This is a genomic window from Amycolatopsis orientalis, assembly GCF_000943515.2.
Taxonomy (GTDB): Bacteria; Actinomycetota; Actinomycetes; order Mycobacteriales; family Pseudonocardiaceae; genus Amycolatopsis; species Amycolatopsis orientalis.
This window is the reverse complement of the sequence record NZ_CP016174.1, coordinates 6,949,444-7,004,497: the sequence shown is the minus strand read 5'-3', so window position 1 is coordinate 7,004,497 and position 55,054 is coordinate 6,949,444. Positions and strand designations below refer to the sequence as shown.

The 55,054-nt window shown below is 70.0% G+C and carries 55 protein-coding genes (2 of these 55 running past the window's edge); 29 read left to right on the top strand and 26 right to left on the bottom strand.

The genetic code is table 11. The features are described from left to right. Positions 1-38 carry the start of a glycoside hydrolase family 43 protein gene (locus SD37_RS30385; RefSeq protein ID WP_044855533.1) on the bottom strand. It extends 904 nt beyond the left edge of the window, so the window shows 38 of its 942 coding nt (coding positions 1-38); its start codon is at positions 36-38; the stop codon falls past the left edge of the window. A 204-nt stretch (positions 39-242) separates the two neighbouring features. Between SD37_RS30385 and SD37_RS30380 the strand changes: the two genes are divergently transcribed. Together SD37_RS30380 and katG are read left to right on the top strand one after the other, a co-directional pair. Beyond that, positions 243-668, top strand: coding sequence for a Fur family transcriptional regulator (locus SD37_RS30380; protein ID WP_044855532.1), 426 nt, complete (start codon positions 243-245; stop codon positions 666-668). A 23-nt stretch (positions 669-691) separates the two neighbouring features. Continuing rightward, a complete protein-coding gene (katG, locus tag SD37_RS30375) occupies positions 692-2,926 on the top strand; it encodes a catalase/peroxidase HPI (protein WP_174567867.1) in 2,235 nt (744 codons plus the stop codon). Between the two features lie 55 nt (positions 2,927-2,981). Here the strand turns inward: katG and SD37_RS30370 are convergent, their stop codons facing one another. Then, entirely contained in the window at positions 2,982-3,761 is a 780-nt protein-coding gene (locus SD37_RS30370) for a GAF and ANTAR domain-containing protein (RefSeq protein ID WP_044855530.1), read from the bottom strand. Between the two features lie 132 nt (positions 3,762-3,893). Beyond that, complete coding sequence (locus tag SD37_RS30365; RefSeq protein ID WP_044855529.1) at positions 3,894-4,271, bottom strand: VOC family protein; 378 nt, start codon at positions 4,269-4,271, stop codon at positions 3,894-3,896. Between the two features lie 74 nt (positions 4,272-4,345). Here SD37_RS30365 and SD37_RS30360 point away from each other — a divergent pair, with 74 nt between their 5' ends. Next, on the top strand, positions 4,346-4,687 hold the full coding sequence (locus tag SD37_RS30360; protein WP_052675128.1) for an STAS domain-containing protein: 342 nt from the start codon (positions 4,346-4,348) through the stop codon (positions 4,685-4,687). A 3-nt stretch (positions 4,688-4,690) separates the two neighbouring features. On the opposite strand, the gene SD37_RS30355 is transcribed toward SD37_RS30360, so the two are convergent. Next, on the bottom strand, positions 4,691-5,023 hold the full coding sequence (locus SD37_RS30355; RefSeq protein ID WP_044855528.1) for a hypothetical protein: 333 nt from the start codon (positions 5,021-5,023) through the stop codon (positions 4,691-4,693). Positions 5,024-5,218: 195 nt separating this feature from the next. On the opposite strand from SD37_RS30355, the gene SD37_RS30350 reads away from it, so the two are divergent. Then, entirely contained in the window at positions 5,219-6,076 is an 858-nt protein-coding gene (locus SD37_RS30350; RefSeq protein WP_083255121.1) for a SigB/SigF/SigG family RNA polymerase sigma factor, read from the top strand. 53 nt (positions 6,077-6,129) lie between these two features. On the opposite strand, the gene mbp1 is transcribed toward SD37_RS30350, so the two are convergent. Both mbp1 and SD37_RS30340 read right to left on the bottom strand, forming a co-directional pair. Beyond that, positions 6,130-6,366 (bottom strand): microaggregate-binding protein 1, encoded by a 237-nt coding sequence (mbp1, locus tag SD37_RS30345; protein WP_037316980.1) that lies wholly within the window; start codon positions 6,364-6,366, stop codon positions 6,130-6,132. A 94-nt stretch (positions 6,367-6,460) separates the two neighbouring features. Continuing rightward, on the bottom strand, positions 6,461-7,087 hold the full coding sequence (locus SD37_RS30340; RefSeq protein ID WP_065913018.1) for a winged helix-turn-helix transcriptional regulator: 627 nt from the start codon (positions 7,085-7,087) through the stop codon (positions 6,461-6,463). Between the two features lie 78 nt (positions 7,088-7,165). Here SD37_RS30340 and SD37_RS30335 point away from each other — a divergent pair, with 78 nt between their 5' ends. Next, positions 7,166-8,056, top strand: a complete 891-nt coding sequence (locus SD37_RS30335; protein WP_044855526.1) for an alpha/beta fold hydrolase — start codon at positions 7,166-7,168, stop codon at positions 8,054-8,056. Here SD37_RS30335 and SD37_RS30330 read toward each other — a convergent pair. After that, complete coding sequence (locus SD37_RS30330; protein WP_044855525.1) at positions 8,049-8,558, bottom strand: pyridoxamine 5'-phosphate oxidase family protein; 510 nt, start codon at positions 8,556-8,558, stop codon at positions 8,049-8,051. The genes SD37_RS30335 and SD37_RS30330 overlap by 8 nt on opposite strands. 12 nt (positions 8,559-8,570) lie before the next feature. Further along, entirely contained in the window at positions 8,571-9,071 is a 501-nt protein-coding gene (locus SD37_RS30325) for a cysteine dioxygenase family protein (protein ID WP_044855524.1), read from the bottom strand. A 105-nt stretch (positions 9,072-9,176) separates the two neighbouring features. Here SD37_RS30325 and SD37_RS30320 point away from each other — a divergent pair, with 105 nt between their 5' ends. Continuing rightward, positions 9,177-10,067: a LysR family transcriptional regulator gene (locus SD37_RS30320; RefSeq protein WP_044855523.1), complete on the top strand. Its 891-nt coding sequence runs from the start codon at positions 9,177-9,179 to the stop codon at positions 10,065-10,067. Here the strand turns inward: SD37_RS30320 and SD37_RS30315 are convergent. Both SD37_RS30315 and SD37_RS30310 read right to left on the bottom strand, forming a co-directional pair. After that, the gene (locus SD37_RS30315; RefSeq protein WP_236725485.1) at positions 10,036-10,479 is read right to left on the bottom strand and encodes a DUF6292 family protein; all 444 of its coding nucleotides are present in this window, start codon (positions 10,477-10,479) and stop codon (positions 10,036-10,038) included. The genes SD37_RS30320 and SD37_RS30315 overlap by 32 nt on opposite strands. Positions 10,480-10,563: 84 nt before the next feature. Next, a complete protein-coding gene (locus tag SD37_RS30310) occupies positions 10,564-11,004 on the bottom strand; it encodes an Hsp20/alpha crystallin family protein (RefSeq protein ID WP_044855521.1) in 441 nt (146 codons plus the stop codon). Between the two features lie 107 nt (positions 11,005-11,111). Here SD37_RS30310 and SD37_RS30305 point away from each other — a divergent pair, with 107 nt between their 5' ends. After that, positions 11,112-11,726, top strand: a complete 615-nt coding sequence (locus SD37_RS30305) for a hypothetical protein (RefSeq protein WP_044855520.1) — start codon at positions 11,112-11,114, stop codon at positions 11,724-11,726. Between the two features lie 259 nt (positions 11,727-11,985). On the opposite strand, the gene SD37_RS44140 is transcribed toward SD37_RS30305, so the two are convergent. Next, entirely contained in the window at positions 11,986-12,111 is a 126-nt protein-coding gene (locus SD37_RS44140) for a hypothetical protein (protein WP_007031507.1), read from the bottom strand. A 56-nt stretch (positions 12,112-12,167) separates the two neighbouring features. Continuing rightward, the gene (locus tag SD37_RS30300; RefSeq protein ID WP_044855519.1) at positions 12,168-12,941 is read right to left on the bottom strand and encodes a nucleotidyltransferase domain-containing protein; all 774 of its coding nucleotides are present in this window, start codon (positions 12,939-12,941) and stop codon (positions 12,168-12,170) included. 109 nt (positions 12,942-13,050) lie between these two features. On the opposite strand from SD37_RS30300, the gene SD37_RS30295 reads away from it, so the two are divergent. After that, on the top strand, positions 13,051-13,527 hold the full coding sequence (locus tag SD37_RS30295) for a TspO/MBR family protein (protein WP_044855518.1): 477 nt from the start codon (positions 13,051-13,053) through the stop codon (positions 13,525-13,527). Here SD37_RS30295 and SD37_RS30290 read toward each other — a convergent pair. Next, positions 13,520-14,830: a type VII secretion protein EccE gene (locus tag SD37_RS30290; protein WP_167369670.1), complete on the bottom strand. Its 1,311-nt coding sequence runs from the start codon at positions 14,828-14,830 to the stop codon at positions 13,520-13,522. The two genes, SD37_RS30295 and SD37_RS30290, sit on opposite strands and share 8 nt — an antisense overlap. Before the next feature lie 125 nt (positions 14,831-14,955). Here SD37_RS30290 and SD37_RS30285 point away from each other — a divergent pair, with 125 nt between their 5' ends. The 4 genes from SD37_RS30285 to SD37_RS30270 are packed head-to-tail and all read left to right on the top strand — an operon-like array spanning position 14,956 to position 21,354. Beyond that, positions 14,956-17,115, top strand: coding sequence for a fibronectin type III domain-containing protein (locus tag SD37_RS30285; RefSeq protein WP_044855517.1), 2,160 nt, complete (start codon positions 14,956-14,958; stop codon positions 17,113-17,115). Next, complete coding sequence (locus tag SD37_RS30280) at positions 17,112-18,065, top strand: AAA family ATPase (protein ID WP_044855516.1); 954 nt, start codon at positions 17,112-17,114, stop codon at positions 18,063-18,065. Before SD37_RS30285 ends, SD37_RS30280 begins: the two co-directional genes overlap by 4 nt. A gap of 2 nt (positions 18,066-18,067) precedes the next feature. Beyond that, positions 18,068-19,195 (top strand): DUF58 domain-containing protein, encoded by a 1,128-nt coding sequence (locus tag SD37_RS30275; RefSeq protein ID WP_044855515.1) that lies wholly within the window; start codon positions 18,068-18,070, stop codon positions 19,193-19,195. After that, positions 19,192-21,354, top strand: a complete 2,163-nt coding sequence (locus SD37_RS30270) for a transglutaminase TgpA family protein (RefSeq protein ID WP_044855607.1) — start codon at positions 19,192-19,194, stop codon at positions 21,352-21,354. The genes SD37_RS30275 and SD37_RS30270 overlap by 4 nt, the downstream gene beginning before the upstream one ends. Before the next feature lie 6 nt (positions 21,355-21,360). Here the strand turns inward: SD37_RS30270 and SD37_RS30265 are convergent, their stop codons facing one another. Continuing rightward, positions 21,361-22,788, bottom strand: a complete 1,428-nt coding sequence (locus SD37_RS30265) for a serine/threonine protein kinase (protein ID WP_044855514.1) — start codon at positions 22,786-22,788, stop codon at positions 21,361-21,363. Positions 22,789-22,890: 102 nt separating this feature from the next. On the opposite strand from SD37_RS30265, the gene eccD reads away from it, so the two are divergent. After that, positions 22,891-24,273, top strand: coding sequence for a type VII secretion integral membrane protein EccD (gene eccD / locus SD37_RS30260; protein WP_044855513.1), 1,383 nt, complete (start codon positions 22,891-22,893; stop codon positions 24,271-24,273). 4 nt (positions 24,274-24,277) lie between these two features. Beyond that, positions 24,278-25,711 (top strand): type VII secretion protein EccB, encoded by a 1,434-nt coding sequence (eccB, locus tag SD37_RS30255; protein WP_044855512.1) that lies wholly within the window; start codon positions 24,278-24,280, stop codon positions 25,709-25,711. A gap of 83 nt (positions 25,712-25,794) precedes the next feature. Here eccB and SD37_RS30250 read toward each other — a convergent pair whose 3' ends face one another. The 5 genes from SD37_RS30250 to SD37_RS30230 are packed head-to-tail and all read right to left on the bottom strand — an operon-like array spanning position 25,795 to position 33,111. Further along, positions 25,795-26,937: a hypothetical protein gene (locus tag SD37_RS30250; RefSeq protein WP_044855511.1), complete on the bottom strand. Its 1,143-nt coding sequence runs from the start codon at positions 26,935-26,937 to the stop codon at positions 25,795-25,797. 10 nt (positions 26,938-26,947) lie between these two features. Next, the gene (locus SD37_RS30245; protein ID WP_037317024.1) at positions 26,948-27,364 is read right to left on the bottom strand and encodes a hypothetical protein; all 417 of its coding nucleotides are present in this window, start codon (positions 27,362-27,364) and stop codon (positions 26,948-26,950) included. 10 nt (positions 27,365-27,374) lie between these two features. Beyond that, on the bottom strand, positions 27,375-28,745 hold the full coding sequence (locus SD37_RS30240) for a hypothetical protein (RefSeq protein ID WP_044855510.1): 1,371 nt from the start codon (positions 28,743-28,745) through the stop codon (positions 27,375-27,377). A 9-nt stretch (positions 28,746-28,754) separates the two neighbouring features. Then, positions 28,755-29,135: a hypothetical protein gene (locus SD37_RS30235; RefSeq protein ID WP_044855509.1), complete on the bottom strand. Its 381-nt coding sequence runs from the start codon at positions 29,133-29,135 to the stop codon at positions 28,755-28,757. After that, positions 29,125-33,111, bottom strand: coding sequence for a type VII secretion protein EccC (locus SD37_RS30230; protein WP_044855508.1), 3,987 nt, complete (start codon positions 33,109-33,111; stop codon positions 29,125-29,127). Before SD37_RS30230 ends, SD37_RS30235 begins: the two co-directional genes overlap by 11 nt. A 134-nt stretch (positions 33,112-33,245) precedes the next feature. Here SD37_RS30230 and SD37_RS30225 point away from each other — a divergent pair, with 134 nt between their 5' ends. Then, on the top strand, positions 33,246-33,548 hold the full coding sequence (locus SD37_RS30225) for a WXG100 family type VII secretion target (protein ID WP_167369669.1): 303 nt from the start codon (positions 33,246-33,248) through the stop codon (positions 33,546-33,548). Between the two features lie 26 nt (positions 33,549-33,574). After that, positions 33,575-33,868: a hypothetical protein gene (locus SD37_RS30220; RefSeq protein ID WP_044855506.1), complete on the top strand. Its 294-nt coding sequence runs from the start codon at positions 33,575-33,577 to the stop codon at positions 33,866-33,868. Between the two features lie 91 nt (positions 33,869-33,959). Here the strand turns inward: SD37_RS30220 and mycP are convergent, their stop codons facing one another. Genes mycP through SD37_RS30205 form a run of 3 tightly spaced genes read right to left on the bottom strand, consistent with a single transcriptional unit; the run spans position 33,960 to position 36,551 of the window. Beyond that, a complete protein-coding gene (mycP, locus tag SD37_RS30215; protein ID WP_083255120.1) occupies positions 33,960-35,243 on the bottom strand; it encodes a type VII secretion-associated serine protease mycosin in 1,284 nt (427 codons plus the stop codon). Positions 35,244-35,247: 4 nt separating this feature from the next. After that, positions 35,248-36,210, bottom strand: a complete 963-nt coding sequence (locus SD37_RS30210) for a DUF6177 family protein (RefSeq protein WP_236725146.1) — start codon at positions 36,208-36,210, stop codon at positions 35,248-35,250. Then, on the bottom strand, positions 36,207-36,551 hold the full coding sequence (locus SD37_RS30205) for a hypothetical protein (RefSeq protein WP_044855503.1): 345 nt from the start codon (positions 36,549-36,551) through the stop codon (positions 36,207-36,209). Before SD37_RS30205 ends, SD37_RS30210 begins: the two co-directional genes overlap by 4 nt. 137 nt (positions 36,552-36,688) lie before the next feature. Between SD37_RS30205 and SD37_RS30200 the strand changes: the two genes are divergently transcribed. Genes SD37_RS30200 through SD37_RS43400 form a run of 4 tightly spaced genes read left to right on the top strand, consistent with a single transcriptional unit; the run spans position 36,689 to position 42,755 of the window. Beyond that, the gene (locus SD37_RS30200) at positions 36,689-37,054 is read left to right on the top strand and encodes a YbaB/EbfC family nucleoid-associated protein (RefSeq protein WP_044855502.1); all 366 of its coding nucleotides are present in this window, start codon (positions 36,689-36,691) and stop codon (positions 37,052-37,054) included. After that, positions 37,051-37,374 carry a WXG100 family type VII secretion target gene (locus SD37_RS30195; protein ID WP_044855501.1) on the top strand — a complete coding sequence of 108 codons (324 nt, stop codon included), beginning with the start codon at positions 37,051-37,053 and terminating at the stop codon, positions 37,372-37,374. The genes SD37_RS30200 and SD37_RS30195 overlap by 4 nt, the downstream gene beginning before the upstream one ends. A gap of 13 nt (positions 37,375-37,387) precedes the next feature. Then, entirely contained in the window at positions 37,388-41,869 is a 4,482-nt protein-coding gene (locus SD37_RS30190) for a WXG100-like domain-containing protein (protein WP_065913017.1), read from the top strand. Beyond that, positions 41,826-42,755: a hypothetical protein gene (locus SD37_RS43400; protein WP_174567866.1), complete on the top strand. Its 930-nt coding sequence runs from the start codon at positions 41,826-41,828 to the stop codon at positions 42,753-42,755. The genes SD37_RS30190 and SD37_RS43400 overlap by 44 nt, the downstream gene beginning before the upstream one ends. A gap of 642 nt (positions 42,756-43,397) precedes the next feature. On the opposite strand, the gene SD37_RS30180 is transcribed toward SD37_RS43400, so the two are convergent. After that, positions 43,398-44,651 carry a sensor histidine kinase gene (locus SD37_RS30180; protein ID WP_044855499.1) on the bottom strand — a complete coding sequence of 418 codons (1,254 nt, stop codon included), beginning with the start codon at positions 44,649-44,651 and terminating at the stop codon, positions 43,398-43,400. Beyond that, positions 44,648-45,313, bottom strand: a complete 666-nt coding sequence (locus SD37_RS30175; RefSeq protein ID WP_174567865.1) for a response regulator transcription factor — start codon at positions 45,311-45,313, stop codon at positions 44,648-44,650. Before SD37_RS30175 ends, SD37_RS30180 begins: the two co-directional genes overlap by 4 nt. 179 nt (positions 45,314-45,492) lie before the next feature. Here SD37_RS30175 and SD37_RS30170 point away from each other — a divergent pair, with 179 nt between their 5' ends. The 3 genes from SD37_RS30170 to SD37_RS30160 are packed head-to-tail and all read left to right on the top strand — an operon-like array spanning position 45,493 to position 48,467. Beyond that, positions 45,493-46,146 (top strand): helix-turn-helix transcriptional regulator, encoded by a 654-nt coding sequence (locus SD37_RS30170; protein ID WP_044855498.1) that lies wholly within the window; start codon positions 45,493-45,495, stop codon positions 46,144-46,146. Then, positions 46,146-47,795: a right-handed parallel beta-helix repeat-containing protein gene (locus SD37_RS30165; protein ID WP_044855497.1), complete on the top strand. Its 1,650-nt coding sequence runs from the start codon at positions 46,146-46,148 to the stop codon at positions 47,793-47,795. The genes SD37_RS30170 and SD37_RS30165 overlap by 1 nt, the downstream gene beginning before the upstream one ends. Before the next feature lie 9 nt (positions 47,796-47,804). Continuing rightward, positions 47,805-48,467 carry a winged helix-turn-helix domain-containing protein gene (locus tag SD37_RS30160; protein ID WP_065913016.1) on the top strand — a complete coding sequence of 221 codons (663 nt, stop codon included), beginning with the start codon at positions 47,805-47,807 and terminating at the stop codon, positions 48,465-48,467. Positions 48,468-48,592: 125 nt separating this feature from the next. Here SD37_RS30160 and SD37_RS30155 read toward each other — a convergent pair whose 3' ends face one another. Beyond that, the gene (locus SD37_RS30155) at positions 48,593-49,042 is read right to left on the bottom strand and encodes a hypothetical protein (RefSeq protein WP_044855495.1); all 450 of its coding nucleotides are present in this window, start codon (positions 49,040-49,042) and stop codon (positions 48,593-48,595) included. 64 nt (positions 49,043-49,106) lie between these two features. On the opposite strand from SD37_RS30155, the gene SD37_RS30150 reads away from it, so the two are divergent. Continuing rightward, a complete protein-coding gene (locus tag SD37_RS30150; RefSeq protein WP_044855603.1) occupies positions 49,107-50,087 on the top strand; it encodes a helix-turn-helix transcriptional regulator in 981 nt (326 codons plus the stop codon). Between the two features lie 62 nt (positions 50,088-50,149). Then, positions 50,150-50,542 carry a hypothetical protein gene (locus SD37_RS30145; protein WP_037317116.1) on the top strand — a complete coding sequence of 131 codons (393 nt, stop codon included), beginning with the start codon at positions 50,150-50,152 and terminating at the stop codon, positions 50,540-50,542. 79 nt (positions 50,543-50,621) lie between these two features. Here SD37_RS30145 and SD37_RS30140 read toward each other — a convergent pair whose 3' ends face one another. After that, entirely contained in the window at positions 50,622-51,323 is a 702-nt protein-coding gene (locus SD37_RS30140; RefSeq protein WP_044855494.1) for an IclR family transcriptional regulator, read from the bottom strand. 79 nt (positions 51,324-51,402) lie between these two features. On the opposite strand from SD37_RS30140, the gene leuC reads away from it, so the two are divergent. The 4 genes from leuC to SD37_RS30120 all read left to right on the top strand — a co-directional run. Then, a complete protein-coding gene (leuC, locus tag SD37_RS30135) occupies positions 51,403-52,821 on the top strand; it encodes a 3-isopropylmalate dehydratase large subunit (RefSeq protein WP_044855493.1) in 1,419 nt (472 codons plus the stop codon). Between the two features lie 32 nt (positions 52,822-52,853). Next, positions 52,854-53,456: a 3-isopropylmalate dehydratase small subunit gene (gene leuD / locus SD37_RS30130; RefSeq protein ID WP_037312962.1), complete on the top strand. Its 603-nt coding sequence runs from the start codon at positions 52,854-52,856 to the stop codon at positions 53,454-53,456. A 253-nt stretch (positions 53,457-53,709) separates the two neighbouring features. Then, the gene (locus tag SD37_RS30125) at positions 53,710-54,378 is read left to right on the top strand and encodes an HU family DNA-binding protein (protein ID WP_065913015.1); all 669 of its coding nucleotides are present in this window, start codon (positions 53,710-53,712) and stop codon (positions 54,376-54,378) included. Between the two features lie 227 nt (positions 54,379-54,605). Then, positions 54,606-55,054: the 5' portion of an AfsR/SARP family transcriptional regulator gene (locus SD37_RS30120; RefSeq protein ID WP_236725145.1), read on the top strand. Its footprint extends 2,269 nt past the window's final position; 449 of the gene's 2,718 nt are visible here — the first part of the coding sequence; it begins with the start codon at positions 54,606-54,608; its stop codon lies off the right edge, out of view.

Here is a 55,054-nt window from a genome sequence, read left to right as displayed (position 1 = left end):
ACCACGGCGAGGGTCAGGAGGCGGCTCTTGATCTTCATAACCGATTTTCTCGGCACGACGGAGCCGTCGGCAGCCTCACCCGGTCGCCCTCACCAGGAAGCGTGCACTTGGCTCTTCACCCGGTCCCGGGGGATTCATCCGCGCGCCGGCGGGTAGTCGCCCCCGAACGACCGCCGACCCGGCCGGGGGAATTCGCCGCCCTGATTTGACTCGTTCCAGACTGGCTTTTATCGTCGCGGGTGATGTCCGACTTCGAGGCACAGCTGCGGGCCGTCTCGTTGCGCGTGACCCGGCCGAGGCTGGCCGTGCTCGCCGCGCTGCGCGACCATCCGCACGTCGACACCGAAACGGTGATCGCGCTGGTGCGGGCCGAACTTCCCACGGTCTCGCACCAGGCGGTGTACGACGTGCTGAAGGCGCTCACCGAAACGGGTCTGGTCCGCCGTATCCAGCCCGCCGGCGCGCTTGCCCGCTATGAGACCCGGGTGGGGGACAACCACCACCATGTCGTCTGCCGTTCGTGCGGTGCGATCGCGGACGTCGACTGTGCCGTCGGCCACGCCCCTTGTCTTACCGCCTCGGGCGATCACGGTTTCGTGGTCGACGAGGCGGAGGTCGTCTACTGGGGTACCTGCCCCGGCTGCGCGGCCGAACCCGTCCAGCGATGATTCGCCTGCCCGGAAGGAAGTACATGAGCGAGACCCCGGCCCAGGGCTGCCCGGTGGCCCACGACTCCGTGACCGCACAGGGAAGCGAGAGCGAGAACCCGGCGATCGACTCCCCGACGCCGAAGTCGGGTGGTCGGCCGCGCACCAACAAGGACTGGTGGCCCAACCAGCTCGACCTCTCGGTGCTGCACGCCCACTCGTCGAAGTCCAATCCGCTCGGCGAGGACTTCAGCTACGCCAAGGAATTCGCCAAGCTCGACGTCGAGGCCCTCAAACGGGACATCACCGAGGTGCTCACCACCTCGCAGGACTGGTGGCCCGCCGACTTCGGCCACTACGGCGGCCTGATGATCCGGATGAGCTGGCACGCCGCGGGCACCTACCGGATCCACGACGGCCGCGGCGGGGCCGGTGACGGCGCCCAGCGGTTCGCCCCGCTCAACAGCTGGCCCGACAACGCCAACCTCGACAAGGCACGACGGCTGCTGTGGCCGGTCAAGGAGAAGTACGGCCAGCAGATCTCGTGGGCCGATCTGCTCGTGCTCGCGGGCAACGTCGCGCTGGAGTCGATGGGCTTCAAGACGTTCGGCTTCGGGTTCGGCCGCGAGGACACCTGGGAGCCCGAGGAGATCTTCTGGGGTCCGGAAGACACCTGGCTGGGTGACGAGCGCTACGCGAGCGACACGGAGGTGGTCCCCGACGTCGGCGCGACCGAGATGGGGCTCATCTACGTCAACCCCGAGGGGCCCCGCGGCAACGCGGACCCGGCCGCGGCGGCCCATTTCATCCGGGAGACCTTCGCCCGGATGGCGATGAACGACGAGGAGACCGTCGCGCTCATCGCCGGTGGCCACACCTTCGGCAAGACCCATGGCGCCGGGGTCGCGGACGACCACGTGGGCCCGGAGCCCGAAGCCGCTCCGATCGAGACGCAGGGCCTCGGCTGGCTGAGCACCTACGGCAGCGGCAAGGGCGCCGACACGATCACCAGCGGTCTCGAGGTGACGTGGACCGACAAGCCGACGCAGTGGAGCAACCGCTTCTTCGAGATCCTCTTCGGCTATGAATGGGAGCTCACCACGAGCCCCGGCGGCGCCAAGCAGTACGTCGCCAAGGACGCCGAGGCGATCATCCCGGACGCCCACGACCCGGCCAAGAAGCACAAGCCGACCATGCTCACGACGGACCTGGCGCTGCGCGTCGACCCGGCGTACGAGAAGATCTCGCGCCGCTTCCTGGAGAACCCGGACGAGTTCGCGCTGGCGTTCGCGAAGGCCTGGTACAAGCTGCTGCACCGCGACATGGGCCCGGTCAGCCGGTTCCTGGGACCGTGGGTCCCCGAACCACAGCTGTGGCAGGACCCGGTGCCGGACGTCGACCACGAACTCGTCGGTGACGCCGACATCGCCGCGCTCAAGACGAAGGTGCTCGAATCCGGTCTGACGACCGCCCAGCTGATCGCCACCGCCTGGGCATCCGCGGCGAGCTTCCGGTCCACCGATAAACGCGGTGGCGCCAACGGGGCGCGGATCCGGCTCGCGCCCCAGCGCGAGTGGGAGGTCAACGAGCCCAAGCAGCTCGCGAACGTCCTGGAGACCCTGGAGGGCATCCAGCGCGAGTTCAACGCCGCCGGTGGGGCCAAGATCTCCCTGGCGGACCTGATCGTGCTGGCAGGCTCAGCCGCCGTCGAGAAGGCGGCGCGCGACGCCGGCACCGAGGTGACCGTGCCGTTCCGCCCGGGCCGCACCGACGCCTCGCAGGAGGAAACCGACGTCGACTCGTTCGCGCTCCTCGAACCGCGCGCCGACGGGTTCCGCAACTACCTGCGGTCCGGCGAGAAGCTCCAGCCGGAGGTCCTGCTCGTCGAGCGTGCCTACATGCTCGACCTGACCGCGCCCGAGATGACCGTCCTCGTCGGCGGCCTGCGCTCCCTCGGGGTCAACTTCGGCGGCAGCAAGCACGGCGTCCTCACCGATCGGCCGGGCGTGCTCACCAACGACTTCTTCACCAACCTCCTCTCGCCGGGGACCCGGTGGAAGGTGTCGGAGTCCGAGGAGAACGTGTACGAGATCCGCGACGTCGCCACGGACGACGTGAAGTGGACGGCCACCGCGGTCGACCTCGTCTTCGGCTCCAACTCGCAGCTGCGCGCGCTTTCCGAGGTCTACGCGGGGCAGAGCGCCCGCGAGCGGTTCGCCGCCGACTTCGCCGCGGCGTGGACCAAGGTCATGGAACTCGACCGGTTCGACCTCGACTGAACAGGTCTGTGACGACGGGCCCGGCCGATCCTTCGGCCGGGCCCGTTCGCGGTTTTCAGGGGGCGTCGAGTTCCGTGTGCCGGTCGGCGAGGGTGCGCGCGAGTTCGGCGAGTTTGACGTTGAGGTCCTGGGAAGTGCGGCGCAGCAGGTCGAAGGCCTCGTCGGCGGTCAGGCCGCGCCGGTGCATGAGGATCCCCTTGGCCTGCCCGATGACGTCGCGGGATTCGACGGCCCGCCGCAGATGACTCGCTTCCAGCTCCGCCCGGCTCACCGCGGTGGTACCGGCCAGTGCGAGGGAACCGTGGGTGGCCAGCAGCAGCGCGACGTCCCTGGCGACGGGTCCGAGCACGTCCGGACCGCGGCTGTAGATGTTCAGCGCCCCGGGAAGCCGCGGTGGGTCCGCGTCGGGCACGAGCACGGTCGACAGGATCGCGGTGAAGCCGTGCCGCACCGCGGCCTGGGAGAAGTCCGGCCACCTCGGCTCGGCCGCGAGATCGTCGCTGCTGACGTGGCCGGGGCTCCCGCCGGCGGCGGCATCGACGCAGGGCCCCGTCCCGGCGCGGTACTGCACCGCGTCGAGTTCGACGGCCACCTTGCCGGTATCGACAGGGGTGTGGAAGGTCCCGTCCGGGGCCCGGAGGGTGACCGACACCAGATCCGCGCCCGGCACCACCCGGTACGCGGCGGCGACGATCTGCTCGAGGACCTGGGCCGGCGTCGAAGCGGCCAGCAGGAGGCGGGTGAGTTCGACGAACTGCTCGGACAACGGGCCGGAGGCGATCAAGCCCGAGCTGAACTCGGCCTTGTCACGCTGCCACAGTCGTTCGTCTGTCATCGGGGACCAATCCACTGAGTTTCCGTGTTCCTCCCCGGATACCCGATTCGGCCATCCGCCAACCCGATGGTTTGGTCCTGTCCGTCCGGGGTCCACTATGGACGAACGGGCTGGATCGAAATGGTTGGCGTATCAGGGATCGACTCGGCGGCGAAGGAGACAGAACACGTTGTCCTCGGGATCGGCGAGTACGTGCCAGGACTCCAGCCCGGTCTGGCCGATGTCGGCCTTCCGCGCACCCGCGGCCAGCAACCGCTCCAGTTCCGCGTCCTGATCGCGGTCTGTGGGGCTCACATCGAGGTGCAGGGGAAGCTTGGCGGGCTTCGGATCGTCGCTGAGGCTGAGGATCAGGGTGGGTTGCGGACCGCCGAAGCCGGTGTCCGGCGGCCCGATCTCGATGTCGGCGCCCTCTTTGCCGAGTTCGACGTAGCCGAGGACTTCGCACCAGAACTCCGCCATCCGGACCGGATCGGCGCAGTCGAGGACGAGTTCGGTGATACGGCAGGCCATGAGGCGAGAGTAGCAGCGAGTCACGAAGATCCCTGTCGGTTGCACGGCCGCCTCCGGACTCTTACCTTCGAAGAATGGCGTTCAACACCGGGACCGCGCAATCCGCACCATTTGCCGTGATCGAGGCGGATCGCTCGGACGATGCCGTCGTCGTCGAGGTGACGGGTGACATCGACATCTCCAGCAGCCCCCGTTTCCATGCGAAGATCCTCGAGCTGCTGGAAAGGGGTCCCGCCACCGTGGTGATCGACCTGACCGGCGTGGGTTTCTGCGACTCCTCGGGACTGTCCGGATTGCTTCGGCTGCACCGTTACTGCACGGAGTCGGGCATCGACCTGAGTATCGCGCCGTCCAAGGTCGTGCGGCGGGCCATCGAACTCACCGGCCTGTCGTCGACGCTGAAGCTGGCCGGATAGGGATCAGCGGCCCAAGGCGTTCTGCAGCTCCTTCTTGGTCATGCTGGAGCGGCCCTTGATGTTGCGCTTCTTCGCCTCGTTGTAGAGCTGGTCCTTGGTCGGCCCGCCGGGACCCTGGCGGTTGCCGGAACGCTTCCCTCCGCGTTTCTGCGGCGAGGTGTCCCGCGTCGAACTCTTGCTCGCGGTCCGCGACTCCCCGGACTGCGCGCGGTTCTTGTTGACCGTGCGTGCGGCGATCTCCTCGGCGCGATCGGCATTGGCGCCGCGCTTCTTCTGCGAAGACTTGATGTGCTTGTACTGACGTTCGCGTTTGTCGCTCCAGCCCTGCTCCGGCATCGCTCCTCCTTCGTCGTGACCTGCGGATACCCGCTCGGTTGACCGGCAAACCGCGACCTCGTTCACCCGGTCGGTGTTTGCCGGGCCGGGGTTGCGGGTATCAGCCAGACAAGACGATGGGAGTGGATCTATGTCAGCGTTGAGCACCGGGGTGACCCTCGGGCCCGCGCCTGTCCACAAGGGACGAATGGCCCGATGAGCGCGCCGGCCGTGGTCGAAGAACTCGTCGAGCCCGCGTGGCGCGATGAACCGTCGTCCGCACCCGCCGACCGCCGGAACGGCAGGCCGCGGCGCAGTGACGACTACTCGCACTGCCGTCCCCTGTTCGCCGAACTGGCGGATCTGCCCGCCGGTCATCCGGAACGGCGGCGGCTGCGTGAACGGCTGATCCTCGAACTCCTGCCGATCGCCGAACACATCGCCGTCCGGTTCAGCGGACGAGGCCAGCCGCGCGAAGACCTGGTGCAGGTGGCCAGGGTCGGCCTGCTGAAGGCCGTCGACCGGTTCGATCCCGCGCAAGGCGGGGATTTCCTGGCTTACGCGGTACCGACCGTCATGGGCGAAGTACGCCGTTTCTTCCGTGACACCGGCTGGGCCGTGCATGTACCGCGCGGGATGCAGGAACTGCGCACCCGGCTTGCACGGGGGACCACGGAACTCACCCAGGTTCTCGGCCGCGCGCCGACGCCCCGCGAGCTGGCAGGTCATCTCGACCTTGATGTCGATACCGTCCGCGAAGGCCTTCTCGCTGCCAACAGCTATCAGACGTCGTCACTGGACCGGCCCGTCAACGACGGTGAGGGTTCGGTGCCGCTGTCCGACGTAGTGGGGGAACTGGACGATCGCTTCGAACTCATCGAGGACCGTCACACCGTGGTCCCGCTGCTGAAGCGGCTGCCGGAGCGGGAACGGGCGATCGTCACGATGCGGTTCTTCGACGGCCTCACCCAGTCGCAGATCGCCGAGCGGATCGGGATCTCCCAGATGCACGTTTCCCGGTTGCTCACGAAGATCCTGCACGACCTGCGCGGGCGGCTCGACGGTTCCGAATGAGCCTCGCCGGAGCCCGCCGGACGTGATGTCCGGCGGGCTCCCGCTTCGCGCGGCTATTGTTCCCTGCGCTCGCGTGCCTCGGCCCTGTCGGCCTCCGCCCTGGCGCGATCCGCCTCGGACTCCTTCTCGGCGACGTTCTCCTGGGCGGACGCCTTTTGCTGCTGCGCCTTGCCTTCGCGTTCCAACGAGTCGTTGCCCGCGAAGGTGCCCGCGGTCTCCTTGACCTTGCCCTTGATGTCCTCGACGGCGCCCTTGACGCCTTCCGCGGACGCGTCGCTCCGGTCGGTCATCTGCGAGCCTCCCTGGGTGCTTCGTGAGCTGGGCCGCGAATTTCGGGGCCCGGTCGGCGAATACCCGGAATCGGGCGGAGTATTCGAGGGCTCGTCAGGCGGCGAACACGGCGCGGACGACCGCCTCGTCGCCGTCGATCTCGACCACTCCGAGAGCGCGGGCGTCGCCGAGGCCGATGGCGCCCGCGGCGAGCGCGAGGACGTAGGCGGGTTCGGAGCGGACGGTGGCGTCGAGGGCGCGGCCGTCCCGCGGGACGACCTCGAAACCGGAGCGTGTCGCGCGGAGCTGGTAGGGTGGCCCGCCGATCTCGAGCCCGATCGTCGCCGAGGGGCGGGGGCCGACCCGGGCGTCGAGCAGGGCGGGGACGGCGAGGGCCAGCCACTCCGGGCGGAAGGCGTCGCCATCGGGGCCGCGGGTCATGAGCGGTGCGGACCAGCGGATGAGGCTCTCGATCGGGTGGCGCAGCTCGGCGCCCCACGGCGTGAGGACGTACTCGACGACGCTGCCCGAGCCTGCCAGCTTCCGCTCGATCACGCCCGAGGCTTCGAGGTCGCGGAGCCGGTCCGCGAGCAGGTTCGTCGCGATGCCGGGAAGGCCGTCGAGCAGGTCACGGTAGCGGGCGGGAGCGATGAGAAGCTGCCGGACGATGAGCAGATTCCACCGATCACCGACGACTTCGAGTGACCGGGCGAGCCCGCAGTACTGGCCGTAACTACGCATCGTGTGCCTCTGCTTGTTTTTCTCAAGTGTGCGTGACAAGCTCAAGTTTACCGCGAGCCTGAGCCGAGAGGGACCGCCATGGCCGACGCCATCGAGAGCGTGCGACCCGCCTGGGTCGAGGACAGCCTGTTCCCGTTCGAGAGCCGGTTCGTCGCGATCGACGGGCACACGGTGCACTACGTCGACGAGGGATCAGGCCCCACTTTGCTGCTCCTGCACGGCAACCCGACCTGGTCGTTCCTCTGGCGCGACGTCATCAGCGCGCTGCGCGACGACTTCCGGTGCGTCGCCCTCGACTACCCCGGCTTCGGGTTGTCGACGCCGAAGCCCGGCTACCGCTACCTGCCCGAGGAACACGCGGACGTGGTCACCGCCTTCGTCGACACGCTCGGCCTCGAAAGGGTCACCCTGGTCGGGCAGGACTGGGGCGGGCTGATCGGCCTGGCCGCCGTGCAGCGGCGGCCGGCCGTCTTCGACCGGCTGGTGCTCGCCGACACCTGGGCCTGGCCGGTCAACGGCGTCTTCCACTTCGAGTACTTCTCCCGCATCTTCGGCGGGCCGCTGGGCCGCCTCCTCGCCCGGCGGCTGAACCTCATCGTCAACGTGTTCATTCCCTTGGGCCACCGAAGGAAGAAGCCGACGGCGGCCGAGATGGCCCATTACCGGCGGGCCATGGACACCCCCGAGCGCCGCCGGGCCTCCGCCGTCTTCCCGGCCCGGGTCCTCACCAGCCGTGCCTTCTTCGCCGAGATCGAGGCCGGCCTCGCCGACATCGCCCATCTCCCGACCTTGATCGTGTGGGGTGACGCCGACATCGCCTTCCGCCGCCAGGAGCGTGAACGCCTCGAAGCCACTTTCACCGACCACAAGACCGTGATCGTGAAGGGCGCCGGAACCTACGTGGAATCCGACGCGCCCGAGGAGTTCGTCGCCGCGTTCCGTGATTGGGTCCGCCGTCCGGTCAGGTGAGCCGCTCGGCGCTCTGACGTTCCTTCTGCCACCGCATGAGTTCTTCGATGTTGGCCGGCAGGGTGGTTTCGAAGTCGATCAGCTTGACCCAGGTCGGTTTCACCACGATCCGGACCATGCCGTCGTAAAGCGCCTTGACCCCCTCCTCCCACTCGGCGCGCTGTTCCGGCGTCATCTCGTAAGTACCGTTGAATTGCAGGTATTCGTCCGGGATGCCGTCGACGACATCCAGTTCCGCCCGGCCGCGGATGAGCAGGATCTTCGGCGGGTGCGACTCGGTGTCGATCGTCAGCGCGACCGCGGGGTCGCGGCGCAGCATCGCCAGCTTCCGCGCGTTCTTCGAGGTGCACATGACGATTTCCGAGCCGTTCCAGTGGATCGCGATCGGGATCGACCGCGGTGTGCCGTCCGGCGCGACGAAGGCCAGGCGGGCCAGGTCGCGGGCCAGCAGTTCCTGGCTGTGCGGGCGGTTCAGTACCTCGTCGATGGCGTGCTGGTCCACGGTTCGGGCTCCTCAGTCGTAGTAGCGGCGGGCGCTGGACCCGACACGGGTGATGTCGGTGCCGTAGATGTGCAGGCTGACGGCGATCTCGTCGCCGACGTTGCGGATGCGGTGGATGTCGCCGGGTGGCGCGAAACCGCCGACCTCGCCGGGGGAATTGTCCCGCGTGCCAAGGGGTTTGAGCGCTTCGTCGAACAGTTCCTCGTGCTCGACGCCGGACAGCACGCCCACGACGCACCAGGTGATGTGGTCGTGGATCCGGGTGGTCTGCCCGGGACGCCACACGAGGCCGAGAAGGGAGAACGCCCCGTCGGACTCGGCGTGCAGCAGATGGCAGGCGACGCGATCGGGCTGGCCGAGACGTTGTTCGGGGGTAAGGATTTCCGGGCCGGGCAGATGTGCGCGGAGCTGCTCGGCGACGAGGTCCGCGGTCTCCGTCCAGCCGGTCCTCACGTCGACGGCCTGGCGCACGGCCCCGACGAGATCGGTGAGTGTCGCCAACGAGCGGGTCATGGCGGATTCTCCTTCGCTGAGCGGGTTCGTCCCGTTCAGCGTCCCGCGCGCTCACTCATTCGTCTAATGACAATATCCAGGCGAAATCATGCGTACTCTTTATGCATGCTGGATATCCTGCGGTTACGGGTGCTCGCGGCGATCGCCGCGCACGGCTCGGTCACCAAGGCCGCCAAGCAGCTGAACTACTCTCAGCCCGCCGTCAGCCATCATCTGGCCCGGCTGGAGGCCGAAACCGGCGCCAAGCTCGTCCAGCGGGTCGGCCGGGGCATCCGGCTCACCCCGGAGGGCGAGCATCTGGCCCGCCGGGCCACCGAGATCCTCGCCCGGGTCGACACCGCCGCCGCGGAGCTGTCCGCGATGGTGGGCCTGCGCAGCGGCCGCGTCCGGGTCGCCGGTTTCCAGTCAGCGCTCGCCGTGCTGGTGCCGCACGCCGCGGGCACACTGCGCCGCGAGCACCCCGGCATCGAGCTGCACCTGACCGAGGCGCATCCGCGGGTGGCACTCGAGCTGCTACGGGCCGGTGACGTCGATGTCGCGGTCGTCTTCCGTTACGACGACGCGATTCCGGACGACCTGCGCGCCACGCCGCTGTTCGAGGACCCGATGTACCTGCTCAGTCTCGAACCCGGCCAGACACTGATGGGCAACCGCGACTCCCCCTGGATCGAGGGGTGCGAGAACTGCCGCCGCGACTTCCTCGACTTCTGCGCCGAGGCGGGTTTCGTCCCGCCCATCGCGTACGTCAGTGACGACGTCATCGTCCAGCAGGCACTGGTCGCCGCGGGGATGGGCGTGACCACCACGCCGGGGCTGGCGTTGCGCACCCACCGGGCGCCCGGGATCGAGGCCAGCCTCCTGGGCGATTTCCGGCGGCGCGTGTACCTGGCCACCTATGGCGACCCGCCGGATCCGCCCGCGACCGCGGCCATGATCGCCGCGCTGCGCCACGCCGTCGAGCAGGTCAAACCGGGCGAGCCGCTCCAGCCCGCGTAGGCCGGGTGCTCCGGTCGAGGAGGAGTTCGAGGTCGGCGAGGCCGGTCGCCTCGCGCAGTGAGGGCGGGGTGAGCTGCCCGACGCGGTGGTCGTCCTCGCGCAACGCCGCGACGAACCGCGCGACTCGTGCGGGCGGCGGGACGACGGTCTGCCCGCCGAGGTAGCGGAGGACGATGAGGTCCTCGCCGGAATGGGTCTCGATCGCCACGGCCCAGCCGTGGCTCTCGTCCCACAGCAGGGCGACGTCGCGGCCGGGGTGGCCGGGGAGCTGTTCGTCGAGGGCGACGTAGGCCGAGACCGGGCTGTCGTTGTCGACGGTGCAGGATTCGAGGCCGACGCCGAGGGCGCCGGTGACTTCGGCGAGGTAGCCCCACACCGCGTCGAGGGCGGGGTGGGGGTTGCGGACCGGCATGGTGAGCGTGGCGGTCAACGAGGTGCCCTTTCCTTTCCTCGGCCGTCCGGTCCGGGACCCGGGGGCCCCGGACCGGACGGACGCTCAGGCCTGGATCTCCTTGCGATCGCTTTCGGCGCCGCTGATCGAGATGCGCCGCGGCTTGGCCTTCTCGGCGATCGGGATGCGCAGGGTCAGTACCCCGGCCTGGTAGTCGGCCGCGATGTGCTCGGTGTCGAGGGCCTCACCGAGGAACAGCTGGCGGGAGAAGACGCCGAGCGGGCGTTCGGAAACCTGCATCTGGACGTCGTTCCCGGTGGTCGGCCGCCGCTCCGCCTTGACCGTCAGGACGTTGCGTTCGATGTCCAGTTCGATCGCGTCGGCGGCGACGCCGGGAAGGTCGAAGCAGACGACGAACTCTTCGCCTTCGCGGTAGGCGTCCATCGGCATGGTGGCCGGCTTGGACCAGGTGCCCGGGGTCGAGGTGCCGAACATCTGCTGGGTGAGGCGGTCCAGCTCACGGAACGGGTCGGTGCGCATCAACATCGGGGTTCCACCTCCTGGGGTCGCTGTCACTGGTGTCAACACGCACTACTGTTCTAACATGTCATCGAAACGATGACAACAGTCGAGTCGTCGATGGGATGACAAATATGGACGCAGACCCGGCACGGACGGTGCGGACCGTGCACGACGTGGTGGCCGAGGCCCGTTCCGGTGCCACGGAACCGGAACGGTTCTTGACGGCGCTGGCCGCGTTGCGCGCGGTACGCGAGGAAATGGCCGCGTGGGAGCCGGAGCTGATCGCGGCCGCCCGGGCGAGCGGGGCGAGCTGGACCGCGATCGCGCCGGCGCTGGGGGTCGCGAGCCGCCAGGCGGCCGAGCGGCGGTTCCTGCGCTTGCGGCCGTCCGCCACCGGGGAGAACACCGGGGAGGCGCGTGTCGACGCGGAACGCGATCGGCGGGCGGGCGACCGGGCGGTGGCGGAGTGGGCCCGGCGCAACTCGGCGATCCTGCGGCAGCTGGCCGGGCAGGCCGGTGCGCTGGACGGGTTGGACGGCAGGGCCAGGGAAAGCGCCGACAGGCTCAGCACGGCGCTCGGCGACAACGACGTGACCGGTCTCCTGGCGCCGCTGGCCGACCTGCGGGCCCACCTTCCCCGCGAGCACACCGGTTTCGCCCGGCGGCTCGGGGAGATCGGCGCGCATACCGATCAGGTCCGGCGGGACGCGGTCGACAACCGGCGGGATCGCCAGTCCTCGACGTGAGCTGCCGCTCTTGGCAGTCCCCAATCGGGCGTGACCCCCTGACGATGAAGGAATCGGGACACTCGACGTCCCAATTCCTTCATCAACGAGGTGAGAAGGCGAGACGTGCACCGTCCCGGCTCCCGGGCCCCCGTCTTCGGTGGCGCGAGCGCCACGTTTGGGACGTTGATCGTCTCTGGCGAGGCGCATGGGACGGCCGTAGGGACGTAAGGGGGGCCCCTTTGAGACTGTGAACGTCTCAAAGGGGGCCATCACGGACTTACTGGCAGGCTTCGCAGTCGGGGTCGTCGATGCGGCAGGCGGCGCCGTCGGTGAGCGGGAAGTCGAAGTCGTCGAGCGCGGGGACGGCCAGAGCGGTTTCTTCCGGCGTGGCGGTGGCGGACATGTCACTCCCTTGGGTAAGAACGGGTTCCTACTCTCTGTAGCGCTGAAGATCGCCGGTCATTCCGTGACGCGCGCCACAGCCGAGGTCGCGGCCCGGAACAGCGTTTCCGCCTCGTCCACCGCTCGGGCGAGGACGCCGGGATCCGCCCGCAGACCGGCGACGATCGCGTCGACCTCGCGTAATCCGGCCCGCCGCAGCAGTCTCTTCTCGTTGGTGACCCATTCCCCGCGGGCGGCCAGTACCGCGTGCGCCGTCTCCATGGCGGCGGTGGCCAGCGCGCCCGCGAGCTCCGTGGCCTGTCCTCGCGGGACGTAGGCGCCCCGGGCGTAGCGCAGGGTCAGTTCCGCGCGGCCCCGCCACATCGGCGGAGCCGTTCCGCGCAAGGCATCCGGAAAGCCCGGTCGCGGCAGCTCCCCGTGCAACACCTGGTTGGCGGCGAGTTCGGCGACCACCAGGTAGCTCGGGACGCCGGCGAGGTGGAACATCAACGGCTCCCAGTGGAACCGGCCATGCCGGGCTTCGGCGAGATGGTGTTCGACGTCGTCGAGGTCGCGGTAGTGGATGTCGACATGCCTGCCGTCGATCGTGAGCCAGGCGCCGCCGTTGAACACGCCGCCGCCCCAGGCGCCGATTTCGGAGACTTCGCCGTCCCAGCCGGTGGCGCGCAAATCCGCCGGGTCGAAATCGCCGCGGTAGTAGACGGCGAAATCCCAGTCACTGCCGGGATCGTGGGTGTGCTGGGCCCGTGATCCGCCGAGGGCGACGGCGTGCACGGCGGGCAGCGCGGCCAGACCGTCGGCGACGTGGGAAAGGAAGGTTTCGTCGTTCATCGCACGATCATCTTAAGGACGGACCGGGCGCGGACGCGACGGGTTTTGAGCGCGCGAGCCCCCGGCCGCGGCCTTAGGCTCGAAAACACGTGACAGACGGGAGCCGAGGATGACCACGATCCCAGCACGACTCCGCACGCCGCTGGCGTTCCTTCCGTTCCTGGCCGCGGTCGCGGTGGCCGCGCTGATCGGCGGGCTGGCCGCGGCCGGCGCCCGCTCCGTCTACAGTGGACTCGATCTTCCCTCGTTCGCGCCGCCCGCCTGGCTGTTCGGTCCGGTGTGGACGGTGCTGTACCTCGGGATCGCGATCTCGGGCTGGCTGTACTGGAAATCCGGCGGTGAGCGCCGGGGTCTGACCTGGTACGCGGTACAACTGGTCCTGAACGCCGCCTGGACCCCGCTGTTCTTCGCCGCCGGCGCGTACGGTCTCGCCTTGGCGGACATCGTCCTGCTCGACGCCGCCATCGTCGTCACCGCGCTCTACTTCCGCCGTCGTTCCCGTGCCTCGGCCGCGTTGCTGCTGCCGTACCTCGCGTGGACGTTGTACGCGACCGCGCTCACCATCGCGATCGTCGTGCTCAACTGACCCCGATCGGCAGGGTCTCGGCCACTCCCCGGGCGTGCCTGCCGTCGAGCCGGTCCAGGAGGAGCCCGCCCCGGCGGGCGGCGAGTTCCAGGTCCCGTACGGCGTGTTCCACCGCTCGGACGCCCGCGGCGGCGACCCGGATCACCGCGCCGACCCGGGGTTCGGTCTCGGCGGCGCCCCGGCGCGCGGTTACGGCGAGCGTCACCGCGGCGCCGGGCGCGGCGGCGAGCAGACGGTGCGACGACTGGGCCGCGAGCGCGGGGGACAGCGAGGCCCAGCCGTCGAGGCGGAAGGTCGCCTGGCAGATCGGGCCGCTGTGCCAGAACCGCCATTCCTCCCGGATACGCGCCCTGCCCGCCGTGACATGCGCCAGCGACGCGAGCGCGCCGAAGACCTCGTTTTCGGCGAGGGCGCGCACCGGCAGTCCGTCGCGACGGAGCTGCCGCCGCACCCGCCGGACCGTGTTCCCCAAGGCCTGCCGCACATCGGCGTCACGGTGGACGTCGACCGTGCGCAGCGCCTGCAGCGCGATCCATCCGCGTGGCGGGCGTGAGCGGTCCGCGCCGACGTGCTGGATGACCTGCGCGGCGGCGTCCAACGCCTGTTCCGGCGGCGGCAGCAAGGTTTCCGGCGGCGGCATCGGCCGGTCGCGCGCGGCCGATTTCGGTTGCAGGACAGCGGTGATCCCGTCGGCGCGGCTGACCATGAACACCGTCTCGTCACCGATCTCGCCGGTGATACCCGCCGCTTCCGGCGACACCAGGCGCAGCAGCGCCCGGCCCGCCTCGCCCGCGTTCCGGAGATCCCGGTCGCGGTCGCGCAGCAGGTAGCCCGAGGCCGAACCGAGCCAGGCGTAGAGCCAGCGTCCGCGGATCCGGACGGCGGTCAGCGCCACGGTCACCACGGCCGCGGTGACCACCGCGGCCGCCAGCGGCCACGGCCGCCCCGCCACCAGGACGAGCGCGACGAGGACGAGCTGCCAGCAGAGGATCTGGCCGATCCCGATCCCGCCGAACCGGCCGGGACGCCGTACCGGAGCGGGCATCGGCGGATTCGGCGGCGGCGCGCCGATCCGCGGCGCGGGAACGGGCATCGCGGTGGACCACTGCGGCCGCTCAGCCTGCCGGGCGGCGGTCAGGGCGGCGACCGCGGCCTCGCGCGCCGCGGCCCTGACGGCGGGCGCGGCGTAGGCGAGCGGGTCCGGCACGGCTTCGGCCCTCGGTACGGCCGGTGCCGCCTGGGGAAGCGGCTGGGGTGGGGCGGGGAACCGCGCACCCGTCCTGGCCGCGCCGAGATCGGTCATCGTCGAGCCTCCTCAGTAGTCCGGCTCAGCGTGCCCGGCCAACATGAGGTTTCGATGACACGAGGCGGCAAGGCCCGGACAGGCGGTTTCATCGAAATTTCATGGTCGCTCTCTAGCTTGAGCGCGTGAACACCGAGGAGCAGGGCACGACGCGGTTCAGCGTGATGGCGCGGACCAGGGCGGCCGTGGCGCTGGTGGTCGCGGGCTGCCTGGCACTGGTCGGCCTGGCCGTGACCGGGCAGGCGTCGACCCCGGACGGGCTGGAGTTCGTCCAGGTCGGGCACTGGGTCTACAACGACGCCGCCCAGTCGGCGTTCCATGTCGACGGTTCGACCAACCGCGTCGACGCGCGCGCGAACGTGCCCGGCGCCGCACCCGGCAGCCAGGTCGTGCAGGGGGACGATTCGGGCTACGTGGTCGAACGCAACCGGGTCACGGAGTTCGACAAGGCGACCTTGAGCGTGGAGGAGTCCACTCCGGCGCCCGCGCCGGAAACCCCGTTCGTGATGGAGGTCGCGGGCGGTCCCTACCTGGTCTACCGCAACGCGGGCCAGATCGTGCGCCTCGGTGATCCGGCCGCGACGGTGCCCGCGGGGGGGCCACTGTCGCGACCGGTCGCGACCGCCGACGGCACCGTGTGGTCGCACCGCGTCGACAACGGCGCCATCTGCGAGCTGCCCAAGGGCGCCGCGGTCCTGACCTGCGTCGCGAACCTCCCGCCGGGACACGGCGGCGGGCTCACCCTGGTCGGCGACCGGCCGGTCGTCCTCGACACCACCGGCGACAGCCTGCACCGGGTCGGCCTGGACGGGCTCGGCGACGCCCTCCCGCTCGGTATCAAGCTCTCGCCGTCGGCACAGGTGGCCAACAGCGCTGTCGGGGACCGGCTGGCCATCGCCGACCCGGAGCGCAACCAGCTGCACCTCATCGACATCGGCGGCCTCGACCAGGACCGCCCGTCCGCGAAACCGATCTCGGTCGAGTTGAGCAAGGGCAGCCGGTTCAACGGCCCGGTCTCGTCGTCGAACGTCGTGGCCATGGTCGACGAAACCCGTCAGGAGGTGCTGACCTTCGACGGTTCCGGCACGCTCAAGTCCACCACGAAGGTGCCAGGTCAGGGGTCGGCGCCGAGGCTGGCCAAGGGTGAGGACAACCGGATCTACGTCGACAGTTCCGACGGTTCGCATGTGCTGGTGGTCAACGGCGAGGACGGCAAGGTGCTCGACGTCGACGTCGACAAGGCGGCCAACAGCCAGACCGCGGGTGCGCCGGCCGAACCGCAGTCGCAGCCCGGTAACGAAGCCCCGCCGCAGCAACCGCAACAGCCCCAGCAACCGCAGCAGCCCCAACAACAGCAGCAGCCCCCTCCCACCCGGAAACCCGTGCCGCCGGTGGCGAAGGCGACGCCGCCCGGCGCGCCCAGGAACGTGGGCGCGACCGCGGGCGACGGTTCGATCAAGGTCTCGTGGAGTCCGGCCGCCGACAACGGCGCGCGGGTCACCGGCTACCGGCTGACCTGGTCGGGCGGCTCCCTGCGGGTCGGCGGATCGGCGCGCGGCGCCACCGTTTCCGGCCTGAGCAACGGAACCCCGTACGTGATCACCGTGGTCGCGGAGAATTCGGCGGGCATCGGAGCGGGCGCCAGCGCCAAGGCCGTCGTCCCGGGACCGGCGTCCCGGCCGGCCGCGGCGCCCGCGGTCACCGCGAAAGCGAGCGCGGGCGGCAAGGTTTCGGTGAGCTGGACCCAGCCCGATCTCCGCGGCGGCACGCTGGTGCACTACCTGGTGGGCATGACGGGTCAGGGCGACCGCACGCTTTCGGCCACGGCGACGGAATTCACCGGGATCACCGGCACCGCGACCGTCACGGTCCGCGCGGTCACGAAGTTCGGTTCGGGGCCCGCGCTCACCGGGGCCGCGGGCAGCAGGAAGGTCAGTATCCCGGTGGCTTCGGGGCCGCCGAAGATCACCATCACCCAGGTGCGGGGCAAGAACAACACGCTGTTCGTTTCCGTGAACGCCGACGGGAAGGGCCTCCCCGCGACGTGCACGGCGGAATTCTTCGGCACGAACAAGCCGGCGGCCTGCTCAGGGGCCACGACCCTGGTCATCCCGGAGGTGGGCTGGGTCGGTGCGATCACGATCGATGCAACCATCAAAACGGACGCGGGCACCGCCACGGACACCTGGCGGGGCGTGCCCACGGTGAACGGCGGAGGGCTGTTCTGGCTCGGCCCGCTAGCGTTGGTCGGCTTGCGCCGACGAAAGGACAAGGAAGTTCTGTGACACTCACCCCCAGGGTCGCCTACGAGCAGATCGCCGAGAACGTGCAATCGGTGGTGCGCGGCAAACCCGAGGTCGTCCGGCTCACCGTGGCGGCGCTGTTCGCCGAGGGGCACCTGCTGATGGAGGACGTGCCGGGCGTCGGGAAGACGACGATCGCGCGCTGCCTCGCCGCCAGTATCGGCGGCCGCTGGAACCGCATCCAGTTCACCCCCGACCTGCTGCCCGGCGACATCACCGGCGTGATGGTCTACCACCAGAACAACGAGCGGTTCCAGTTCCACCCCGGCGGGATCTTCGCCAACGTGGTGCTGGCGGACGAGATCAACCGTGGGACGCCGAAGACGCAGGCCGCGCTGCTGGAGGTGATGGCCGAACGCCGGGTCACCGTCGATTCGGTCGGCCAGGCGGTGCCGCGGCCGTTCCTCGTGGTGGCCACGCAGAACCCGATCGAACTCGAGGGCACTTACCGGCTGCCCGAGGCGCAGCTCGACCGGTTCCTCATGCGCATTTCCGTCGGCTACCCGGATCTGGAATCCGAGATGCGGGTCGTGATGGGGGACTGCGCCGGGGTGACCCCGGACGAACTGAAGCCGGTGCTGGGCATCGGCGACGTCCAGCGGGTGATCGACGAGGTCCGGAAGTCCCATCTGGCACCGGAGATCGTCAACTACGCGGTCCGCCTCGCCGCGGCGAGCCGGGCGCATCCGGACGTCCGCTACGGCGCGAGCCCGCGCGGCAGCATCGCGCTGATCCGGGCGGCGCAGGCGCTCGGCGCCACCTACGGCCGCGATTTCGTCACCCCGGACGACGTCAAGGACGTCGCGCATCCGGTGCTCGACCACCGTCTCGTGCTGACCCCCGAAGCGGAACTCAACCAGCGGCGGACCGCCGACATCGTCGACGAACTCCTGGGCGCGACGGCCGCTCCCATGGCCGCGATGGGGAGGTAGGCGTGCGGCTCACCCGCCGCGGCGTCCTCGTCCTCGCCTTCGCCGCCGGGTTCTACGCCCTCGGTGAACTGGCCGGGTACACGTTCTTCCGTGCCTTCGCCGGGATCGCGGCGGGCGCGGTGCTGATCGCCTTGGCCACCACCAGGTTCCGGCCGAAGGTGGAGATCGGCCGGACCGTCCAGCCGGATCGCGTCGAACGCGGGAAACCCGCCCTGGCTTCGCTCGTCGTACGCAACACCGGTGCGCGAAGGCACGGCGGATTCTCGGCGGGGGACGGGATCGGGGCCGAAACGCATCGCCTGCGCGTCCGCCCGCTCGCCCCCGGCACAGAGGCGACGTACCACTACGAACTGCCGACGACGGCCCGCGGGAAGCTGCGGGTCGGCCCGCTGGTGGTGCACCGGCCGGATCTGTTCGACCTCGCACGCGGTGACCAGACCATCGGCGGCACCGCGTGGTTGTGGGTCCACCCGCGCCGTCACGCGGTGCGCCCGGCGCAGGCCGGCCATCCGCGGCACCACCACGAAGGCCCCATCACCGATCCGCCGCTGCGTGGTTCGGCCGATCTGCGCGCGGTCCGCGAGTACGTGATGGGCGACGAGGTCCGGCATCTGCACTGGAAGGCGACCGCCCGGACCGGACGGCTCATGGTGCGCGAATACGCGGATCCCGCCCAGCCGCGGTTCACCGCCGTACTCGACACGCGCCGCGCGTCGATGAGCCCCGCCGTGTTCGAGGAAGCCGTCGAGGTGGCGGCCTCGTTGTGCTACGCGTCGGCGTCGGCCGGGCAGCACTGCCGCCTGATCACCGCGACGGGCTCGGACACCTTGACCGACAGCGGGGTGCGCGCGGCCAGGACGCTGCTCGACGAACTCGCGCTCGTCACCCAGGACGCGGCCGACGGCGCGCCGCTGCTGCCTTCGGTCCTCGCCGCCGGTGAACGGCCCGGCGGGGTACTGGTCGTGATCACCGGACCGGACGCCGACCTCGGCCACGCCGCCCGGTGGCGGCCGGACACGGTGGTCCGGCTCGGTGACCTCAGGCCGTCGGCGGGTTCCGGCGGCGTGATCATCGCGGTCGACGCCGCCGGTGCCGCCGCCCAGTGGAACTCCCTGGCGGGGACCGCGTGAGCGCCCGGTTCGACCGGATCGCGGTCGCCGGGCTGCTCGGCGCCACCGGGGTCGCCGGGTCGCTGTTCGCGCCGGTGTTCGGCTGGGAGTCGTTGCTCGTCCCGGTCCTCGTGGTCGTCCTCATCGGCTACGGCTGCGTCGAACTGACCGCGAAGTTCCCGAAACTGGCGCCCTATCGGCCTTTGCTCGTGGCGTTGCTCGGCATCCTCGGCTTGATCGAAACGGTGTTGAGTTCGACCACCCTCGCCTTCCTGCCCACCGCGGAGTCGGTGCGCGCGGTGGCCCGGGGCTTCACCGAAGGCTGGCAGCTCACCCTTCAGTCCACCTGGCCTGCTCGGCCCGTCCCGGAGCAGCTGCTGTTCGTCCCGCTGTCGGTGTTGCTCGCCGTCGTACTCGGGCTGGAACTGTTCCTGCGCCTGAAGAAACCGCTCGTGGCGCTGGTGCCGAGCCTGCTCGTCGCCGGGCTCGCCCAGGCGTATCAGGCGTTGACGGGCGTCACCGCGGTGGCGGCGGCTTTGGGATACGCGCTGCCCGCCGGGCTGCTGCTGTGGACGGGCCGTCGCACCTCGCCGGTGAGCCGGGCCCCGGGCGGGCCGCGGTTCTCCTGGCGGATGACGGGATCGGCGGTCTGGCCCGCACTGTCCACAGTGGTCGCACTTGTGGCCGGCGCCGTCGCGCTCGCCGCACTCGATCCGGCGGGCCGCGCTCCGCTGACCCTCAAGGACGCCCAGGCCGCGCCGCCGCCGCGGAGCAGGCTGGGCAATCCGCTGGACGAGATCGCCCAGCGGCTCACCCGCCCGGACGACGAGGTGTTCCGCTATCGCAGCGACACCCCCGTCGATCAATGGCGGCTGATCGTGCTGAACGGCTTCGACGGGGCGAACTGGCTGGCCGATTCCCGGCTCCGGCGGCTCGGCGCGGGCCTCGACGGCGCGCCGGACGGTGTGGCGGGCGCCGCCGAGCTGCGCGTGCGCGGACTCGCCGGACCGTGGCTGCCGAGCCATGCGGACCTCACCGGCGTCGACGGCCTGACCCCGTTGGTGGACCAGTCCGCGGGCACCCTGATGATGGATTCGCCGTCGTCCGGCCCGGAGCGGTCCTACCGGCTCAGCTGGTCTTCGCCCGAGGTCGATCTCGGCGCCGGGGAGGTCGACGCCCGCGCCCCGGGCGGCCTCGGCGGACTCGGGACGGTGCCCCCGGAGGTCGAACAGGTGGCCAGGGACGCCGTGCGCGGTCTGCGCCCGACGTTCCAGTCCGCGTTGCAGCTGGAACGCTTCCTCAGCAAGAACTATCAGGTCGCGGTGGACAAGGAGGACCTGCCGACCGGGCACGGCTGGCCGCAGCTGCGGCATTTCCTGCTGGAGAGCAAGCGGGGGACGAGCGAACAGTTCGCCGCCGCGTACGTGGTCTTGGCACGGATGAGCGGTATCCCGGCCCGGCTGGTCGTCGGATTCCGCGGTTCGGCCGAAACCGACGGCGGGATGAAGGTCGTCCGCAACCGCGATGTGCTGGCGTGGCCCGAAGTCGCGGTCGCCGGGGCGGGCTGGGTCGCGCTCGACCCGACAGCCACCGCGGGCAAGTCGGGACAGGAACAGGGCGGTCCCGGCAAGGCGGTCGCGCGGGCGAGGGCCCAGCTGCCCGCCGAGCAGGAACTGCGGCCGCCGCAGCTTCCGCCGGGCACCCCGCCGGACGCCCCCGAGGACCAGAGCGCCGACGCGGGCGCGGACTGGTGGTGGATGGCGCTCGGCGCGGCGATCGTCCTTTTCGGACTCGCCTGGCTCTTCGGGGTTCCGGCGGCGAAGGTCGTCCGTACCAGACGACGGCGTCGCCGGTCCGGTGCCGAAGGGGTGCTCGGCGCCTGGGACGAGATCCGTGACCGGTTGCGCGCGCACGGGGTGCCGTTCCGGATCGGGATGACCCCGCGCGATCTCGCCGAGTCGGCGGGTTCCCTTGCCGGAGAAGAGATCCGCGAGCCGGTCGCCAGGCTGGCCAAGGTGCTGGACGTGACGTTGTGGTCCGGGGTCCCGGTGGGCGACGGCGCCGTCCGGCGGGCCTGGCAGGAGGTCGGCGAGGTGCGCAAGGGACTGGCCACCAGACCGTTCGCGGCTCGGGTGCTGGCGGCACTCGAGCCGCGGACCCTGCTGCCGTTCAAGGGATGACGGCGGCTAAGGGTTGCAGCGCGCGCCGCGGATCGGGACCGGGTCGGTCGTGTAGACGTGACGGCCGTCGGTCGCCCTGAGCTGGAAGCAGTACCGGCGCGCCGGGTCGACCGGGATCTCCAGCGCGCGCTGGCGGTGGGCGACGAGCTGTTTCGGCTCGAGCCGCTCGCCGGCCATGATGACGACGAAGTCCAGTTCGCCTTCCGCGGTCCAGGTCAGCTGAACGTGGTCGCTCTGATCCTGCGGCGGGGCGAGGGCGAGCTTGACGTCCGGCGCCGGGGCGGAGGCCGGTGACGGCGGCGGGACCGAAGCCGCCACCGGGAGGGCCTGCCCGCCGACCTGCGCCGGGCCGAGGACCAGCGGAACCACGGCCAGCCCGGCGATGAGCACCCCGGCGCCCGTCAACGCGATGGGCCGCCAGGGAATCCCGCGTTCCCGTTTGAGGGGACCGCTGAACTCGCGGATCAGCGTGCGGCCGCCCGACGGCGGCGCCTGCACCACCTGAACGGGCGGCTGGGCCCGGTGGACCGGCGACGGCGGAGCGGCGGGCCGGGAAACCTCGGCGAAGTCGTCGAATTCGACGTCGACTTCCTCTTCTTCGCCTGGCAGGTCAGGGGATTCGCCGGTGACGACCTCGCCGCCCGGCCGGCGCAGTTTGGTGAACAGCCGGGCCAGCGAGGCCACGTCCTGCGGCCGGTCGGCCGGATCCTTGGCCAGCAACCGGAGGATCGTGCCGGCAAGCTCCCTCGGGACACTCGTGTCCTGGATCGGCGCCACCGGTTCCCGCAGTACCTGCAGGATCCGCTCGCCGGGCTGCTGCCCGGTGTGCCGGGGAAAGGGCGGCGTGCCGGTCAACGCGGCATAGAGCACCGCGCCGAGTCCATAAAGGTCGGACGCGGGGGAAAGCGTGTCGTCGCGCAGGGTTTCCGGCGCGGTGTACTCGACCGCGTACATCGGGTCGCGCGGGAACCGGCGTCGCAGCGCCACCCCGAAGTCGGCGAGCACGAACTCCCCGGACGCGCGGTACAGCACGTTGTGCGGGCTCACGCCGCCGTGCAGAACGTCCACTCCGTGCGCCGCGGCGAGCGCCGACGCGACCGCGGCACCGAGGGCGAGCACATCGGGAACTCCCAGCCGGGCACCGGAATCCAGCAGTCCGGCGAGGGAACCCGGGCACAGTTCACGGCGGAGACCCCACCGGCCGTCGGGATACGCCATGACGTCGTCGATCTGCAGGACGGACCGGGTCGCCCGCACGGCGGCCAGCGCCTTGCGCTCGCGTTCGAGCCACGCCGAGGTCTCGCGGTCGACGGAGCCCGGGAACATCTTGACCGCGAAGTCGTTGCCCGTAGCGGGATCCCGGCCCGCGTAGACGGTGGCGACGGGGCCCTGGGCGAGCAGTCCCGGTGCGCCGGCGGTGGTCTCGATGCTCATGGGTCCATTGTCGCGCAAGAAAGCCGGTTTCGGCGTACTTTCCCGGCGGCAGGTTCCTGCCGAACCGGCCCGGCGGACCGGCCGGTGGCAGACCCTTTTCCCATGCAGACTGCCGGCCTGGTCAGGGTCACCATCACCACTCCGCACCGGCGCATCGACATGGCGCTGCCGGAACACGCCTCCGTCGCCGAAATCCTCCCCGGCCTGCTCGCACGGGCGGGCGAGGGGATGGCGGACGACGGCGTCGCCGGCGGCGGCTGGCAGTTGCGCCGCGCCGACGGGACCGCCTTCGATCTGGACCGGACGCTGGGCGCGCACCGGGTCCGGGACGGCGAGATCCTCCATCTGACGCCGCGCCGCGCCGAATGGCCGGAGCCCGAGTACGACGACCTCGTGGACGCGATCGCCACCGGTTCCGCCCGCACCGGCAAGGCCTGGGGGCCGCGGCATACGCGGCAGGCCGGGCTCGCGGCCGGCGCGGTGGCGATGGCGTTCGGCCTGATCGCCGTGCTGCGCGCCGGACCGCCCTGGACGTCCCCCGCCGCGTGGGCCCTCGCGGTCTCCGCGCTGCTGCTGGCCGCGGGCGTGCTGCTCGCGCGGGCACTCCGGGACGCCGGGGCCGGTGCCGTCCTCGCCGCCGTCGCGCTCCCGTTCGCCTTCACCGGCGGTGGTCTGCTGCTGGCCGGCGACGATCCCCTCGGCGCGCTGTCCGCCGGTCATCTGCTGCTGGCGAGCGCCGCCTTGCTGCTCGCGGCCGTCGTCGGCCATCTCGGCGTCACCGCCGCGCCGGAACTGTTCGCGGGAGCGGCCACCGTCGGCCTGCTCGGCGTGCTCGGCGGCTGGCTGGCCACGTTCGACGACCTGGCGGGCTACCGGTCGGCGGCCGTGATCGGGGGCGGTGTCCTCGTGCTCTCGACCACGTTCGCGCCGCTGGCGCTGCGGCTCGGCCGGGTGCCGATGCCGGTGCTGCCGCGTTCGACCGCGGACCTCGTCCGCGACGATCCCCAGCCACCGCTCGACCTCGTGCACGCCGCCGTGGCCAGAGCGGACGCGCTGCTCACCGGGATGCTGGGCGGTGCGGCGCTCGTCGTCATGTACTGCCAGCTGCAACTGATCCGCAGCGACAGCGAGGCCGCTGTCGCGCTCGTCGCCCTGCTCGCGGCCGGTTTCGGGCTGCGGGCGCGGTTGTACCCGATCCTGCGGCAACGGCTGCTGGTGCTGGTGACCGGGATCTTCGGGGCAGGCTGCCTGCTGGCGGGTCCGCTCATGGCGGACCGCTCGCTGCTGCTCGTCCTGGCCGGGCCGCTGTCGCTGGCGGTGGCCGCGATCGTGGTCGCCTCCGGTGTCGTGCTGAGCACCCGCGCCGCGAACCCGTACCTCGGCCGGATCGCCGAATATCTCGAAATCCTGGTGATGATCGCCATCGTGCCGGTGGCGTGTTCGGTACTCGGCCTGTACGGCTACGTGCGCGGACTGGGGGGCTGAAACCATGGCGTCCAAAAGGGACCAACTGCAGGCGTACCAGTTCCTGGTGCAGCGCGCGATCTCCGCGCTCGTCACCAGGGAGACCGATCCGGAGCAGCCGCCGTTCCGCCGTCCGTCCGGCGCCGCGTTCGCCAGTGTCGCGCTGGCGATCGTGGCGCTGGCGTGCGTCGGGGTGTACGGGATGATCGTGCCGGGCGGGAACAACGCGTGGCGCAAGGACTCCGCGGTGATCGTGGAGAAGGAGACCGGCACCAGATACGTCTACCTGGACGGCAGGCTGCACCCCGTCGCGAACTACGCGTCGGCGTTACTGTTGCTCGGCGACCACCGCACCACGGAACGGGTTTCGCGCGACTCGCTCACCGGAGTCCCACGTGGGCCCCGGATCGGCATCGCCGACGCGCCGGACGCCTTGCCCGGCGCCGAAAGACTGCTCACCGGCTCGTGGTCGCTCTGTTCCGCACCCGCCAGCGACCTCGCGGGCAGCCGGATCGAGGAATCGGTACTGCTGGCGGGCGCGTCGCCGTCCGGCGGTGCGGAACTGGGGGATCAGGCGCTCCTCGTGGAATCGACGTCGACCGGCGACCGGTTCCTGGTGTGGCGCGGGCACCGGCACAAGATCAACGACTACGGCGCCGTCGGCACCGGCCTCGCGCTCACCGCCGAACCGTGGGCGAGAGTCGGCCGGGCGTGGCTCGACGTGCTGCCGGAGGGCACACCGATCGGCCCGCTCCCCGTCGCGGCGGCCGGGGAGGTGTCCACCGCGGTGCCGGGCCGGAGCGACATCCGGAACGGGATGCTGCTGATGGTGCAGACCTCCGGCGGCGGCAAACAGCACTACCTCGCCGAACGGGACGCCCTGCGGCCGATCACCGAACTGCAGTACGACGTCCAGCGCGCGAGCGCCCAGATGCTCGCCGCCTATCCCGGTACCGAACCGAAAACCGTGCCACTGCCGCCTTCGCTGGCCACCATGTCCCGGCAACTGGACCCGATCCAGGCCGAAGCGGGCGCGGCCCCCGCCGTCCGTCCCGGGATCGCGCGCTTGCGCGATCAGGACACCACCGTGTGCGCCACCTTCGGCGACGGCTCAGCGGCCCCTTCGCTGACCGTCGATCCCACCCTGCCGCCCGCCGACCCGATGTCCACCACCGCGCGCCGGACCGCCTCCGGAACACCGCTCGCGGACCGCGTCCACGTGCCCCCGGGCAGCGCGATCGTCGTCGAGGCGATGCCTTCCTCTTCGGCACCCGCCGGGACGCTCACCGTGGTGACCGACATGGGGCGCCGCTATCCGCTGGCTTCGCCGGACGTGCTGAAGATGCTCGGGTACTCCACGGCGCGTCCCGTCCGGCTTCCCGCCGGTCTGGTGGCGCGGCTGCCCGAGGGTCCGAGTCTCGATCCCGCCGCCGCACGGCGCCAGACCCTGGGCGGCTGAAGGGAACTTTCCCCGCGTCTCATGCAACGAAGGGCGCTTTCCCCGCATCAGATGCGGGGAAAGCGCCCTTCAGCTACTTCAACTCAGCGCCGCCCGTGCGGCAGCGTGAACCCGGCGTCCTGCGTGCCGTTGGCGGCCCGGCCGCGCAGCTTCGCCGGAACCCCGTCGCTCTTGCCGGAGGAAGCCCGCCGGGCGGAGCCGTTCCGTCCTGTCGGCTGGTCCCGGGACGACGGGCGAAGCGTGCTCGCCGTGTTCTGCCCACCGGTGTGCGGTGGCGACATCGGCGACATCGGGCCGGTCGCCGCCTTCGTGCCGGATGTCGTCGCGGCCCCCGGCTGGATTTCGGAAGCCAGGCTGGGGGCCTTCTTCGTCCCGACCGGCTTGGCCGCCACCGGGAGCCCGGTCAGCCCGCCCGCCACGCCGATACCGCCGAGCAGCCCCGTCGGCACCGGCGGTGCCCCCGAACCTCCGGGCAGCCCACCGAGCGCGGGGACCGCGCCCGCCGCCGTCGGCAGCGGCGCGAGACCGGCGAGCGAGACACCGGAAGATCCGTCATAGCCGGGAATGTCCGGCAGTTCGATGTTCGGGAGGGTGCCGCCGCCCCCACCGCCGACACCGGCCGATTCGGCCAGTCCCTGAACCTCCGAAAGCGCGTTCATCCCCGCCTCGGCCGCCTTGATGAAGTCGGCGGGGGAGTTCCCTTCCGCGGCGGGCCGGGGCATCTCGGGCATCAGGTGATCGGGCTGCTGGATCCCGGACGCCGCAACGACCTTGAGCATCGACATGTCGAACTGCGCGCCGAGCGCGGTCATCCGCGCGCCCGACGCCTGCTGGAAGAGCGGAGCGGCCCACGCGGTGAACGGGGTGGACAACGCCTCCAGGTACTTCCCGTGCAGCACCGCCACTTCCTGCAGGGTCTCCTGGATGCCGCTCGCGAGCGTCGTCAGGGTTTCGGCGGGCTGGGCCAGATCGATGCGCTCACCCCAGAACCGGAGTTCGGCGAGCGAGCGCTGCGCCTTCTCTTCGTGGGCGCGGCCGGCGTCGTCCTTCCAGGTCGGCGACAACTCGTTCACCCGCGTGTGCAGCTCGGTCGTGGCGTTTTCGATCCAGGCGCGGGATTCGGTCCACATACGCGCCGCGTCGGTGAGGACGGCGATGTTGGCCTGTTCGGCGGTGATCATCGCCAGATGTGCCTCGATCGGCAGCAGATTGTAGGGAACAGCCATGATCAGCTCCTCAGACCAGGCTCTGCGGGGCGTCGCCCGCAGGCCGGTCGGCCGGTTCTTCGGTGGTGGACGGTTGCTGCTGCCCGGAGCCGGCCGTCTTCTTCACCAGGTCGATGCCCTGCTTGAGCACCTTGGTGGCGGACGTGGCCAGTTCGAGGGCGCTGGTGACATCCGCCGCGCTGTAGGTGAGCGCGGCGGTCTTGACCTTCGTCGAGTCGGTGACCATCTCTTCGGTCATCTTCGTCATGAACGCGGCCATACTCGCGGTGGCGGCCTTGTCGAGCACCGACATCGCGATCCCTTCGAAGAGACCGGCCAAATTCACCGGCGTCCCCAGCCGGGCGAGTGACGGCGGCATCTCCGGGGCGGTGAGCTTGCTCGAATAGGCGCTCATCGACTCGGTATCCGCGTTGATTTGATCGGGCATCTACCCCTCCTCACTGTCCGGCGCGGTAGCGCGGACCACTGTCTTCCTGGTCGACCTGCCACAGCTCTTCGTCGAGCAGCTGGACCGTGTCGTTCTCGTGGTCCCAGCGCCGGGGCGCGGGAGCCGGTTCGGTGGCACGGTGGACGGGGCGGCCGCGTCCGGACCGGCCCAGCAGCGAAACCCCCGGCGTCGTACCGGGTTTGCGATCGCGGGATCGTCCGGTGGCGGCGTGTTCGGCGGCGCCGGGTTTGATCCCGCCGCCGGTCTTCGCTCCGCCGTGCTGTGGTTGCTGTTGCGCCGGTGGCATCGTGCCCGGGCTGCCAGAGGCGCTCGCGCTGCTGGAACCCGTGGTGGACAACGAAGTCACTGGCGGGAAGGCGGTGCTGCCGATGCCTGCGGGTGCAGAGGGGCCGACCGGCGCGGCCGGGGAGACCGGCCCGCCACCCATGCCGGCGGGGCCACCGACGGGGCCTACTCCACCTCCGGCGAGACTCGGCAGACCCGAAGCACCGTCGCCGATCCGCGCGAGCTGCTCCACCCGTGGCAGAGAGGGCGAGAGCGGGTCGCCCGGGCCGAGCGGATCGACCGGGTTGAGTGGCAACGGGTTCGGCGAGCCCGTTCCGCCACCCAAGAGCTGTTGGGCCGACTGCATCGCCTGACTCAGCGCGTCCAAAGCACCAGGCGCGGCTTCAAGGGCGTCCTTGAGCGGATCCGTCGCCTCGGGTGCTTCTTTTTCGGTCGGCGTGGGCTCTTGCGGTTGCGGATCGGTGGGTGACGGTGCGGCATTGGGAGAAGCCGAGGTGGGACCAGAGTTCGAGGCAGGACCGGAGTTCGTGACCGGTCCCTGCTGACCCTGTCGGGACGTGGCGGCCCGCGGACCGGACCAGTCCACGCCGACGGCGCCCCTCATGCCCAGCGCCGCGGCCTCGTACAGCGGAGCGAGCTTGGTGATCTCGCCGGCGATCTTCCCCTCGATATCCTGCCGCTGCTTGCCTTTCTCCTCGTCGGACAGGCCGTTGTAGTGGAGGACCAGCCGCTCCGCCGCGCGCTGGGCCCCCCACAACCCACTGTCCAGTGCGCTGATGGTGTCGAACACGTTCGACGTCGTGACATGCCTGCCGACGGTGATCCTTGAGCTCGGGTCCGTCCAGGTACTCATGGCGGCGAGGTCCGTGTTCACCCTGGCAAGGAACTGCCGTCCGGCCGCGTCCGGCCAGTAGTCCTGCGTGACGAGCTGATTCGCCTGCTGGCTAAGGAGCTTCGCCTGCTCGCCAATCCAGGTTCGCGCGTCTCGCCACAGCCACGCGGTGCTCGCCAATTTGGGGATGTGGCCCTGCACCTCGGCGTAGATCCGCTGGTACATCTCTTCGATGGAAGCCATGGGATCTCCTCAGCGCCGTCCGGCACGCGGGTCGAGCAATCGGGGATCGATCGAGGGAAGGTCGTCCTTGGGCCGCGTGACGAAGGCGGTCAAGATCTCCTGCCTGCCCGCCTCGTCGGCGCGGAGATAGTTCGTGGCCGTCTGCTGGACGAACGAGGCGTAAGCCGCGAATCCCTGCTCGACCATCGTGATGAAGGTCTGGAGCTTGGGGATGGTTTCGTTCTCGGCGTGCGTGAGATGGATGCAGAGCTCGTCCAGCCCGCCCGGGCACGGTGTCGACTCTTCGATCCGGGCAATGGGGCTGATTGGGGTCGCCTCGATACTGGCCATGATCCGCGACGCGAACTCCCGCATCGCGTCCGTGTCGCCGCTGATCCGGTCACCGCTCATCGTCGTTCCTCCGGTCGTTTTCGGTCATCGCGGGTAGCCAGGCGAGCTGCACGAGATCCTTCTGACCGCGGCGGTCCACCAGCCAGCCGCGTCCCGGCGGCAGGACCTGCGCTCGCATTCCGCCCAGCAACGGGCCTTCGTCACGGTCGCCGGACATCATCAGGCCGGGCGTGCCGACTTCCCTGAGCCTGCCGAGGAAAGGCTCGAACAGCCCGCGGCCCGCGCCACCGGTACGGCGGGCCAATACCACGTGCAGGCCGATGTCGGAACCCTGCGCGATCAGTGGCAGCAACGCCATGAGCGGATGTTCCTTGTGCGTGGCCACCATGTCGTAGTCGTCGATGAGGACGAAGATCTCCGGCCCCTGCCACCAGTTTCGCTTCCGCAGCTGCTCGGGGGTGACGTCCTGACCTGGGAGCCGTTTCCTCAGCGCCGCGGCGGTCTCGGCGAGCATCCGGCCGCTTCGCTCGTCGTCGGTGCCGTAGCCGAGAAGGTGTTCCTCGCCCACTTCACCGAGCAGGCTCCGGCGGTGGTCGACCAGGATGACGCGGGCTTCGTCGGGCCGGTAGGCCTTCTGGATCCGCTTGGCGAGCACCCGGAGGAACGAGGTCTTCCCGCTCTGGGTGTCCGCCAGTACGAAGAAGTGCGGGTCGGTGGCGAAGTCGAGCCGCATCGGCGAAAGATCGCGTTCGTGGATCCCGACCGCGAGTCCCGGCTCCTCACCTTCCGCGCCGTCGGTGGCGGGAAGTTCTTCGTAGGGAAGGATTCCGGGCAGCAACCGGACCGAAGGCGCGGGCTCGCCGGGCCAAGCCGACTTCACCGCTTCCACGAGGGCGCCGATGCCGTCGGCGAGGTCGTCCGCCTCGGTGACGCCGTCGATCCGGGGTAGCGCGATCAGCATCTGATGCCCGCTCATGGCGATTCCGTGCCCTGGCGCGTCGGCGGGGACGCTCATCGCGGCGCGCCGGTCGATCACGGAGTCGATGGGGTCGCCGATCTTCAGTTCCAGCCTGCTGGCGAACAGATCCCGGACATTCATCCGCAGATCGAACGAACGCGAGCAGCCTGCCACGACGTGCACGCCGTAGGAGAGGCCGCGCGCGGCGATGTCACCGACCGTCTCCTCGAGTTCGGCGAAGTCGTTGCGCAGCGTCTGCCAGCCGTCGATGACGAGGAAGACGTCGCCGTGCCGTTCCGCCGGGAACCGGTTCTCGGCCCGCAGCCTGCGATAGGTGGCGATGCCGTCGATCTGGTGCTCGGCGAACATCCGTTCCCGCTGGGCCAGGATCGTCGCCACTTCGGCGACCGTCCGCCGGACGGCACCGGTGTCGAGCCTGCCCGAAACGCCGGAGACATGCGGCAGGCCGGCGATCGACGCGAGCGTCCCGCCACCGAAGTCGAGGCAGTAGAACTGGACTTCCCTGGGCGTGTGGGTGAGCGCGAGGCTGGTGATCAGCGTGCGCAGGACCGTGCTCTTCCCGGTCTGGGGCGCCCCCAGCACCAGGACGTGCCCCGCCGCACCGGTCAGGTCCAGCACCAGCGGGTCCCGCCGCTGTTCGAACGGCCGGTCCACGATGCCCAGCACCGGCCGCAGCGAACCGTTCGTCCCGGCGGTGAGCCCGCGCACGGGGTCCGCGACCAGCGGCGACAGCAGGGCGTCCAGCGTCGGCGACTCCGACAGCGGTGGCAACCACACCTGATGGGCCGGGGTGCCCTGCCCGGCCAGCCGGTCGACCAGGATGTCCAGCAAGGTCTCGCCGACGGCGTCGTCGTCCGGTTCGGTGGTCTCCTCCGGCTCGACGTCGAACTCCTCGGCGACGTAGGCGGTGGTGTACTCCCGCAGCACCAGGCGTTCCCCGGGTGTGGTGGTCACCCCACCGCCGACGGCACGCTGGTACACGCCGGACACGTAGGCGGAGCGGAACCGGTCCATCTGCTCGGTCCCGACCTTGAGGTAGCCGTGCCCGGGGGCACGCGGCAGTTTGAAGGCGTCGGTGACCCCGAGTACCGTCCGGCTCTCCATCTCGGAGAACGTGCGGAGCCCGATCCGGTAGGACAGATGGGTTTCCAGGCCGCGCAGCCTGCCCTCTTCCAGCCGCTGCGAGGCCAGCAGCAGATGCACGCCAAGAGAGCGCCCCAGCCGTCCTATCTGGACGAACATGTCGATGAAATCGGGCTTGGCGGACAGCAGTTCGGAGAACTCGTCGCAGATCACCAGCAGCGTCGGCACCTCGGGCAGCGGGGCCCCCGCTGTCCGCGCCTTCTCGTATTCGCGCATGGACGTGAAGTTGCCCGCCGCCCGCAGCAGCTCCTGACGGCGGATCAGTTCGCCGTTGATCGCGTCGGTCATCCGGTCGACGAGATGCAGTTCGTCGGCGAGGTTGGTGATCACCGCGCTGGTGTGCGGCAAAGCGTCCAGCCGGGTGAAGGTGGCGCCGCCCTTGAAGTCGACCAGTGCGAAGTTCAGCGAACTCGGCGGATGTGTGACGGCCAGCGCGAGGACGAGGGTGCGCAACAGTTCCGATTTGCCGGAACCGGTGGCCCCGATCAGCAGACCGTGCGGTCCCATGCCGTCCAGTGCCGATTCCTTGAGGTCGAGTTCGATCGGCGCGCCGTCGGCCTGGACGCCGAACTGCACGCGGAGCCGGTCCCGATTCGGCCGCGGTTCCCAGGTGTCGGCCGGATCGAATTCGTACGGGTCGCCCAGTTCCAGCAGTTCGGCGAGACCGAGTTCGGTGCTCATCGGTGCCTCGCCCCGCAAGCCCGCGGTCAGCCGCAACGGCGCCAGCTGCCTGGCGAGCCCTTCGGCGGCGACGGCTCCCAACCGGTCCGCCTTGCCCAGCGGTGCTTCGCCGTCGATCGTCTCGCTGAGCAGATCGCCGGCTTCGTCGACGGCGAGGACGACGGTGGTCCGGTCCAGCGCCCTCGGTGGCATCGTGGTCAGGTCGACGACGGTCACCCCTTCGACGCCGCCCCCGGTCATGAGGTGGGAGGACCCGGCGACCGCGCCGCCGTCCAGCACGACCACCAGATGCGGTCCGGGCAGCCGGACGTCCGATTCGGGATCGAACCGGGGCCGCTTGGCCAGTTCCTCCTCCAGCATCGACTCCAAGGCCGGGATACTCGGCGCCACCAGGCGAAGCGGGCCGAGGGCGTCCGAACGTGCGGGGTGCAGCGCGTGCGGCAGCCACTTGGTCCACTCCCAGACCGCGCGGCGCTCCTCGTCGGTGCAGATCGCGATCCGCAGGTCGTCGGGGGAATGAAGGGTGGCCAGCTGACTCAGCGTCGCGCGCAGCATGCCGAGCGCGGCGTTCCGGTCGCCACGGAGGTAGACCCGGCTGAAACCGTTGATCGCGATCGCGATCGGCAATCCGTCCACAGTGGAATACACGGTGATGAAGCGGCGCAGCGCCAGCGCGGACAGCGGCTCGAGTTCTTCGAGCGGTTTGGTGTCGGGCGTGACCAGGGTGGTGCCCGGACTCTGCGCGCTCAGCCCGATGCGGGCGACCCCGAAGTCCGGGTCCTCCTTGCGGCGCTCCCACAGCCGGTAGCTGCCCGCCAGGGACCACAGCGAAGCCGGATCCGGGTGGAGGTACTCCATCGCCTCGCGCTGCTTGCGGATCGAACGCCGCAGGCGCAACCGGTGCTGGGCGAGATGCCGCAGGTACTTCCGGCGGGCGTGCCCCATTTCCCGTTTGCTCGGGCCGCCGCCCTGGAGGAACCCCATCACGACCATGCCGAGCATGCCGACGCCCATGATCCCGTAGATGGCGAACCGCATCGACCCCGCCATGCTGCCGGAATACATCAGCAGCATCCCGGCCGTCATCGCCACCATCGGCAGCACCATCAGCACCTGGGCCCACTGCCGCGCGGGCGGGGGCGGGATCTCCGGCGGCGGCTGAAGGATCAGCTCACCGGACGGCATCTCCGGGCCCGGCCTGCGGAGGGGGCGCTTCACCACGACTGTCGACACGCCATCGATCGTCGGCCACCACGGTGATCCCGTGGCCGGGCTGGCAGGAAGCTGCCGACCACCGGAAAGCGCCGTGATCGCTCACTAACTTGGCGGAGGTAAGGGATCACCTATGTCGTGGAATGGAGGAAGACATGAGCTACGACCAGATCTACGGCGCGACGCCCGAGATGTCCTCGTTCGGCCTGAAGACCAGGTCCATCGGCGAGGAAATCAACGCCCAGGTGCAGTCGAGCCTCAGCAGCATCCAGGGGTTGAGCTCCGGCTGGAACGGTCAGGCGAGCAAGGCGTTCGAGGGGGTCGAGTTCAACAGGCAGGGAAGCTGGACCACGAACACCCAGAACATCGACACCATGGCCGACGGGATCACCCAGGCGGCCGTCCGCTACTCCGACGTGGACGACCAGGGGAACACCGTCATTTCTCAGGTCATCTAGCCCGTACTGGTTGAAGGGGAAGACAAATGTCCGACGGACTTATCTCGGCCAGGTTCAGCGACCTCCACTCGATCGCCGGTGGCCTGCAGAACGCCATGAGCCAGCACGAACAGTCGCTGGACGACCAGCGGCACGAGGCGCTGCGTTCGCAGGACTTCTGGGGCGGCCAGAACAACGAAGAGATGTACGCGGCCGTGATGCAGGACCGCAAGATCGCCGACGAGGACATCCAGCGTGGCCAGAATCAGAGCAGGGCCACGAACACGACGGCGGACGGCTACCAGGACTGCGTCACGCAGTGCAGCGCCTTGTTCAGCTGACGGGTCGCGGGTACGACGAATCCCCGGAGCCTCGCGCTCCGGGGATTCGTCGCGTCCGGGGACCGTGGATCCGCCCGCGGTGTGCCGGTCCTCACGGCTCTGAGATCAGGAAGACCTGTTCCGGCGGTTCGACCACGGTGGGCTGATCCGGCACGGCGGCGGCGCGGACGGGTCGCCAGCGACGGCGTCGCCCACGAGGCACGATCACCGCGATCAGCGCGGCCAGCACGACTCCGGTCACCGCGGCGACCGTGAGCCACGTCGCGATCGTCGCCGTCCGCTCGTCACGGGCCTCCCGGTCGAGCCGCGCCTGATCCGGCGGCGACGGGACGAAGGCGGGCAGGGCCGCGGGTTTCTGCGGATCGAGGCCGTCGGTCACCGCCCGGTACGGGTCGACCAGCCCGGCCCCGTAAGCGGGACTGCCCTGCCCCCCGCGCGCCGGGGCCGCCGTCGCCATCAGCCGCTGCGCGACTTCGGCGGCGCTGAGGCCGGGCCAGGCCGACCGCACCAGCGCCGCGGTACCGGTGACGAACGGGGCGGCGAAACTCGTGCCGTCGACATAGGCGTGGCCCGCCACCCTCGTCGCGGTCAGTACCTTGGCGCCGGGCGCGACGAGATCGACGTACCGGCCCACCTGGGAGCCCTGGATCCGCGCGCCGTCGATGTCCACCGCGCCCACCGCGAGCACTCCGGGGTAGGAAGCCGGATAAGACGGCAGTTCGGTGGTCGCGTCCCGTTGCGCGTTGCCCGCCGCGGCCACCACCAGGACATCCCTCGCGACCGCGTAGGCGACGGCGTCGCGGATGACGGCGAAGTCTTCGTGTCCCGCCAGCGAAAGGTTCAGGACCCTGGCGCCCTGGTCCGCGGCGTACCGGATGCCGTTGGCCACGACCTGGGGATCGATCCGCAGTGCCTCACCCTGGTCGCCGACGTCGCGATCGCTGATCCGCACCGGCAGGATCCGCGCGTCCGGCGCGACTCCGTGGAATCCGATGCCCGCCACCGGGTCCGCGGCCACTATGGCGGCCACGCCGGTGCCGTGGGACACGCAGTCGAACGCGCCGGGATAGCTGCCGGCGAGATAGAAGTCCCGGCCGGGAAGGACCTTCCCCGGCCGCTGGAGTTGCGGATGATCCGCGTCGACCCCGGAGTCGACCACGGCGACGAGCACCCCGCCGCCCCGGCTGTGCGGCCACGCACGGCGCGGGTCGAGGGCCTGTTGTGCCCAGGGTTGCGCCGGTACGGCGGAGCGCGCCGGTTCCGGCGTATGACAGGCACCCGCCGGGGGTGCGGCCTGGGCGGGGGGTGCGATTCCGAAGAACTGAGCCGTCACGGCGAGCACCGCGGTCAGCGCGGCCACCTGGTTTCGTTTCACTGGTTCAGCTCCCGGCGGGCTTGCCGTAGTGGTGAAGGATGTCGGTGAGTTGTTCGAACGGTGCCGAGGTGCCGCCGTCGAACCGGCACCAGAGTGCCTTGCGGGAGCCCGCGCCCAGGAGTTTCACGCGCGCGGCCGGCGTCCGGTGCGCGTGCGCCACGCCGAAGGCGGAGACCAGGTCGTGTCCGAAAAGGACTCCGTAGGGCAGCGCGGGCGGCGCGGGGGTCGAGTTACGCACGCCGTGGACACGCCCGGGATGCGCGGCGACGATCAGGCGCGTCGCCGTGCCCGCGCACTCGGCGGCCAGGTCTTCGATCCGGCGGGTGTCCACCGAGCCCGCCGCCGGACCGCTGAGCCGGAGTTCCTCGACGACGTCTTCGTCCACTTGGGACACTTGCAACCGCCCCGTCACGCCTTCTCCGACGACGATCACTGAGGCCGCCCGCGGCGCGCGCAGAAGGCAATGGGCGGAGACGTCCGAAGCCGACCAGGGTTCGGTGACCGGTTCCGCGACACCCCAGCCGAGCGGCCCGGAACCGGTGAGCGTCCGCATCGCGATCTCAGTACTCCGGCCGAGCCGGAGTGGTTCCCCGGCCGGGTACGACGTCGTGATCCGGACTTCGAGATCCCCGCTGCCCGGTGAGTACTTTCGCGGGGTGGGGATCGTCGCGCCCTGGTCTGGAACGAATCGGGCGTCTTTCCAGATCAGGGGAAGGCCCAGGAAGCCGTCGCGATACCCACCGAAGTCGTCACGCACGACCCAGCCGGCCCGCGCGTCGGCGAGCAAGGATTCCAATGGGTAGGTCAGGCCGCCGCGCGAGTGGGTGACGAGTTGCAGCACCCGTCCGGTGTCGACGGCGGTTCTAGCCGCGTCGACCAGCCAACTGGAGGCGGGAACCACGTCGCGGAACTGTTCGACGACGAGGGCTTCGGAGGTCGCGCGGTCGGCGGCGGGATGTGTGCTCATCGGCTCGCCCACGTCGTTCCGCCGGTCGCGGCGACCAGGGCGGCGGTGAACTCCCGAGCCACGCTTTCCGCTTCGGCGTCGCCGTCCGGGGCGCGCCCTTCGACCCACCACACCGGTGGCGGCACCTCCACGCCGAGCAGCCGCCGCACTTCGCCGGGCACTCGCACCAGACGCCCGCTCTCGATGGCCAGCAACACCCGTCCCTCGGGATGCCGCAGCAGGAAGAGCAAGCGGTCATCGTCGGAGTCCACTTCGGACAGCGGGCTCGCGGTCCGGATCGCCGAGACCAGGGTGCCGGCATCGGGTTCCCGGTGGCACAGGCCGACCACGTCGAAGGTCATCGGGGCGGCTCCTTTCTCCGTGTCACATGGTCGTGCGCGGAGCGGCGCGATGAGTCCCCGTGACAGCAACAGGTCACGTGGCCCCGCGAAGTCCCCGGCGGCGACAAGCTGGCGAGGACGCGAACAGGGGAGGTGTCATGGATTCGCCGTTCCAACTGGACATGCGGGCGGAGTACGGGCAGATGGCCGAGGACATCCGGTCCACCCAAGCGCGGATGGCCCGGATCCGCGCCACCGCCGAATCCGACGACGGGCTGATCGGCGTGACCGTCGGCGGGGCCGGTGAGCTCATCGAGCTGTGGCTGGACCCGCGGATCTACCGGGCGCCCGACTCGGCCGCGCTGGCGCGGGACATCACCGAAACCTTCCGCCGCGCCGTCGAACGGTCCCAGGAGGAGGTCATGGAGATAGTCGCGGGCTTCCTGCCCGCCGACGCGACCCCCGGGACGACCGATCTGCGGTTCGATCCGCTGTTGCACGAACTCGACCGGAGGGGCCGATGACCGGCGATCAGGGCGGGACCGGGAAAATCGACATGTCCCCCGAAGAAACGACGGGACAGCTGAACAGGCTGCGCGCCGCGGGTGACACCCTCGAACCGGCCTGGCTGCTGCAACGCGGCAAGATCGACGCCCCCGAGCGGATCGGCGGCGGCCCGCTGGGGCGCGCCTTCACCGCTCTCTACTCGGCGCCGAAGACCGCGGTGACCGGTGCCATGGACCAGATTCCCGGGATCTACCGGCAACTGGCGGACAACGGCGGCCAGGCGGTGCAGGCCTATCAGTCGACCGACGGTGCCGCCGCCGGCCAGTACAACCGGTGAAGCCGCCCCGGTCATGAGCGACATCGTCGAGCCGGAGGGGAATCTCTGGAACTGGGTGGTCTCGAACGGGGGACAGCCCAGGGAAGCGATCTGGCCGTCGGACAGCGAAACCGCCGCGTGGGATCTGGGTACGGCGTGGACCGACTCCGCGAAGGCGCTGAACGACGCCGTCCTGCTTTCCGACAACGCCGCCGGGGAACTGCGCAAGGCATGGCGGGACGCGGCCGGTTTCGAGCTCTACTACGCCATTCATTCCTTGAACAACGGTTCGCCCGGCGAATCGGGGGTCAAGGAGATGGTGAACGCGATGAACAGCCTGTCCGGAGCCTGCCGCAGCTACGGGGATCTCATCGTCTCCGCGAAGCACGACATCCGGAAGCACATCTCCGACAACAACGAGCTTTTCGGCCGCTGCACCAGCTGGGCGGCGCAGACGGTGTTCGCCATCAAGGTCGCCCAGCAGATCGCGACACTGATGAACGACTACGCGACCAAGGTCGGCAAACCGGCGGGGGAGGAGACCAAAGCGCCGAAGAAGCCGAAATCGAAGGGCTTCTGGGGAAAAATCGGTGGGTTCTTCGTCGGCATCGGTGAAGGCGCCGTCGACATGTTCGTCGGTTTCGCCGCGCTCGCGGGCTATGGCGACGGGCACTTCTCCTGGGACACCTTCGGTACGGCGTGGAAAGGACTGGGCAAGTTCGGCCTCGCCGTGGCGACCTACTCGACCCCGGGTTTGGCGCAGCTCGACCAGACCGTCGGCATCCCGGGTTTCGAACGCGGTGCCATGGGCGACACGCTGAAAGGAGCGGGCAAGGAGCTGGTCGCGTGGGACACCTGGAGCGAGGACCCGTCGCGCGCGGCGGGCAAGGCCACCTTCAACATCGTCAGCTCCGTGCTCGGCACGAAGGGTGCGGGAGCGGGGCTCCGCGGCGCGGGCGCCGCCGCGGCGGGAAGCAAGGTCAGTGCCGTGGCGGCCGTGGGCCGCGTCGCCGAAAAGGCGGGGACGGCGATCACCAAGATCCCCACCGGCACCGAACTGGCCGCCAAGGCCGTCCGCAAGGTCCCCGGCGTTGATTCGCTGCTCTCGAAGGTGGGCCTCGGACATTCGCCCGCCGGGGTTCCGGCGCACACCGGTGACACCCCGCCTCCGCCGCACAACCCACGCACGCCCGACGACACTCCGCCGACGAATCCGCCAGGGGACCGGACGCCGGACGGGCCGACGCCGGAGCGACCGCCGAACCGGCCGCCTGGTGACCGGACTCCGGAACACGTACCCGACGAACGACGGCCCGCCAGGACACCGGAAGAGCGGGTTCCCGACCGCACTCCGGAGCCTTCGACCCGCCCCGACCCCGCGACCCGGCCCGAGCCCACGACCCGCCCGGAGCCCGCGACCCGGCCCGAGCCCTCGGCTCGCCCGGAACCCGCGGCACGGCCTGGTTCCGTCGGCGAAGCCATGGAGCAGGGCACGCCCCACGCGTCCGGAAAGGACACTCCGCCCACCGGCACGGAGCAGGGTTCCCCCGCTCCCAAAGCGAACGAGGAGGCTCCACCCGCGTCGCACCGCGAGCAAGAGTCCTCGCCGGCCTCACGCGCCGAGAACCCGTCCGAAGCCGCCCGGCCCGACGCCTCCGAAGCGCCCGTCCATCACGAGCGGACGAATACCTCGAACAGGGAGGTCGAAGCGGCGGGACATCGGGCCAGGGACGTGGACGAACCGAGGGCCACCATCAACCCCGAGACCGGGGAAGTCCGCATGTCCGACCGGGTCGACCCGGCCGACACGCGCGAATCGACGGTGCTGCCGGAAGCGGAAACCGTCCGGAAGGCGCAGCAGGAATGGGCGACGGCCGCCCCGGTCGTCCCGCGGACACGCACCCAGAAGGTGATCTACACGACGGCGCGGATCCTCGGCTTGGTGCACGTCGGCGAGGACATGGCACGGGGGCACCACATCACGCCCAGCAGCGAGCCGCCGACGCCGCATCCCACCAGGGAACCCGCCCCGAAGGATCCCACCTCGAAGGACAAGGAGAAGACACCGGAGAAGTCCACTCCGGCCTCCCTGCCGGAGGGTGATCCCGGACGGGCGCCGCGGCACGACACCGAGTTCGTCGACGTGGACCTCGACGCAGGCAAGCCCCGTCAGGTCGAACCTCCTGAGCCCGCCCCGAAAGGCGAGCCGGCGTTGGCGGGTCAGGCGCCCCCGGCCGCCGCGGCGGCCCGAGCGGAGGGGGCCGTGCCGGAGACACCGCGGCCGCCCACCCGTTCGCACCGCTCGGACTGGAGCACGGGGGAGCTTTGGCCGGAACTCGGGCCGCGCAGTCCGGGTTCGAGGATGCCGATGGGCGACCCGTTCCCGGACCGGCACTACCGGCGGCCGGAGCACCCGACACGGGGCGGCGACCACCCCCAGCACCCGAGCCCGACACGCGCGCCGGACGGGGACGTGCCCCCGGCGCGGGACATCCATTCCGTCATCAACCCGGACGAGCGGGTGCCACCGGGCGGAAGCCACCACGACGGGGGAGACGCCGGAGACTCTCCTCCCCCACGCGAGGAAACGGGTGTCCCGGACCAGGATCCTCTGGGCCCGCACCGCGCTCCCGACCCCGATCTGGACCCGCAGATCCAGACGAGGTGGCACGAGCCGCACTTCGAGCAGGTGCTACGGAGAAACCTGGGCGAGAACGATTCGTTCTTCGCGTCGGCCGGGGACCTGCACCCCCACACCCGGTACGACATATACGGTCCCGACGGCACCGTGCGCAGTCACGCCTACACCGATCACCGAAGTGTGGTCACGCACGTGGACGCCGTGGCGCCGAACAACCGGCACCACATCAACGCGGAAGTCGCCTGGCCCGCCCGCAACGCCGATTACCGGGTCCAGGTCGGCCACCGGGTGGACTCGTTCGCGACCAAGGCCGACGGCACCACCCATACGGTGACTTCCGCGGAAGCGGTGGACACCATCCACGGCAAGCACCATGTCACGCGTAACGCCGAGGTCGAGACACCGCGGCGGCCGGCGAAGACGGTGCGTGTGCCGAACGAGCACATGCCGGCTCCCAAGGTGGACGAACCGTTCAGCCACCGATCGGGACTGGACAGGAACACCCGCTACCACGTCGTCGACGAAGAAGGCCGTCCTCGTGGCACTTTCCAGACCGATGGCGAGGGCAAGGTCAAGTGGATCGACACCGACCAGCATCCCGGCCGGGTGAATCCCGAGCTGGCGAACCGCGTCGGTGACGCCAACTACCGGGTCGACCGCGGGCCGATGCATCAGGAGTACCGCGTCGACGGGGAGGGGATTCCCGAGCCGGGCGTGAAGTACGAACGACCCGAGACGATCGGTCCACCGGTACACCACGAACGCGAGGTCGGGCAGTCCGAAGCATTCAACCGGAAGCACACGGACGCCGCCGGGAACCCCAAGCTGGACGCGGACGGAAATCCGACGCTGGAGCCCGACAAGGCACATACGGTCACCGACGAGTACGGGCAACCACGCGCGACCCACTACACCGACGCGGACGGGAAGATCACCCACGTCGAGGCGGAGACCGGCCAGCGAGGGCGGACGAACGCCGAGATCAAGCACGGCGACAGGATCGGCGCCGATGTCACCCAAGACGGTTTCTACGGGACCAAGCGGGCGAAGAACCCCGAGCACACGTGGCCGAAGCCGGACAACGAGGTCACCTACAGCGCGAAGGGCAAGAAGTTCACCGGCGGGAAGACCGAGGACTGGGCGCCTCATCAACGGGAGCAGGTGACGAAGGCGTTCAGTGGCAAGCACGGCGAGCCGTTCACGAACCGGCCCGATCTGCCGCCGAACACCCGGTTCACCCTGGTCGACCACAACGGTCTTCCCTACGGCACTTTCCAGACCGGGCCCACCGGGGCGGTCACCCACGTGCACACCGGAAAGCCGTTCGACGCGGACCTCAACCACCCGCCGAAGTCGGCGGTGGTCAGTGTGGACGACGGGACGGCCTTCCACCGCACCGATGCCCGGGGCAACACCGTCGCGACGTCGGGCGTGCCGGATCCGGACGGCGCCTCCACCTTGCGGCGCGACGGTTCCGCTCAGAGCCGCGTCGGTGCGAGCGGCGGCATCGAGGTGAAGCCCGACGGCAAGAGCGGGAACATCGACGACGGTGGACACCACCGCGGCACCGCTCGAGGCGGTGGTGGTGAGGCGATCAACCAGGGCACCGAAGGGCGTCGACAGAATCAGGGCAACAAGAACACCCCGCTCACCCCGAAGAAAGACACTTTCTTCGCGCTTGAGCGTCGCCAGGACAAGGCGGGAGATGTCGTTTGGGAAGATATCTTCGAGCTTCGTGACCGCGGGGTGGACGACGCGCACTCACGCCACGTCCGGTGGCGTGAAGTAGACGAAAACGGCAGGACGACCATCCACGTGAGGAGCTTCCCCAATGACCACAACGTCGAACTCTGGCCCAGGGACTTCCGGAGCTGACGACGATCCGGCCGAGCTGGAACAGCGGGTGGGGAACGCGCTCGTCGACCTCGTCGGGGAGCAGGGCTGGCGCCGCATCGACCTGATCAGCCGGATGACCGTCCCGGTCCAGGACCTGGCGTTGACCGTCCTTCGCGACGACGGTTCCACGCTCGAGATCGCCCCGCCCGTCGACCTGAACCGGCCCTTGGCCCGCTTGCGTGTCGCGCAGTACCGGCGTGAGCCGGAACGCGGCGCCTGGTTCTCCGCGAGGTTCACCCTCGAATCGTCGGGGGCCTTCTTCCGCAGCTACAACCGCGATTACGAACCGGAGTGGAATCCGGCCATCGAGGATTCGAACTACGCGGAGGATCTCAAGCTCTTCGCGAGGGAACTGGAACACACCCCGGATTGGCTGCTCGACAAGCTGCCCGAATGGAAGGATCGCCCCGCCCCGCCGGAGAAGGACGTCACCGAGCTGATCCCGTTGAACCAGGCACAGCTCGGCGAGGTGGTCACCGCGTTCCGCGATCACCTGATGCAGCACGCGCCGGTCGACTGGCAGCAGGTCTTCGTCGACTTCCGTTCGATCGGCGGCTATGTGGAGCTGCACGCTCAGGTGCTGACCGTTTTCGGCCAGGCGATCGAGTGGGAGCCCCCGGAGGCGGTGGCCTTCTTCACGGGCCTGCGCGGTGACATGTACAAGCCGGGGGAGGGAACCTGGACGTCCGTCAAGTTCCACCTCGTGGTGAACGGGAAGTTCAGCGCGGAGTACGGCTGGTACGACGAGCCTGACTGGGACCACCGGCCAGACGCGCGGTTCTTCCAAGAGGAGCTTCGGATGTACCCGCGTGCGGACGAGCATGTTCCCGGCTGGCTCCGCGATGGAGCGGAACCGCCGCGGTAGCGGCTCGTCGTGAGTGGTCATGACAGATATTGAGACGAAAGTCAAAAGTATCGTCACGGGCCATCGGTTCGGTGTGAACTCGCGTTTAGTCCTCTAGTTGCGTTCTGGGTGTGGTCACTGGTGTCGCAGCCGTGGCGACCCGCAACCGCCGCATCGCGAAGAACACGCCAAGTTTGCCTTGCCTCTCAATAACCCGAACCGCCACTCACGACCCCGTATCCAGTCCCTGGTTCTGCTGCTGCGGGTTCGCCGCCTGATCGGCCCGGCCTTGACTTATTGACAGGTAAGACGACTCTGGCGTGTCCCGGTGCGGGTCCGGACTGGCTGACGGAAGCCGGGCCACGACCGGGTGTCCACAAGGGACACTTTCCCGGCGATAAGTGTCCGGCTTGAGCGGTTCGGCCGGTCTCGCAAGGCGGTCGTGAGTGGCAAATAGCGTTCTAACCCTCTTTGCCACTCACGACCCCAATCGGGACCGTACGTCCAGGCATCAAACGGACACCGATTCGCCGAAAACCATCCCTTATGGACAGTCATAGGGCGCGTCCTGCTCCTCGGGGAGCGCCTCGCCTGTCGCCAGGTGCTGAAGGGCTCCTTACCCCCACGATAACCAGCAGCATCGTAGCGGCTCCGCTCCTCGCTTCAGTTCGGGCTGACCGGCAGCCTCAGTTCGAAGATCGCGCCGCCTTCGTCGGCGTTGTACACCGCGAGGGTGCCGCCGTGCGACTGCGCGACCCACCGCACGATGGACAGTCCCAGCCCGGAAGATCCGCCGGTGCTGGCGAACCGGTCGAAGGCGTCGTCCGCCATCGTGGTGTCGATGCCCGGGCCATGGTCGGCGACGGTCACGGTGCCGCCCGCGACGGTGAGGTGCACGAAGGCCTTCGCGCCCGGCTGGCGGCCGTAGCGCACGGCGTTGTCGAGGAGGTTGCCGATGGCGCGTTGCAGCAACGCGGGGTCGGCGTTGACCTTCGTGGGCGCGGCGGTGACGGTGATCTCGGCGCTGTCGGTCGCGGTGTCCTCGACCACGCCCACCACCAGCTGGTCGAGCCAGATCGGCTGGAGACTCAGCTGTTCCACCCCCGCGGCGAGCCGGGCGCGGACGAGGAGGTCGTCGATGATGCCGCCCATCCTCGCGGCGAGGCGGACGGTCCGCGGCAGGAGTTCCGCCGACTGGGCCGGGTTGGTCATCGCGGTTTCGGCGAGTGCGCGCAGGGCGGCGACCGGGGTGCGGAGGTCGTGCGCGGTTTCGGCGAGGAGGACTTCCTGCTGTTGCAGGGCCGCGGCCGCGGGCCGGATCGAGCGGCCGGACAGCAGGTGGCCCGCGAAGCCCAGCACCGCGACCAGCAATACCGTCCCGCCGATCACCAGCAGCGTGAACTGAGTGTGCGCGTCGTCCTCGGCGGCCGTGGACTGCACCGCGACGACGGCCGCGAACACCTTGCCGTCGGTGTCACGCAGCGGCTCGGCGCGGACCTTGACCACTTCGCCGTCGGTCGCCCTTTGATGACCCTGCACCAGTTTGCCGGTCCGCGCCGCCTCGCTGGCGAGGCCGTTCAGCACCTGCGGGCTCATCGGGACGCAGTTCGCCCGCGAAAGATGCGCCTGGAACGCGGGCGCGCCGCCGGGCAGGATCGCGAACTGGGGGCAGCGATCGTTCAGTACGTCGGTGTTGACCAGGCCGAAGCTCACCGTGCCGTCGTAGCTGACCAGCCTGCTGACCGACGACGTGACCTGCGCCAGCGCGGCGTCTACCCGTTCCTCGCCCTGGTCGCCGTCCTCGTTGATGAGCAGCCACGCGAAGACGATCAGGCCGAGCGCGTTCATCACGGTGAACAGGGCGGTCAGGAGCCAGCGGAGCCTGCGCAGCCGATCGGCCGAGGAATACGTGTTCACCGGGCGCCCAGCCGGTAGCCGAGACCGCGGACGGCGTGGATCAGTTCCGGCTCCTTGAGTTTGCGGCGCAACCGCTTCACCACCACATCGACCACATTGGACATCGGATCGGCCTGCGCGTCCCAGCAGTGCTCGATCAGATCGGCCCGCTGCACCGGCAGTCCCGCCCTGGTCAGCAGGTATTCGAGCACGGCGTACTCCTTGTTCGTCAAGGTGAGCAGTACGCCCGCCCGGCGCACTTCGCGCCGCGCGCAGTCCATCACCAGGTCTTCGTGCTGCAGCACCGACGGCCGGTCGAACGCGGAGCGGCGGCACAGGTTGGCCACCCGCTCGGTCAGCTCGGCCATCACGAACGGTTTCACGAGGTAGTCGTCGCCGCCGTGCTCGAATCCGGCCACCCGGTCGGCGAGCGCGTCGCGGGCGGTGAGGAACAGCACCGGCGCCCGCCAGCCCAGCTGCCGTCGCATGTGGACGTAGGAGATCGCGTCGCCGTCGGGCAGCATGCGGTCGAACACCACGCAGTCGTGCCGGGTTTCCCGCAGAATCCGGTCCGCGGACGCGATGTCACCGGCGTCGTCGACCACGAAGCCGGCCGCTCGCAGCTGCGTGACCAGCGCGAGCCGCAGATTCCCGTCGTCTTCGACGACCATCACCCGTGTCATCAAAACCTCATGTTCGGACGGCGAAAGTAGACGCGTTCGGTTCCCCCGGCCCCTCACGACGGCCGCGGTGCCCCTGAACGCTAACGCGTCGGGTGGCCCGCGCCGCCGGGACGGCGGGAACTGGCATGAACAGGACGTCGTCGGCGGGACCGCGCCGGGGGAAGAGGGAGGTACCTGCGATGACCGTGCAGACCGGCCAGCTCAGCCTGGTGATGGGAGCGGGCCCGGCCCGTGATCGGGCGGGCCTGGGCGAGCTCCTCGCCGAAGCGACCGCCGAGGTGCTCATCATGAGCGCCGGAACGGACTCCACGTTCCAGCGCATCGCGCTCGCCAACGTGCGGCCCGGAGTGCGCTACAAGGTGCTCTTCCCCGACTCCGCGCGGATGTCCGGCGCGCTCAACCGGATGTCACGGGCCGGGGCCGAGGTGCGGACCGACGCCGAGGTCCCGATGGACGCGCTGGTGATCGACCGGACCTCGGTCGTCCTCCCCGCCGACGGCAGGCAGACCGGATCCGCGGTCTTCCGGCTGCCCGGCGTGGTCACCGCGACGGTCGGCCTCTTCGAGCGGATCTGGCAGGCCGCCGCCCCACTCGTCCCGCTGGACCTGCCCGAACCCGAGGACGCCTCGATGCTGACCTGCCGCGAGCAGGAGCTGCTGACGCTGCTCTTCTCCGGTACGACCGACGAATCCGCCGCCGCGCGGCTCGGCATCTCGGTGCGCACGGTGCGCCGGATGGTCGCCGACATCATGAACCGGCTCGGTGCCCGCAGCCGGTTCCAGGCCGGCGCCAAGGCCGTCGACCGCGGCTGGCTGATGGCCAAGGCGGGCTGATGACCACCTCGACTCCCGGCCGCGTCCTGCTGGTGGCGCGACGGCCCGGCGCGTATCCGACCATCGGCGACGCCTTGGCGGACGCGTCCGACGGCGCCGTCATCACCATCGCGAGCGGTGAATACGCGGAGACCGTGGAACTGACCGGCCTGCGGGTGACCCTGGCCGCGGCGGACGGCGCGACCGTCGTCGTCGACGGCCGAGGGGCGGAACGGCCCGTTTTCCGCACCTTCGGCGGATCGCTTGTCCTGAAAGGGATCGAACTCCTGGCAGGCGGCGCGTCCGCGATCGAGGCACAGGACACCGAACTGACCGTCCAGCGCTGCACCGTCTCCGGCGGGCGCGGGCCGGCGATCGTCATCCGCGGCACGACGGCCTTCACCGTCACAGGCTGCGTGATTTCGGCGGCGGAGCAGGGGATCCTCGTCGACGGCTCGCCCGGCAGGATCGAGGACACCACCGTCGAAGACGTGCTGGGCGACGGGATCACCCTCGGCCAGGGCGCCGATCCGGTCGTGGCCGACTGCACGGTGACCGGCTGCGGGCTGCGGGGTTTCTACGTCTACCAGTACGCCCGGCCGGTCATCGAAGGCTGCGTGGTCTCGCACACCGGCTACGAGGGCATCGCGGTGGCGCACCACGGCGCTCCGGTGCTGAAGCGGTGCACGGTGACCGACACCCGGGGTTCGGGGATCGCGTTCGCTTCGGGCTGCGGCGGTGAGATCTCCGCCTGCCGGGTCGCCAACACCGCGGAACCCGGGATCTCGATCGCCGAGGGGGCGACGCCGGTGCTCAGCGAGGCCGCGACTCCCGGGGGCACCGGCGACGATGCGCTCGACGAGATGCTCGCCGAACTCGACGCGATGATCGGCCTGCCGGGGGTGAAGGAGGAGGTGCGCGCGCTCGTCGACGAGTTGCAGGTCAACGAATGGCGCCGCCGCGCCGGGCTGCCGATCGGCGCCGCCGGGCACCATCTGATCTTCGCGGGCGCGCCCGGCACCGGGAAGACGACGGTCGCGCGGATCTACGGCAAACTGCTGAAGGCGCTGGGAGTCCTGCCGCACGGCCAGTTCCGCGAGGTGTCCCGCCGCGATCTCGTCGGGCAGTACATCGGGCACACCGCGGAGAAGACGGCGACCGTGTTCGAGGAGGCCAAGGGCGGCGTCCTGTTCATCGACGAGGCGTACACGCTTTCGCGGCTCGCCGGTTCCGGCGGTGACTTCGGCCAGGAGGCGATCGACACCCTGGTCCCGTTGATGGAGGAACATCGCGACGAGGTCGCGGTGATCGTGGCCGGATACACCGGCGAGATGGTCGACTTCCTCGCCGCCAACCCCGGTCTCGCGTCCCGCTTCGGCAAGACGATCGAGTTCGAGAACTACAGTCCGGACGAACTGCTCGCCATCTTCGGGCGGATGGCTTCGGCGGGGGACTACGAACTCGATCCCGCCGCCGCCCCGGTGCTGACCGACCACTTCCGGCGCATCTCCGGCGACGTCAACTTCGGCAACGCCCGTGACGCGCGGCGGTTGTTCGAGAAGGTGCGCAAGGCGCAGTCGCAACGCCTGCGCCTGCTGGGCCGGATGCCCGCCGTCGAAGAACTGCGAGGGCTGCATGTGGCCGACGTGGTGGTGGCTACAAGCCAGTAGGGTTCCTGTGTGCGGGTGCTGGTGACCGAAGACGACGAAAATTTGCGGGTGGCGCTGGAGTTCGCCCTTCGCGGCGACGGGTTCGCGGTGGACACCGCCGCCGACCTGCCCGGCGCCGACGAGGCGCTGATGGTGAACGCCTACGACTGCGTGGTGTTCGACCGGATGCTGCCTTCGGGGGACGCACTGGCGTACGTGCGGAACAGGCGCGGCGCCGGATGGCCGATGCCGGTGCTGTTCCTCACCGCGCGCGACAGTGTCGCCGACCGGATCGACGGGTTGCGCGTCGGCGGCGGGGACTACCTGGTCAAGCCGTTCGCGATGCCGGAACTGATCGCCAGGGTGCGCAGCCTGTGCCGCCGCGACATGGGCGGGCGGGCGGTGGTCCTGCGCTGCGCCGACGTCGAACTCGACACCGGCAGGCACCAGATCTCGCGGGCCGGCGTGCTGCTCACCGTGACCCGCAAGGAGTATCTCGTCATGGAGCGGCTGATGGCCGCGACCGGGCGGCCGGTCTCGCGGCGGGGACTGATCCGGTACGCGTGGGACGAGATGGCGGACCCCGCGTCGAACGTGCTCGACGTCGTCATCGCGCGGCTGCGGCGGAAGCTCAAGGACCCGCCGCTGATCCACACCGTGCGAGGCTCCGGTTACCGAATGGCGCCTGTGTGACCCGCTCTCGCCGGGTGTCGTTCGGTCAGTGGTCCGGTGACGACCCCGTGCCATGAAAGGACCTTTCCTTGCAAATTTTGCAAGGAAAGGTCCTTTCATGGCAGTCGCGCGGGACGGAGAGCACCTCAGGGCCGGCTGAACTCCATGACCCAGTTCGATTCCCACGTCCGGCCGCCGTCGGCGGAGTACTCCTGCTCCCACCGCGCCGAGGTTCCGGTGATGTCGGACCAGATGTAGTGCGCCTTGACCGGCTTCCCGTCATGCGCGTCGTCGCCGTAGAAGTCGCCTCGCCCGTCGGTGAAGGTGCCCACCACCGGCGGGGAGAGCAGCCCGGTCCGGCTGCCGGCCCAGTAAAGCGACCATTCCTTCCGCGTGACGTCGAAGAGCCGGAGGGTGCAGCCGCTGCTGCCCAGTGTCGGGAAATGGATCTCGTCGAGGTTGGCGCCGCCCCCGAAGATCGAGCGGGAGGTGGAGACGCCAGGGAACTCGTGCCAGTCGTCGCTGCCTTCGAAGAGGGTCGTGAGCCGCCGGTTGACGACGTTCCAGGTGCCGGTGAAGAAGTCGAAATCGTTCATGCCGATGATCTTGCGGAGTCACCACTGACATCTTCTGTCAGTGGTCGCTGGCACACTCCGGGACATGCGCGCCGGACGGATGGTCTCCCTGTTGCTGTTGCTGCAGAACCGGGGACGGATGAGCGCGGCCAAGCTGGCCGCGGAACTCGGGGTGACCGCGCGCACCGTCTATCGGGACGTCGAGGCGCTTTCCGCCGCGGGCGTGCCGATCTACGCCGAGCCGGGGCCGTCCGGCGGCTATCAGCTGATGGAGGGCTATCGCACCCGCCTGACCGGGCTCACCGAGGGCGAGGCGGAATCGCTGTTCCTCACCGGGATGCCGGAGCCCGCCGCGGAACTGGGGCTCGGTGCCCAGGTCGCCGCCGCCGAACTCAAGCTGACGGCCGCGTTGCCGACGCCGTACCGCGACGCGTCGATGCGGATCCGGCAGCGGTTCCACCTCGACGCGCCCGGCTGGTACCGGCGCGCGGATCCTGTGCCGCATCTGACCGTGGTGGCGGAAGCGCTGTGGCGGGACCAGGTCGTCGAAGTCCGTTACCGCCGTTGGTCGCCGCGGCCGGAGGTGGTCACGCGGCGACTGCATCCGCTGGGGCTCGTGCTCAAGGCAGGCGTCTGGTACCTCATCGCGGCCCGGCGGAATCAGCCGCGTACGTACAAGGTCTCGTCCATCCAGGCGCTCCGGACGTTGCCGCGGAAGGCCGAGCGGCCTGACGGATTCGAACTCTCCGCGTTCTGGCGAGCACACGTAGAAAGCTACGAAGAAGCCGAAGAAACCGAGACAGCCCTCGTCCGCCTGTCGCCGCAGGGGGTCGCGGCCTTGCCCGACGTCCTCGGCCCGCGGGCCGCGCGTCTCGCCCGGCGCACCCTCACCGACGCGGACGAGGACGGCTGGTGCCGCGCCACCATCCCGCTGGAGAGCGTGCCCCACGCCGCCGCCGGATTGCTCAAGCTCGGCCTCGACGCGCAGGCGCTGGAACCCGCCGAACTGGTCGCCCACCTGACCGAGACCGTCCGCGCGATGGCCACGCTCTATCCCACGGCCTGAACCCGCCCCGGATGTGCCATGCTCGACAGCGCACGAGGCGGCGAAACCGAGAGGTGACGAGGGTGTCCATCTGGGCAGGCGTGATCAATTTCGTCCGGGCACGGTACGAGGTGCTCGAAGAGCGGGACGGCTGGCTCCGGTTCCGGGTCGACACCGAGGACGGCCGCGGCCAGCAGGTGTCCTTGCACCACTTGCCCGACCACGACGGCGCGGAGTGGGTGGAGATCTCGTCCCCGGTCGGCTGGGCCGACAAGATCGATCTGCGGCGCCTGCTGGAACTCGCGGGTGGCGATTCGGTCGGCGGGGCGGCCGTGGTGGACGGCGTCGCCCTGCTCAAGCACACGATCCCGCTGATCGACCTGAACCTGGTCAACGAGTTCGAACATCCGCTGAAGGCCCTCGTCACCCGCGCCGACGCGTTCGAACACGAACTGACCGAGGCCGACGAGTTCTGATAGGACGGTCGTACTTCGCGTGAAGGCCCCCTTCCCCCGGCTCAACCGGGGGAAGGGGGCCTTCCCGTACTCCCAGCGGTCAGAGGCGCTCCTGCAGCGCGTCCGCGGCGGCGAGCAGGTCCGCGGCCCAGCGCGCTCCCGGCTTACGCCCTATCCGTTCGATGGGCCCGGAAACCGACACCGCGGCGACCACGGTGCCCGACGAATCCCGCACCGGCGCCGAGACACTCGCCACACCCGGTTCCCGTTCCGCCACGCTCTGGGCCCAGCCGCGCCGCCGGACCTCCAGCAGCGTGCGCTCCCCGTAGACCGCCTCGGAGAGGATCGTCCGCTGCGTATGCGGATCCGACCACGCGGCGAGGACCTTCGCGCCGGAACCGGCGGTCATCGGCAGCCGTGAACCGATCGGCACCGTGTCACGGAGACCGCTGGGCGGTTCCGCGGTCGAGACGCAGACGCGCTGGACGCCGTCGCGACGGTAGAGCTGAACGCTTTCCCCGGTGATGTCGCGCAATTTGGGCAGTACCGAACTCGCCGCGTCGAGCAGCGGGTCGGTCGAACCGCCCGCCAGTTCCGCGAGCGCGGTACCCGGCCGCCACCGCCCGTCCGGGCCGCGGCGCAACAGGCGATGCACCTCGAGGCCGACCGCGAGCCGGTGCGCCGTCGCGCGTGGCAAGCCGGTCCGCGTGCACAGTTCCGCCAGGCCACAAGGATCTTCGGCCACGGCCTGAAGCACGGCCACGGCCTTGTCGAGTACTCCGATACCGCTATGCTGTCCCACAAGCCGATACTATCTTCCCGAAGTTTGAGATGTCCAGATGGTGGGAAGTACCGATTTCACCGCATGTGAGGAGCCGGAAATGCCCCGGACACTGGCCGAGAAAGTGTGGGAGTCGCACCTGGTGCGGCGCGGCGAAGGGGCCGAGCCCGACCTGCTCTACATCGACCTCCACCTGCTGCACGAGGTCACCAGCCCGCAGGCGTTCGACGGACTCCGCCTGGCAGGCCGGAAACTGCGCCGCCCCGACCTCACCATCGCGACCGAGGACCACAACGTCCCGACGATCGACATCGAGCTGCCGATCGCGGATCCCGTGTCCCGCACCCAGGTCGACACCCTGCGCGCCAACTGCGAGGAGTTCGGGGTCCGGCTGCACCCGATGGGCGACGCCGAACAGGGCATCGTGCACGTCATCGGCCCGCAGCTGGGCCTGACCCAGCCCGGGATGACCGTGGTGTGCGGCGACAGTCACACCTCGACGCACGGCGCGTTCGGCGCGATGGCCTTCGGCATCGGCACCTCCGAGGTCGAACACGTGATGGCGACCCAGACGCTGCCGCTCCGTCCATTCAAGACGATGGCGATCACCATCGACGGGGAACTGCGCCCCGGCGTCACGGCGAAGGACGTCATCCTCGCGGTGATCGCCAAGATCGGCACCGGCGGCGGGCAGGGCTACGTCCTCGAATACCGCGGCAAGGCCATCGAGAACCTGTCGATGGAAGCCAGGATGACGGTGTGCAACATGTCCATCGAAGCGGGGGCGCGCGCCGGCCTCATCGCACCGGACGAGACGACGTTCGCGTATCTGAAGGGCCGTCCGCACGCGCCGCAGGGCGCCGACTGGGACGCCGCCGTCGAGAACTGGCGCGAGCTGCGCACCGACGACGACGCCGTCTTCGACGCCGAGGTGCACCTGAACGCCGACGAGCTCACGCCTTTCGTGACCTGGGGCACCAACCCGGGCCAGGGCCTCCCGCTGGGCGCCGAGGTGCCCGACCCGGAGCGGATCGGCGACGAGAACGAGCGCGTCGCCGCCGAGAAGGCCCTGTCCTATATGGACCTGAAGCCGGGCACCCCGCTGCGTGAGATCGCGGTGGACACCGTCTTCCTCGGCTCCTGCACGAATGGCCGTATCGAGGACCTGAGGGCCGCCGCGGACGTCCTGCGCGGGCACAAGGTCGCCGAGTCGGTCCGGATGCTCGTCGTCCCCGGCTCGATGCGCGTCCGCCAGGCCGCCGAAGCCGAAGGGCTGGACCAGGTCTTCATCGAAGCGGGCGCGGAATGGCGCCAGGCGGGCTGCTCGATGTGCCTCGGCATGAACCCTGACCAGCTCAAGCCGGGTGAGCGCAGCGCGTCGACCTCGAACCGCAACTTCGAAGGCAGGCAGGGCAAGGGCGGCCGGACGCACCTGGTCTCCCCGCTCGTGGCGGCCGCCACGGCCGTCCGGGGAACCCTGTCCAGCCCCGAAGACCTGCTGCCCGCCACCGCCCGCTGACATCGCTGACATCCGCGAAGGAGTTCCCAATCATGGATGCGTTCACCCACCACACCGGCGTCGGGGTCCCGCTGCGCAGGTCCAACGTGGACACTGACCAGATCATCCCGGCGGTCTACCTCAAGCGCGTGAGCCGCACCGGCTTCGAGGACGGGCTCTTCGCCGCCTGGCGCTCCGACGAGTCGTTCATCCTCAACGAAGAGCCCTTCAAAAGCGGGTCGGTCCTGGTCGCGGGCCCGGACTTCGGCACCGGTTCCTCCCGTGAGCACGCCGTCTGGGCCCTGATGGACTACGGCTTCCGGGTGGTGATCTCTTCCCGGTTCGCGGACATCTTCCGTGGGAACTCGGGCAAACAGGGCCTGGTCGCCGCTCAGGTCGAGCAGGCGGACGTCGAACTGCTGTGGAAGCTGCTCGAAAACGAGCCTGGGACGGAGGTCACGGTGGACCTCGAGTCGAAGACGGTACGAGCCAAGGACTTCACCGCGCCCTTCCAGATCGACGACTACACCCGCTGGCGGCTCCTCGAAGGGCTCGACGACATCGCCCTGACACTCCGCCACGCGGAGGAGATCGACACTTTCGAGACCCAGCGCCCCTCCTGGAAGCCGGTGACCCTCCCGGCGGCCTCCTCCTAGGGCCTGCCGAAGGGGGCGGATTCCCTTGCTGAGCAGGGAATCCGCACCCCGGCCGAAGGCCTCCACACCAGCCCCGAAACCACACCGAACGGCACCTCAAGAGGCCCTGGAGGGGTCCCTCAAGAGGCGGAACCGCCCCCGAGACAAGGGAAATTTCCGCGCGTCGTTTGGAATTTGTGCTGCATTGGTAATACCGTGTGCGCTAAGTCGGCCGACGGGGCCGTGTACAAGTAGTTCTTCTTGGAGGACTGGAATGGCCAACAAGGCCCAGCTGATCGAGGCGCTGTCGGAGCGCCTGGGCGACAAGAAGGTCGCGTCGGAGGCCGTCGATGGCCTTGTCGACATCATCATCCGGACGGTCAACAAGGGCGAGAAGGTGAACATCACCGGCTTCGGTGTGTTCGAGAAGCGCGCCCGCGCCGCCCGCACCGCGCGGAACCCGCGTACCGGTGAGACCGTTCGCGTCAAGAAGACCAACGTGCCCGCCTTCCGCGCCGGCACGACCTTCAAGGACGTCATCAGCGGTTCGAAGAAGCTGCCGAAGGCCACCGCTGTGAAGCGCGCGACCACCGGCACCACCACCCGGACCGCCGCCACCCGCGCGACGACGACCCGGACGGCCGCCAGCCGCCCGGCCGCGACGCGTTCCACCACCACGCGGACCCGTGCCGCCGCCGCCACGACGCGCACCGCCGCGAAGCCGGCCGCCAAGGCGACCGCGACCAAGGCAGCGGCCAAGACGACCGCCACCAAGGCGGCGCCGAAGACCGCGGCCAAGGCCACGACGACTCGCGCCACCACGGCCAAGAAGGCGACCGCCACCAAGGCCGCCGCGAAGCCGGCCGCCAAGGCCACCGCCGCCAAGGCTCCGGCCAAGAAGGCCCCGGCCAAGCGGACTTCGGCGGCCGCGAAGAAGAAGTAAGCTCCCTCTCCACGAGTGAGCCAACGGCAGGGCCCCGCGCACGGCGCGGGGCCCTGCCGCAGTTTCCGGTCCCTTCACCACTGTCCGGGCGGACGGAATCCCCGGAACCCGCTCGGTCGCCGGGCGAGGTGTGTCACTCTTCTCGCCATGGAAGAACGAGGCGGGGAACACCGTTCTTGAGGGGGGCCACCATCGAAATCCGGCTTCTCGGTCCGTTCAGGGTGATCGTGGACGGATCGGCTTGTTCTCTCGGCAGTGCCCGTCAGCGCGCGCTGCTGGCCACCTTGGCGCTGTCGTGCGGCCGTCTGGTTTCCATCGACGCGCTCGCGCGCGGGGTCTGGGGACACGAACCCCCGGAACGGATCCGCGGCAGCCTGCAGACGAACGTGATGCGCTTGCGGCGTTTGCTCGGCGAGCACCTCGTGGAGACCGAACCGGACGGTTACCGTCTCGTTTCCGATCCCGCCGGGGTCGACGTGCTGCGATTCCTCGCCCTTCTCGACGAAGCCGTCGGAAAAGAACCCGCCGAGGAACGGGCACTGCTGGCCGGGGCGATCGCGCTGTGGGGCGGGACACCGCTGGAAGGCGCCGGTTCCCCCACCCTCGCCGATGAATGGGAACCCCGGCTCACCGAGCGGTATCTGTTCGCCGTGGAAAGGCGGATCGATCTGGATAC

What these genes read in the sequence shown, in the direction of transcription:
- SD37_RS30380 (WP_044855532.1), top strand. Translation starts at nt 243, where the DNA reads ATGTCCGACTTCGAGGCACAGCTGCGGGCCGTCTCGTTGCGCGTGACC.
- SD37_RS30150 (WP_044855603.1), top strand. Translation starts at nt 49,107, where the DNA reads ATGCGCGCCGGACGGATGGTCTCCCTGTTGCTGTTGCTGCAGAACCGG.
- SD37_RS30320 (WP_044855523.1), top strand. Translation starts at nt 9,177, where the DNA reads ATGCTGGATATCCTGCGGTTACGGGTGCTCGCGGCGATCGCCGCGCAC.
- leuD (WP_037312962.1), top strand. Translation starts at nt 52,854, where the DNA reads ATGGATGCGTTCACCCACCACACCGGCGTCGGGGTCCCGCTGCGCAGG.
- SD37_RS30220 (WP_044855506.1), top strand. Translation starts at nt 33,575, where the DNA reads ATGTCCGACGGACTTATCTCGGCCAGGTTCAGCGACCTCCACTCGATC.
- SD37_RS30190 (WP_065913017.1), top strand. Translation starts at nt 37,388, where the DNA reads ATGAGCGACATCGTCGAGCCGGAGGGGAATCTCTGGAACTGGGTGGTC.
- SD37_RS30350 (WP_083255121.1), top strand. Translation starts at nt 5,219, where the DNA reads ATGAGCGCGCCGGCCGTGGTCGAAGAACTCGTCGAGCCCGCGTGGCGC.
- mbp1 (WP_037316980.1), bottom strand. Translation starts at nt 6,366, where the DNA reads ATGACCGACCGGAGCGACGCGTCCGCGGAAGGCGTCAAGGGCGCCGTC.
- SD37_RS43400 (WP_174567866.1), top strand. Translation starts at nt 41,826, where the DNA reads ATGACCACAACGTCGAACTCTGGCCCAGGGACTTCCGGAGCTGACGAC.
- SD37_RS30195 (WP_044855501.1), top strand. Translation starts at nt 37,051, where the DNA reads ATGACCGGCGATCAGGGCGGGACCGGGAAAATCGACATGTCCCCCGAA.
- SD37_RS30265 (WP_044855514.1), bottom strand. Translation starts at nt 22,788, where the DNA reads ATGAGCATCGAGACCACCGCCGGCGCACCGGGACTGCTCGCCCAGGGC.
- SD37_RS30370 (WP_044855530.1), bottom strand. Translation starts at nt 3,761, where the DNA reads ATGACAGACGAACGACTGTGGCAGCGTGACAAGGCCGAGTTCAGCTCG.
- SD37_RS30125 (WP_065913015.1), top strand. Translation starts at nt 53,710, where the DNA reads ATGGCCAACAAGGCCCAGCTGATCGAGGCGCTGTCGGAGCGCCTGGGC.
- SD37_RS30315 (WP_236725485.1), bottom strand. Translation starts at nt 10,479, where the DNA reads ATGCCGGTCCGCAACCCCCACCCCGCCCTCGACGCGGTGTGGGGCTAC.
- SD37_RS30295 (WP_044855518.1), top strand. Translation starts at nt 13,051, where the DNA reads ATGACCACGATCCCAGCACGACTCCGCACGCCGCTGGCGTTCCTTCCG.
- SD37_RS30310 (WP_044855521.1), bottom strand. Translation starts at nt 11,004, where the DNA reads ATGTTGATGCGCACCGACCCGTTCCGTGAGCTGGACCGCCTCACCCAG.
- eccB (WP_044855512.1), top strand. Translation starts at nt 24,278, where the DNA reads ATGGCGTCCAAAAGGGACCAACTGCAGGCGTACCAGTTCCTGGTGCAG.
- SD37_RS30225 (WP_167369669.1), top strand. Translation starts at nt 33,246, where the DNA reads ATGAGCTACGACCAGATCTACGGCGCGACGCCCGAGATGTCCTCGTTC.
- SD37_RS30250 (WP_044855511.1), bottom strand. Translation starts at nt 26,937, where the DNA reads ATGGCTGTTCCCTACAATCTGCTGCCGATCGAGGCACATCTGGCGATG.
- SD37_RS30200 (WP_044855502.1), top strand. Translation starts at nt 36,689, where the DNA reads ATGGATTCGCCGTTCCAACTGGACATGCGGGCGGAGTACGGGCAGATG.
- SD37_RS30335 (WP_044855526.1), top strand. Translation starts at nt 7,166, where the DNA reads ATGGCCGACGCCATCGAGAGCGTGCGACCCGCCTGGGTCGAGGACAGC.
- SD37_RS44140 (WP_007031507.1), bottom strand. Translation starts at nt 12,111, where the DNA reads ATGTCCGCCACCGCCACGCCGGAAGAAACCGCTCTGGCCGTCCCCGCG.
- SD37_RS30235 (WP_044855509.1), bottom strand. Translation starts at nt 29,135, where the DNA reads ATGAGCGGTGACCGGATCAGCGGCGACACGGACGCGATGCGGGAGTTC.
- SD37_RS30245 (WP_037317024.1), bottom strand. Translation starts at nt 27,364, where the DNA reads ATGCCCGATCAAATCAACGCGGATACCGAGTCGATGAGCGCCTATTCG.
- katG (WP_174567867.1), top strand. Translation starts at nt 692, where the DNA reads ATGAGCGAGACCCCGGCCCAGGGCTGCCCGGTGGCCCACGACTCCGTG.
- SD37_RS30305 (WP_044855520.1), top strand. Translation starts at nt 11,112, where the DNA reads ATGGACGCAGACCCGGCACGGACGGTGCGGACCGTGCACGACGTGGTG.
- SD37_RS30205 (WP_044855503.1), bottom strand. Translation starts at nt 36,551, where the DNA reads ATGACCTTCGACGTGGTCGGCCTGTGCCACCGGGAACCCGATGCCGGC.
- SD37_RS30170 (WP_044855498.1), top strand. Translation starts at nt 45,493, where the DNA reads ATGACCGTGCAGACCGGCCAGCTCAGCCTGGTGATGGGAGCGGGCCCG.
- SD37_RS30155 (WP_044855495.1), bottom strand. Translation starts at nt 49,042, where the DNA reads ATGAACGATTTCGACTTCTTCACCGGCACCTGGAACGTCGTCAACCGG.
- SD37_RS30355 (WP_044855528.1), bottom strand. Translation starts at nt 5,023, where the DNA reads ATGCCGGAGCAGGGCTGGAGCGACAAACGCGAACGTCAGTACAAGCAC.
- SD37_RS30165 (WP_044855497.1), top strand. Translation starts at nt 46,146, where the DNA reads ATGACCACCTCGACTCCCGGCCGCGTCCTGCTGGTGGCGCGACGGCCC.
- SD37_RS30300 (WP_044855519.1), bottom strand. Translation starts at nt 12,941, where the DNA reads ATGAACGACGAAACCTTCCTTTCCCACGTCGCCGACGGTCTGGCCGCG.
- SD37_RS30325 (WP_044855524.1), bottom strand. Translation starts at nt 9,071, where the DNA reads ATGACCCGCTCGTTGGCGACACTCACCGATCTCGTCGGGGCCGTGCGC.
- SD37_RS30175 (WP_174567865.1), bottom strand. Translation starts at nt 45,313, where the DNA reads ATGACACGGGTGATGGTCGTCGAAGACGACGGGAATCTGCGGCTCGCG.
- SD37_RS30290 (WP_167369670.1), bottom strand. Translation starts at nt 14,830, where the DNA reads ATGACCGATCTCGGCGCGGCCAGGACGGGTGCGCGGTTCCCCGCCCCA.
- SD37_RS30210 (WP_236725146.1), bottom strand. Translation starts at nt 36,210, where the DNA reads ATGAGCACACATCCCGCCGCCGACCGCGCGACCTCCGAAGCCCTCGTC.
- SD37_RS30240 (WP_044855510.1), bottom strand. Translation starts at nt 28,745, where the DNA reads ATGGCTTCCATCGAAGAGATGTACCAGCGGATCTACGCCGAGGTGCAG.
- SD37_RS30340 (WP_065913018.1), bottom strand. Translation starts at nt 7,087, where the DNA reads ATGCGTAGTTACGGCCAGTACTGCGGGCTCGCCCGGTCACTCGAAGTC.
- SD37_RS30365 (WP_044855529.1), bottom strand. Translation starts at nt 4,271, where the DNA reads ATGGCCTGCCGTATCACCGAACTCGTCCTCGACTGCGCCGATCCGGTC.
- eccD (WP_044855513.1), top strand. Translation starts at nt 22,891, where the DNA reads ATGCAGACTGCCGGCCTGGTCAGGGTCACCATCACCACTCCGCACCGG.
- SD37_RS30360 (WP_052675128.1), top strand. Translation starts at nt 4,346, where the DNA reads ATGGCGTTCAACACCGGGACCGCGCAATCCGCACCATTTGCCGTGATC.
- leuC (WP_044855493.1), top strand. Translation starts at nt 51,403, where the DNA reads ATGCCCCGGACACTGGCCGAGAAAGTGTGGGAGTCGCACCTGGTGCGG.